Here is a 54,411-nt window from a genome sequence, read left to right as displayed (position 1 = left end):
GGCCGTAGCGGTTGGCTCCGGCGGCGATCGGACCGTCCAGGTCGCCGTCGTTGTCGCTGTCCGGGTAGGTGTCGATGCTGTCGGTGACCGTGATGGTCCCGCCGATGATGATGTTCGCGGCTGTCGAACCCGGGCCGACGAGGATCCCGGTCGATCCATCGGCCGAGTTGGCCATCGTGATGCTGGTGCCGCTGTCCAGATCGATGTTGTTGTTCGAATCGACCGTGATCGCAGCGCCGGTGTTCACGGCGATCGAGCCGCCGGTGCCGATGCGGATGTCGTCGCGCGCCGTCCCGGTCGCGAGGGAGGTGACGATGGGCGTCGTGCGGGCGGTCGAGATCACGACCTCGGCATGCGCTCCTGCGGCCGTCATCAGAGGGGCAAGCGCCACCGCGGTCGCAAGCAGTCTACGCATTCGGAAATTCACCCCAAGTGGACACGCGCACGGGCGCCGGGCGCCTTCTAACAGGGGCGTCCCGACCTGTCTCAAGTTTCGCGAATTTGAGGCGAATGCAAGGCCGAAAGCGATGTGTCGGGCGACCGGAGGTCACCGAAAGCGTTGCGGTGCGGCCCGGAAAGTAATATCATTTTCATATCGAAATGGAGGGCAAGATGACCGACCAACGCACAATCTCGCAAGAACGGCCCGCACAGACGGCCAACGGCATACTGATGCTGCTGGTCGGGCTGGGCCTGATCATCCTGGCGCCGGTCCTCATGGTCCAGAGCCCGGATACGGCGCTTTACATCGTCGGAGGCATACTCCTCGCCCTGATCGGCCTGTTCCTGTTGTGCGGTCTTTATGCCCTCCAGCCGAACGAGGGCGTAGCCATCATGCTGTTTGGATCCTATCGCGGCACCGACCGGGCGACCGGCCTGCGCTGGGTCCTGCCCTGGTACAGCCGCAAGAAGATCTCTCTCCGGGCCCGCAACGTCACTTCGGACAAGCTGAAGGTGAACGACAAGCGCGGCAGCCCCGTCGAGATCGCCGCCAACGTTGTCTGGCGCGTCGAGGATTCGGCCCAGGCCCTGTTCGACGTCGATGACTATCAGGCCTTCGTGAACATCCAGATCGACACGGGCCTGCGCGATATCGCCTCCCACTACGCCTACGACCATGGCGAGGAACAGGAGGGCGTCGAACAGGAGATGACCCTGCGCGCCGATGCCGAGGACGTCGCCGGACGGCTGCGGGACGAACTGGCGAACCGCGTCCGCGTGGCCGGGGTGGCGATCGACGAGGCCCGCCTGGCCCACCTGGCCTATGCGCCGGAGATCGCCGGAGCCATGCTGCGCCGCCAGCAGGCCGAGGCCATCCTGTCGGCCCGTCGCCTGATCGTGCGCGGCGCCGTCGGCATGGTCGAAAGCGCGCTCAAGGATCTGGGCGAGCGCGAGGTCGTGCATCTGGACGAGGACCGCAAGGCCGCCATGGTCTCCAACCTGCTCGTCGTGCTGTGCGCCGACCGCGAGGCCCAGCCCGTGGTCAACACCGGCACCCTCTACGGCTAGGGCGTGGCGAGGGTCCGCAAACCCTTCCTGATGCGCGCCTCCGCGGGCGTGATGACGGCGGTCGAACGGCTGGCGGCGGCGGAGCTGCGCTCGGTCAACGCCCAGCTGGAGATTCTACTGAGGGAATCGCTGGAGCGGCGGGGTGTCCGCATCCCGCCGCCGGGCGACACCGATGATGAGGCTTGAGCTTCATTGTCCGCGAGCGTAGGGGCGCTTCATGGCCCGGCCCAAATCGTCCGCACGCATCCCAAAGTCCCGGACGCGCGTTAAGCCTGCGCAGTCCCCGGAGCACGACCCCATGAGCATGACGGATCTCGACGTTTCCGAAGGTGAGCTGCGGCTCATTCCTGGCTGGGACGAAGAGGTCGCCGAGACGCTCAGGGTTCTGAAGGCGTCCACCCAGGATCCGCGTCCGCGCATGGTCGACACGACCATGCTCTATGCGCCGCGCTCGGGCGGGGTGAAGCGCTATCTGCTGTCCAAGAAGGCCTGGCTGGAGGCGAACCGTCCGGGCGTCGCCCACTCGCTGGTCGTGCCTGGCGCTCAGCACAAGGCCGGGCGGGATGGCATCATCCAACTTCATGCGACGAAGCTGCCGTTCGGCGACGGCTATCGCTGGCCCAGTTCAGTGAAACGCTGGGGCGCCTGGGTCGCCTCGATGAAGCCCTCGCTGATCGAGGCGGGCGATCCCTATACGCCCGGGCAGGGCGCCCTGGAGGCCGGCCAGCGCGCCGGCTGTCCGGTCGTCGGTTTCTGCCACTCCGATCCCGCGGGTCTCGCCGCCCTGCACTTCGGCGAATGGGCCAAGAAGCCGGTCGAGAAACGCTGGGCCCGCCTGTTCGGCCAGTTCGACCGCGTCATCTCGCCCAGCCGCTTCATCGCCCGCCGCCTCGAAGAGGCCGGCATCCGGGACATCGTCATCCGGCCGCTGGGCGTGGAGATCGACACCTTCCGGCCCGACCGTCGGGATCGCGACTGGCTGCTGAAGAAACTGGGTCTGCCCGCCAGCGCCCGTCTGCTGTGCTTCGCCGGACGTCCGGCTCGCGAGAAGAACATCGATGTCCTGATCGAGGCGGTCCAGAAGCTGGGCGCCCCCTATCATCTGGTGCTGGTCGGAGCGGGGCAGGGGATGCCCGCCGAGGACCGCGTCATCGCCCTGCCTTACGAGCGCGACCCCAAGGCCGTGGCCCGGATCATCGCCAGCTGCGACGCCTTCGTGCACGCCAACGACAAGGAACCCTTCGGCCTGATCGTGCTGGAGGCCATGGCCTGCGGCCGCCCGGTCGTCGGCGTCAACGCCGGCGGCGTGGCCGAGACGGTCACCAACGACGTCGGCCAGTTGGCCCGCAGCGCCGACCCGTCAGATTACGCCGAGGCCATCGAGGCCCTGTTCGCCCGCGACATCGAGGCCATCGGCGCGGCGGCGCGGGTGCACACGGTCGAGACCTTCGCCTGGAACCGCGTGTTCGAGGACCTGTGCATGACCTATGGCGAGGTCAGCGGCCGGCCGGAGTTCGTGCAGCCGGGTGAGGAACTGGCGGTTCACTGACAAGTCAGCGGCCCCAAGTATTGCGACAATCCAGCGATCTAGCCAAAGAACTGCAGCGCCAGCGTAGCGAAAGCGGTGTCTGCATCCGTGGGCAAATTGATAGCCGTTTGAGATGTGCGTGTGAGCTCGCGAGCTCGGCGCATCATCTCTTGCGAACGATAGTGCTCTTCGCGATAGGCCGTTAGATAGACCTCTTTTGGTCCAAGAAGCCCAGTGTTAGGCTGCAATAGTTCGACATTCTGCGCGTGAAAAGCGAAGCCTAGAAACAAAACTTGGCTTGCTTCAATAATGGCTAGATGCATTTCGTCGATTGCATGTGCATCGCTGGGCCCGTCACCTAGCGTCCTAATTTCGTGTGAGAGGGCCCAGAGACGATCCGGTGCGGCAGGCCCGCCGAATCTAATTTCCGCATCACAATCCTGCTCCCATTCGAGTTGGCCTACCCGCCCGTACGGATGGATTATGTTCAAGCTTGATATAGCTTTTGCAGTATCTCGACTATTAGTTGCAAAAACGCGTCGGACAAACATAAATAATAGTTGCTCTACGCATCGATCATAGTTGAAGTTTATTATTGTTAGATTTTCGAATAGTTGGGTCAAATCTGACGGTGTTCTTCCGGCGGCGAGATGTGCAGTCAGCCGGCCGATCCAGGTCCCAGCCAAATCTTGAACGATCGCGTCGTTCCGCCCCAACGAGGTTCCCAGCCCCGACAGACGAGCCGCGGTTTGCTCCGACCTAAGGATTGCGTATGCGATCGCGAGTTTGCCAAGCCGAACCATATGTTCGTCATGTCGATGGCTAGCCAGAAACTCGTCTATCGACGTCGAAATTAGTAGGCCTTTGGCAATTCGATGGCCAGCTTCGAGGTAGTCTTCAAAATCGGTTGAGCCATTGGCGCGTACCGCTTCGAATATATCTGCCGCGTGTGTGCTGCTACCGTCAGCATCTCGAGCTCGCGTATTAACTGCTTTAACCACCATTCGCATCAGTTGATCGCCGGAAGGCAACCCAAGGCCGCAGCTTGCGCCGGCCCCCACGACCAGCAACGTCTTTCTCTTCAACATTCGGCGCTGTCCCCAGATGGTCTTGGCTTAACCTGCAACCCTGCAGATTTGTAGGGATAAGGCATCAGACGATTGCTAGGCGCAGCAATACGCCAACGATGTCGATGAGCCGCTGACTGGAAGCCGCGTTAGCTGGAGTGTCGCACGTGAATCGTCGCCGATCCGGTATTCCTCGCCGCTGAGGTAAACTGCCTGATGGCACTTGCCAAACCCGAGGAACACATTTGGGCGGGCGCGCCACTTTCTGCAATCACAGAAAGTGGCGCGAGTGACGGGACTCGAACCCGCGACCTCCGGCGTGACAGGCCGGCACTCTAACCAACTGAGCTACACCCGCGTTTCCCGCCGCGTCGTTTCCGTCGCGGCGAGGGGCGTCGTTTAGGCGGGGGGTCCCCCGGGTGTCAAGCGACCTTTCGGGCCTTTGCGACAGTTTTCTTCGCGCGCCTCACGTCGCAGAACGCAGGCTTCTCAAGACCGGGTTTGTGCGAACCGTTCGCAAGAAAAATCCTTTGGCCGCTTGGGTTTGAACCGTCGCCGGGTTGGGTCTAGAAAGCGCCGAATCCGCCGCCCTCCCACGCGGCCCGGACCCAATTCTATGAACGCATTTCTTCTTCAGTATCTGCCGATCGTGATCTTCGTGGGCATCGCCACGATCATCGGCGTCGGCTTCATGGTCGCCTCCTGGGCCATGGCCCCGTCGAGCCCCGACTCCGAGAAGCTCTCGGCCTATGAGTGCGGCTTCAACGCCTTCGACGACGCGCGGATGAAGTTCGACGTGCGGTTCTATCTCGTGTCGATCCTGTTCATCATCTTCGACCTGGAAGTGGCCTTCCTCTTCCCCTGGGCCGTGTCGATCTTCGACCTGACCCGTGGCGGCATGATCTTCGCCTTCTGGTCGATGATGGCCTTCCTGGGCGTCCTGACCGTCGGCTTCATCTACGAATGGAAGAAGGGCGCGCTGGAATGGCAGTGATTTCCCCCACCGGCCTCATCGCCCCGTCCTCGCCGCTGCCGACCGCCTTCGGTCAGGGTGCGCGGTCGACGGTCCAGGGCTATGACCCCAAGCTGCACGACAAGTTCTTCGAGGCGGTCAACACCGAGATCGCCGAGCAGGGCTTCCTGACCGCGTCGCTGGACGACGTCATCAACTGGGCACGCACGGGTTCGCTGATGTGGATGACGTTCGGTCTGGCCTGCTGCGCCGTGGAGATGATCCAGGCCTCGATGCCGCGCTATGACCTGGAGCGCTTCGGCATGGCCCCGCGCGCCAGCCCGCGCCAGTCGGACCTGATGATCGTCGCCGGCACCCTGACCAACAAGATGGCCCCGGCGCTTCGTAAGGTATACGACCAGATGCCGGACCCGCGTTACGTGTTGTCGATGGGTTCCTGCGCCAACGGCGGCGGATATTATCACTATAGTTACAGTGTGGTTCGCGGCTGCGACCGCATTGTGCCTGTCGATGCTTACGTTCCCGGCTGCCCGCCTACTGCCGAAGCTCTAATCTACGGCCTGCTGCAGCTGCAGAAGAAGATTCGTCGCACCGGGACCATCGAACGATGAGCGTCCCTTCGATGAACGGCCACCTCGCGACGGTCGCACGCAATACCGAGACCCTGACCCCGCTGGGTCAGGAGATGGTCGCCGAGCTGCAGGTCGATGCGAGCCTGGCCTGGGGCGAGCTGACGATCGCCTGCCACCGCGACCGGATCATCGAGGTTCTGACCTCGCTGCGCGACCGGTTCGGCTTCCAGCAACTGCTGGACGTCTGCGGCGTGGACTATCCGGATCGGGCCGAGCGGTTCGACGTGGTCTATCATCTGCTGTCCCTGACGCGGAACGCGCGCCTCCGGGTCAAGGTGGCGACCGACGAGGTCCAGCCCGTCCCCAGCGTGATCGAGGTCTATCCCTCGGCCGGCTGGTTCGAGCGCGAGGCGTTCGACATGTACGGCGTGATGTTCTCCAACCACCCGGACCTGCGCCGGCTCCTGACCGACTACGGCTTCCAGGGGCATCCGCTGCGCAAGGACTTCCCGATGACGGGCTATGTCGAGGTCCGCTACGACGAGGAGCAGAAGCGGGTGGTCTATGAACCCGTCAAGCTGACCCAGGAATATCGCAACTTCGACTTCCTCTCCCCCTGGGAAGGCGCCGAGTATCCGGCCCCGGTCCTGCCGGGCGACGAGAAGGCCGTCGGCTCGGCCGGAACGCCTTCGGGAGGCAAGGCCTAATGGCTGACGGACACCCCATCGCGAACAAGACGCCCGACCGCGCCGACCTGAACGTCGTCGTCGACGACCTCGGTCACATCGCTTTCGACGACGGCCGGACCGCGCATGCGCGCGAGATGGACGACCGCAAGTTCACCATCAACTTCGGCCCGCAACACCCGGCCGCGCACGGCGTGCTGCGTCTGGTGCTGGAGCTGGACGGCGAGGTCGTCGAACGCGTCGATCCGCACATCGGCCTGCTGCACCGCGGCACCGAGAAGCTGATGGAGGCCCGCACCTACCTCCAGAACGTGCCCTATCTGGACCGGCTCGACTACGTCGCACCGATGAACCAGGAGCATGCCTTCTGCCTGGCCATCGAGCGGCTGCTGGAGATCGAGGTCCCGTACCGCGCCCAGCTGATCCGGGTCCTGTACTCGGAAATCGGCCGCATCCTGTCGCACATGCTGAACGTGACGACCCAGGCCCTGGACGTCGGCGCCCTGACGCCGCCGCTGTGGGGCTTCGAGCAGCGCGAGAAGCTCATGGTCTTCTATGAGCGGGCCTGTGGCGCGCGTCTTCACGCCAACTACTTCCGTCCCGGCGGCGTCCATCAGGACCTGCCGATGGCGCTGATCGACGACATCGGCCGCTGGTGCGCAGAGTTCCCGGCGGCGCTGAAGGACATCGAGAGCCTCGTCACCGAAAACCGCATCTTCAAGCAGCGGAACGTCGACATCGGCGTGGTGTCCAAGGAAGAGGCGCTGCAGTGGGGCTTCTCCGGCGTGATGCTGCGCGGGTCCAACATCGCCTGGGACCTGCGCAAGTCGCAGCCCTACGAATGCTATGCCGAGCTGGAGTTCGACATCGTCGTCGGCAAGAACGGCGACTGCTGGGACCGCTACCTCGTGCGCATCGAGGAGATGAAGCAGTCGGTGCACATCATGGAGCAGTGCATCCACAAGCTCCGCAACTGCCCCGGCGATCCGGTCATGGTCGAGGACAACAAGATCGTCCCGCCCAAGCGCGGTGAGATGAAGCGGTCGATGGAAGCCCTGATCCATCACTTCAAGCTCTACACCGAAGGCTTCCACACCCCGGCCGGCGAGGTCTACGCCGCCGTCGAGGCGCCCAAGGGCGAGTTCGGCATCTATCTGGTCTCGGACGGCACCAACAAGCCGTACCGCGTCAAGATCTCGGCTCCCGGCTTCCGTCACCTTCAGGCGATGGACTGGATGAACCGCGGCCACATGCTGGCCGACGTTTCCGCCATCCTGGGTTCGCTCGACATCGTCTTCGGCGAGGTCGACCGCTAGTGACCGAACTGTTCGCCGACATCACCCTGGGGACGGTCATCGTCATCGGCTTGCTGATATTCGGCGGCGTGATCTTCGTCGCCAACATGAACGATCCCCGGAATGCGATGCACCCCGGAGGCCGCAAGGGTCGCATGCTGGACGAACTGCTCGTCGTCGGCCCGCTGGCGCCGCTTCTGGTGATGATCACCGTGGGCGGGTTCCTCCCTGACCTTCGGGATGCGGCCTGGTGGTTCCCGATCCTGCTCGGACTTTCGGTCATCGGCTTTGCCGCCAGCTTCCTGCTCCCGCCCGTCCGTCGTGCGCGAGATCGTGTCGAGGCCCTGCGCAAGAAGGCCTTCTCATGAGCAACACCCCTCTCAGCGACCTCGTCCGCCAGGGCTGGACCGTGGTGTCCTATTCGGTGACCGACAGCGGCGGCGAGACCTGGCAGCACAACGTGCTGCTGGCCCGGCAGGGTCAGCATCGCATTCTCACCCTGCGCAAGAAGATGATCGGCGACGGCGTCGTCGCCTCGGAAATGGACGTCTGATGTCGGTTCGCCGCCTCGCCAAGGAACAGCCCGCTTCGTTCGCCTTCTCGAAGGACACGATGAAGAAGGTCGAGTGGTGGATCGCCAAATATCCGGCGGACCGCGCGCGCTCGGCCGTGATCCCGATGCTGTGGCTGGTCCAGAAGCAGGAAGGCTGGGTCTCCGAACCCGCCATCCGCGCGATCGCCGACAAGCTCGACATGGCCTACATCCGGGTGCTGGAGGTCGCGACCTTCTACACGATGTTCATGCTGGAGCCGGTCGGCTCGGCCGCCCTGATCCAGGTCTGCGGCACGACGCCCTGCATGCTGCGCGGCTCGGGCGACCTGATGAAGGTCTGCAAGGACCGGATCGGCCCGAAACAGACCCTGTCGGCCGACGGCAAATTCTACTGGGAAGAGGTCGAGTGCCTCGGCGCCTGCGTCAACGCGCCTATGGCCATGGTCAACGACTACTATTTCGAGGACCTGACGGCCTCGGACATGAACCAGATTATCGACGACTTCGCGGCCGGCAAGACGCCCAAGCCGGGCCCGCGCGTCGACCGCGTCAATTCGGCGCCGGAGGGCGGGGCCCTGACCCTGACCGATCCGAAGCTCTATGACGGCTCGGCCGCCAAGCCCATCACGAAGCTGCCGAACGCGGAGCCGGTGACGGCATGACCGAACCTGTCGATCCCAAGTCGGGCAAATCCCTGAAGAACTCCGACGCCTTCTTCGCGATCGGGTTCGTGTTCTTCGTCCTCGGGTTGTCCGGCGACAACAACGCGGCCTTTCTCGCGATCGGCCTCGCGTTCATCGCCATCGGGGTGGCCGGACGGGTGCGCAAGCCCAAGGTCAATAAGTGATATGGGCGCTCAACCAGCAACCTGTCGCCCGGGCGGGGTCAGCGCATGACCGACGCCAGGACCGACGAGAAAGTGGCCGCCTATCGCGCGGAAATCCGCGCCGTGGGCCGCAACCAGCGGCTGGCGGGCTTCGGCCTGGTGCTGCTCGGTGCCATTCTGGTCTGGGGCGCGACACGCGCGGGCGGGCTCTCCGAATTTGTGCAGATGGCGGGCTATGCGGCGCTGGCGGCCGGTTGGGCGCTGATGCTGGCGGCCATCTTCCTGCGCACCCGCTATCATCGCCGCCGCATGGCCGAGCTGGATGGAGGCGCACAATGAGCGCCTTGCTTCTCGCCGCCGGCGAACCGTCGCGTGATTGTCCGACGACCGGTGCACTATTCATGATCTCAAGGCGTTCGGGGGACCGTCGTGACATCAAAACCATCTGGCAAACCGCCGAAGCGCAACGTCGCCGGCCTGTTCATGGCCAATCTGATGGGCGTCAGCGCTCTGCCTCTGGGCGGAGCCTCGGCACAGCCTGTCCCCGCGGCGCCCGCCGCGCCGTCACCTCCGTCTCCTCCCGCCGGTTCCCCGAATGCGCCTGATCAGTCACCCACGAATTCAGGCGGCCAGCGTCCGCCGCCGCCAACCGAGCGCCCGACCGGCGATCGTCGCAGCGAACTCTCTCGCCCGCGCGGCAAGGGCGTCGGCGGCTCAGGTCGTGGAGGGACCCCGCTGATGGTCGGCCTGCTGCAAGACAAGGATCGCATCTTCACCAACCTGTACGGGCTCCAGGACTGGGGCCTCGAGGGCGCGAAGACCCGCGGCTGCTGGAACGCGACCAAGGATATGCTGGACATGGGCCGCGACTGGCTCATCACCAACGTGAAGAACTCGGGTCTGCGCGGACGCGGTGGCGCCGGCTTCTCGACGGGTCTGAAGTGGTCCTTCATGCCCAAGGAGCTGAAGGATCGTCCTCACTATCTCGTCGTCAACGCCGACGAATCCGAACCGGGCACCTGCAAAGACCGGGAGATCATGCGCCATGATCCGCACCTGCTGATCGAAGGCTGCCTGATCGCCTCCTTCGCGATGCAGGCCCACGCCTGCTACATCTATCTGCGCGGCGAATATGTGCTCGAGCGCGAGCGTATGGAGGCGGCGGTCAAGCAGGCCTATGAGGCCAAACTGATCGGCAAGAACAACGTCCATGGCTGGGACTTCGACGTCTACATTCATCACGGCGCCGGCGCTTACATCTGCGGCGAAGAGACCGCCCTGCTGGAAAGCCTTGAAGGCAAGAAGGGCCAGCCGCGCCTGAAGCCGCCGTTCCCGGCCGGCGCCGGCCTCTATGGCTGCCCGACCACGGTGAACAACGTCGAGTCGATCGCCGTAGTCGGCACGATCCTGCGTCGCGGGGCCGAGTGGTTCGCCGGCTTCGGTCGCGCCAACAACACCGGCACCAAGCTGATGTCGATCTCGGGCCACGTGAACCGCCCGTGCAACGTCGAAGAAGCCATGTCGATCCCGCTGCGTCAGCTGCTGGAAGAGCATTGCGGCGGCGTCCGTGGCGGCTGGGGCAACCTGAAGGCCGTGATCCCGGGCGGGGTCTCCGTGCCCCTGATCACCCGCGAGATGTCCGAGACGGCGTTGATGGACTTCGATTCCTTGCGCGACATGAAGTCGGGCCTGGGCACCGCGGCCGTCATCGTCATGGACGAGTCGACCGATCTGGTGAAGGCGATCGCCCGCATCAGCTACTTCTACAAGCATGAGAGCTGCGGCCAGTGCACCCCGTGCCGAGAAGGCACCGGCTGGATGTGGCGCGTGCTGGAACGCATGGCGGTGGGCGAGGCCGATCCGTCGGAGATCGACCTGCTGCTCGACGTCGCCGGTCAGGTCGAGGGCCACACCATCTGCGCCCTCGGCGACGCCGCTGCATGGCCGGTCCAGGGCCTGATCCGTCACTTCCGTCACGAGATCGAGGACCGTATCTCGGCCTACCGCTCACGCCGCGCGAACTTCGCCGGCCACGCCATCGCGGCGGAGTAGGGGATGCGGAGTGCGCTCACCCTGACCGTGGCGATCGCCGCTCTCGCCGCCTGCAACCAGGCACCGGAGAAGGCCGAGCCGACGCCGACGGAGATCGTCGCCGCCGAGGCGCCGGTGTCCGACGCGGTGGCCCGGACGCCGGCCGTCCTGACGGCCGTCGACCTGCGCCGCGTGTGCAAGGCCGGCCTCGCCGCCATCCACGGCCAGGAGGTGGCCTCCATCGAACTGACCGGCATCGAAGGTCAGGTCGTGAACGCCCAGTGGCGCGCCCCGGTCGACGGCGGTCTGATGAAGGCCCAGTGCCGCGCCGCCGACGGTCTGGTCGTGTGGAAGCCGCTCGAACTGCCCGACCCCGCCTCCGTGCGGTGGATGAATGAATCCGGCGATCCGGTCGTCCGCTACGCGATGCGCGGCGACGAGATCGAGATCACCCAAACGCTGCCTGACGGCACGACGCAGACGGCCGCCGAGGTCGTTCGCGCTGAAGAAGAGGTCCGCTGATGCCCGTCGCCAAGGTCAACGGCGTCGATGTCGAGTTCGAGCCCGGCATGACCGTGCTCCAGGTCGCCGAGCGCGCCGGACACGAGATCCCGCGTTTCTGCTACCACGAACGACTTTCAATCGCCGGCAACTGCCGCATGTGCCTGGTCGAGGTGAAGCCCGGACCGCCGAAGCCCCAGGCGTCGTGCGCCCTGCCGGCCGCCGAAGGTCAGATGATCTTCACCGACACGCCGATGGTGAAGAAGGCCCGCGAAGGGGTGATGGAGTTCCTGCTCATCAACCACCCGCTGGACTGCCCGATCTGCGACCAGGGCGGCGAGTGCGATCTGCAGGACCAGGCCATGGGCTATGGCCGCGACGGTTCCCGCTATGCGGAGAACAAGCGCGCGGTCGAAGAAAAGCACATGGGGCCGACGATCAAGACCTTCATGACGCGGTGCATCCAGTGCACCCGCTGCGTGAGGTTCATCTCGGAAGTCGCAGGGGTGCCGGACATCGGCATGATCTCGCGCGGCGAGGACGCCGAGATCACGACCTATCTCGAACAGGCGGTCAACTCCGAGCTGTCGGGCAACGTCAACGACCTGTGCCCCGTCGGCGCCCTGACGCACCGGCCCTGGCAGTTCCACTATCGTCCGTGGGAACTGAAGAAGACCGAGACCATCGACGTCATGGACGCCCTTGGCTCCAACATCTCGGCCCAGTCCAAGGGCGCCGAGGTGATGCGCATCCTGCCGCGCGTGCACGAGGGCATCAACGAGGAGTGGCTGTCTGACAAGAGCCGCTACGTCGTCGATGGCCTGCAGGCGCGTCGTCTGGACCGACCCTATGTGCGCGAGAACGGCAAGCTGCGCGCCGCCTCGTGGGACGAGGCGCTGAACGTCGTCGCATCGAAGCTGAAGGCCGCCTCTGCGGACAAGATCGGCGTCATCGCCGGCGATCTGCAGGACGCGGAATCGATGAAGGCCGCGCTGGACCTCTTCCGCGCCCTCGGCTCGAACAACACCGACTGCCGCCAGGACGGCTCGGCCATGGGCTACGGCCCGCGCGAGGGCTGGCTGTTCAACACCGGCCTGCAAGGGCTGGAAGAGGCTGACTCCATCCTGCTGGTGGGCGTCAATCCGCGCACCGAGGCGCCGCTGCTGAACCAGCGGATCCGCAAGAGCTGGCTGGCCGGCAAGACCCGCGTCGGCGTCATCGGCGAGTCCGCCGACCTGACCTACGACTACGATGTCGTGGGTCGGGGAACGAAGACCCTGGCGAAGCTGCCGAAGGCCGCTGCAGACGCCCTGTCGAACGCCGAACGTCCGGCCATCGTGGTCGGCGCCGGCGCCCTGTCGGGTCCGGACGGAGCCAGGGTGCTGAACCAGCTCGGCAAGCTGGCCGCCAAGGTCGGCGTCGTGAAGGACGGCTGGAACGGCTTCAACGTCCTGCATCACGCCGCCGCTCGCGTTGGCGGCCTGGACATGGGCTTCGTGCCTGCGGCGGGCGGACTGTCCGCCCACGCGATGGTTCAGCGCGACGCGCTGGACGTCCTGTTCCTGCTGGGCGCCGACGAGATCGAGACCGGTCCTTCGAAGGCCTTCAAGGTCTATCTGGGCAGCCATGGCGACCGCGGCGCGCACACCGCCGATGTCATCCTGCCGGGCGCCGCCTGGACCGAGAAGTCGGGCCTCTACGTCAACACCGAGGGCCGGGTTCAGATGGGCGAACGCGCCGTCTTCCCGAAGGGTGACGCGAAAGAGGACTGGGCCATCATCCGCGCCCTGTCGGAACGCGTCGGCCACACCCTGCCTTACGATACGCTCGACCAGCTTCGCACGAAGCTGATGGCGGACCACCCGACCTTCGGCCGCATCGACTACCTGGCTCCAGCCGCGTCATTCGAGGTCGCCAGCCTGGGTCAGAAGGGCGAGCTGGGCGATGTCGCCTTCGCCTCAGCCGTGGTCGACCCCTATCTGAACAACCCGATCGCGCGCGCCAGCGCGACCATGGCCGAGCTCAGCGCCCAGCGCATGTCTCCGGCCCTGCTGGCGGCGGAGTAGACGCATGGAATCGACTTCCTTCTGGACCACGCCGCTCGGCTGGACCCTGGCCACGACCGGGGCTGTCGCCCTGATCACCGTCGGGGTGCTGATCGCCGTCGCCTTCCTGCTGCTGGCCGACCGCAAGATCTGGGCGGGCGTGCAGATGCGGAAGGGCCCGAACGTCGTCGGCCCGTTCGGCCTGCTCCAGTCCTTCGCGGACATGATCAAGTTCGTTCTGAAGGAGATCGTCGTCCCCGCCGGCGCGGACAAGATCGTCTTCCTGCTGGCCCCGGTGATCACCGTAATCACAGCCTTCATCGTCTGGGCGGTCATTCCGTTCGCGCCCGGCTGGGTCGTGTCCGATCTGAACGTCGGCATCCTCTACGTCTTCGCGATCAGCTCGATGGGCGTCTACGGCATCATCATGGGCGGCTGGGCTTCGAACTCGAAGTATCCGTTCCTCGGTTCGCTGCGGTCCGCGGCGCAGATGGTGTCCTACGAGGTCTCCATCGGCCTGATCATCATTAACGTCATCCTTCTGGCCGGGACCATGAACCTGTCGTCCATCGTGGCGTCGCAGGAAGGCTGGATCTGGAACTGGTACGTCTTCGGGGGCGGCGAGGGGACCTGGCCGCTGTTCGTCGTCATGATACCGATGATGGTGATGTTCTTCGTCTCGGCCTTGGCCGAAACCAACCGCCCGCCGTTCGACCTGCCTGAGGCCGAGTCCGAACTCGTGGCCGGCTATCAGGTGGAATACTCGTCGACGCCGTACCTGCTCTTCATGATGGGCGAGTACGTGAACATCATCTTCATGTGCGCGATGATGAGCATCCTGTTCTTCGGCGGCTGGAACCCCGGCTTCCCGATCGACTTCGCCGCCGACTGGCCCCCATTCCTGCTCAACCTGCTGCTGTTCCTGGTCTTTTTCGCCAAGATCGTCTTCTGGTTCTTCATGATCTCGCTGGTGAAGGCCTTCGTGCCTCGCTACCGCTATGACCAGCTGATGCGTCTGGGCTGGAAGATCTTCCTGCCGACTTCGCTTGTCGCGGTTGTCATCGTCTCGGCCTGGCGCGTCTTCGCGGTGGGGGCATGATCCGTATGACCCTCCTCGCCCTGACTGCTGTCACATTGGCCGGCTGCGCCTTCCCGGCGCCGTATGAAGCCGACCCCACCTCGCCCTATCAGTGGCAACGTCGCCAGGAAGGCATCGAGCGCCAGGAGGCCGAGCGCGTCCGCCTGTGCGCCATCATGAACAAGGACACGGATCGCTATCGTCGCGACTGCTCGCGTCCGGGAGACCCCGTCCGATGATCACGCGTATCGCCCAGGCCGCCAAGGGCGCGATGATGCTGGACCTGCTCGGCGCCATCGGCCTGTCGCTGAAGTACATGGCTCGCCCCAAGGCGACCGTGAACTATCCGTTCGAGCGCGGCCCGCAATCGCCGCGTTTCCGGGGCGAGCATGCCCTGCGTCGCTATGCGAACGGCGAGGAGCGCTGTATCGCCTGCAAGCTGTGCGAGGCCATCTGCCCGGCCCAGGCTATCACGATCGAGTCAGAGCCGCGCTCGGACGGCAGCCGCCGCACGACCCGCTACGACATAGACATGGTCAAATGCATCTACTGCGGCCTGTGCCAGGAGGCCTGCCCGGTGGACGCCATCGTCGAGGGACCGAACTCGGAGTTCGCGACCGAGACGCGCGAAGAACTCTACTACGACAAGGCCCGACTGCTGGATAACGGCGACCGCTGGGAACGGCAGATCGCGAAGAATCTGGAACTCGACGCCCCCTATCGCTAAACGAAGCGCGCGAATCCCGACGGGTTCGCCGCCCAACCGACTGAAAGGGGCATCGTCCCTCCCATGCTGCAAGGCATAGCGTTCTATCTGATGGCGGCGACCGCCGTTCTGTCCGGCCTTCTGGTCGTGACGGCGCGCAATCCCGTGCACTCGGTCCTGTGGCTGATCCTGGCCTTCTTCTCGTCGGCGGGTCTGTTCGTCCTTTTGGGCGCGGAGTTCCTGGCGATGCTGCTGGTGGTCGTCTACGTCGGCGCCGTCGCGGTGCTGTTCCTGTTCGTCGTTATGATGCTGGACGTCGACTTCGTCCGCCTGCGCGAGGGCTACGCTACCTATCTGCCGCTGGCGGCGATCGTGGCGGGCATCCTGCTGGCCGAGATGATCATGATCTCGATCGTGGTGGTGCAAGGCGGTGCGGCCGCTGACGCCGTGGCTCCGTCCGCCGCGACCCCCGACGCCTCGAACGTCGAGGTGATCGGGCGTGTGCTCTACACGGACTACATCTACTTCTTCCAGGCGGCCGGGATCGTGCTGCTGATCGCCATGATCGGCGCCATCGTCCTGACCCTGCGCAAGCGGACCTCGGTCCGCCGCCAGGACCCGGGCGCCCAGACCAACCGCGACCGCAAGACGTCGGTCGAGATCAAGGGCGTCGTCACCGGCGTCGGCGTCACCGGCGAGGAACTGCGCTGATGGAAGTCACCCTGCAGCACTATCTGGCGGTGGCGGCGATGCTGTTCACCATCGGGGTCTTCGGCATCTTTGTGAACCGCAAGAACGTCATCATCATCCTGATGTCGGTCGAGCTGATCCTGCTGGCCGTGAACATCAATTTCGTCGCCTTCTCGGCCTATCTGCACGACGTGCAGGGGCAGATCATGGCGATGTTCGTCCTGACCGTGGCCGCCGCCGAGGCCGCCGTAGGCCTCGCCATCCTGGTGACCTTCTTCCGCAACCGCGGCGATATCGCGGTTGACGACGCCAGCGTGATGAAGGGCTGATCGTGTCTCTCGAACTGCTCGTCACCCTGGGCGTCTTCGCCCCTCTGCTCGGCGCCGCGATCGCCGGCTTCTTCGGCCGCCGCATCGGCGACATCCCTTCGCAAGCCATCACGACCGGCCTGCTGTTCTTCTCGTGCGCCGTGGCCTGGACCGTGTTCAGCCAGTGGACCTGGGGTCACCTGGAGCCGTTCACGGTCGTCGTGTCGCCCTTCATCACCGTGGGCGATTTCCAGTCGAACTGGTCGATCCGCGTCGACGCCCTGTCGGCGACCATGCTGGTCGTGGTCACGACGGTCTCCTCGCTCGTGCACCTGTATTCCTGGGGCTATATGGCCGAGGACGACAGTAAGCCGCGCTTCTTCGCCTATCTGTCCCTGTTCACCTTCGCCATGCTTGCGCTGGTCACCGCCGCCGACTTCATGCAACTGTTCTTCGGCTGGGAAGGGGTGGGCCTCGCCTCTTACCTGCTGATCGGCTTCTGGTTCAAGAAATCGACCGCCTCGGCCGCCGCCATCAAGGCCTTCGTCGTCAACCGCGTCGGCGACTTCGGCTTCGCCCTGGGCATCATCACCGTCTTCTGGATGTTCGGCACGATCGAGTTCGCCGAACTGTTCCCGATGATCGCCTCGAAGGCCGGCACGGGCTGGGAGTTCCTGGGCTACACCTGGTCGGCGCTCGACCTGGCCGGCGCGCTGCTGTTCATCGGCGCCATGGGCAAGTCCGCCCAGTTCTTCCTGCACACCTGGCTGCCCGACGCCATGGAGGGCCCGACGCCGGTCTCGGCCCTGATCCACGCGGCGACCATGGTCACCGCCGGCGTCTACATGGTCTGTCTGCTGAGCCCGATCTACGAGTATGCGCCGACGGCGTCCTTGCTGATCGCCATCACCGGCGCGGTCACGGCCCTGTTCGCTGCGACGGTCGGGCTGATGCAGAACGACATCAAGCGGGTCATCGCCTATTCGACCTGTTCGCAGCTCGGCTACATGTTCTTCGCGGCGGGTGTCGGCGTCTACGAATCCGCCATGTTCCACCTGTTCACCCACGCCTTCTTCAAGGCCCTGCTGTTCCTGGGCGCCGGCTCGGTGATCCACGGCATGCATCACGAGCAGGACATGCGGAAGATGGGCGGACTGTGGAAGCTGCTGCCCGTCACCTATGCCGTGATGATGATCGGCACGATCGCCATCACCGGCCTGGGCATCCCCGAAATCGGCGGCTTCGCCGGCTTCTACTCCAAGGACTCGATCATCGAGAGCGCCTATGCGGCGGCCACGACGGGCCATTCCGCGGCGGGCTATTTCGCCTTCGTCGTCGGCATCTTCGCCGCGGCCCTGACCAGCTACTATTCGTGGCGGCTGATCTTCATGACCTTCCACAACAAGCCCCAGTGGACGGAAGAGGCGATGGCTGCGCACGCGCATGATCACGCCGACGATCACGCCTCGCATGCGCAGATCGAGACCCATTCCGAGCCCGACGCGCATGACGATCATGCTCACGACGACCACGGTCATCACGGCCCGCTGAAGCCGCACGAGAGCCCGTGGATCATGCTCGTGCCGCTGATCGCCCTGTCGGTCGGCGCGATCGCGGCCGGCTTCGTCTTCGCCCCGAGCTTCATCGGCCACCACGAGGCCGAGTTCTGGCGCGGCGCCATCTTCAACGGCCCGACCAACCACGTCCTGCACGACAGCCACGAGGTTCCGAAATGGGTGAAGTGGTCGCCGCTGGTGGTGACCCTGCTCGGCGCCTTCATCGCCTTCTACTACTACGTCCTGCGCGAAGGCCTGGCGAAGCGGATGGCGGCCAACCAGGGCCCGCTGTGGAGCTTCCTCTACAACAAGTGGTACTTCGACGAGATCTACGACTTCATCTTCGTGCGCGGCGCCAAGGGCCTTGGCGATCTGTTCTGGAAGATCGGGGACGTGAAGATCATCGACGGGCTGGGGCCGAACGGCTTCGCCTGGGCGTCGCTGAAGTCCGCCGCGCGACTGGCCAAGATCCAGTCCGGCTATGTCTATCACTATGCGTTCGTGATGCTGCTCGGCGTGGCCGGTCTGCTTGCGTTCGCCATCTACACCTGGGGCGCCTGAGTTATGGGTACGATCCCCAACATCCTGAGCGTGGTCACCTTCCTGCCGCTGGTCGGCGCGGGTCTGATCCTGCTCGCCAAGCTGCTGGCGAAGTCCAACCAGGACAATATTGCCCGCTGGGTCGCCATGGTCATGACGCTTGTCGTGCTGGCCGTCTCGACGTTGCTGGTGCTGCAGTTCGACAGCTCCAACGCCGCCTATCAGTTCGTCGAAAACTACGTCTGGTTCGCGGGAGCCGGCTATCACCTGGGCGTCGACGGGGTCTCGATCCTGTTCGTCCTGCTGACCGCCTTCCTGATGCCGATCTGCATCCTGGCCAGCTGGAAGTCGGTCGAGACGCGCGTCGGCGACTACATGATCGCCTTCCTGGTGCTGGAGACCCTGGTCATCGGCGTCTTCACGTCGCTGGACCTGTTCCTGTTCTACATCTTCTTCGAGGGCACCCTCGTTCCGATGTTCATCATCATCGGCGTGTGGGGCGGGGCGAACCGGATCTACGCCGCCTACAAGTTCTTCCTCTACACCCTGCTCGGGTCCGTTCTGATGCTGCTGGCCATGCTGTGGATGGCCAACGAGGCCGGCACGACGTCGATCCCGGCGCTGAAGGAATACGCCTTCGGTCCCTGGGCCCAGTCGATCCTGTGGCTGGCCTTCTTCGCCTCCTTCGCGGTCAAGATGCCGATGTGGCCGGTCCACACCTGGCTGCCCGACGCCCACGTCCAGGCGCCGACGGCGGGCTCGGTGATCCTGGCCGGCATCCTGCTGAAGCTCGGCGGCTACGGCTTCATCCTGTTCAACGTGCCGATGTTCCCGGATGCGTCGGTGCTGTACCGGCCACTGGTCTTCACCCTGTCGGTGATCGCCATCGCCTACACCTCGCTGGTCGCCTTCCGTCAGACGGACATCAAGAAGCTGATCGCCTATTCGTCGGTCGCCCACATGGGCTTCGTGACGATGGGGATCTTCGCCGGCAACGCCCAGGGCATGCAGGGCGCCGTCTTCCAGATGCTGAGCCACGGCCTGATCTCGGGCGCGCTCTTCCTCTGCGTCGGCGTCGTCTATGACCGGATGCACACCCGCGAGATCGCCTTCTACGGCGGCCTGACCAACCGGATGCCCTGGTACGCGGCCATCTTCCTGATGTTCACCATGGCCAACGTCGGCCTGCCGGGGACCTCGGGCTTCGTCGGCGAGATCCTGACGATGACCGGCGTCTATCAGGCCTCGACCTGGGCTGCCTTCGTGGCCGCGACGGGCGTCATCCTGTCGGCGGTCTATGCCCTGACCCTGTATCGCAACGTCATGTTCGGCGAGATCACCAACCCGGCCCTGGCCACGATCAAGGACATCGACCTGCGCGAGCTGGTCATCTTCGTCCCCCTGATCGTCGGCACCATCTGGCTGGGCGTGCAGCCGGACCTGGTCCTGAACTACACCGCAGCCTCCGTCGACGCCGTCGTCAACGGCTGGCAGCTCGCGACCGGCGGGTGAGAGAATAATGCCTGACCTGTCCTACGCCCTGAACCTCGCCGCCTCGGAGCTTACGCTCGCGATCGGCGCCCTCGTCCTGCTGATGCTCGGCGCCTTCATCGGCGAGAAGTCGGCGCGGCTGATCTCGATCCTGTCGGTGGCCCTGCTGGTCGCCGCCGCGGCCGTCGCCGCCACCGGCCCTCTGGGTCAGGCCTTCAACGGCGCATACGTGGCAGACCCGCTGGCCATCTACGCCAAGGTCGCGATCTACATCGCCTCGGCCTTCGCCGTCGTCCTGGGCGGCGGCTGGATGCAGCGGATGAACATCGCCCGCTTCGAGTTCCCGATCCTGATCGTCCTGGCCGCCGTCGGCATGGGCATGATGGTGTCGTCGGGCGACCTGATCTCGCTGTATGTCGGGGTCGAGCTGCACTCGCTGGCCCTCTACATCCTCGCCGCCTACCACCGCGACGACCTGAAGGCCTCGGAAGCCGGCCTGAAGTATTTCGTCCTCGGCGCCCTGTCGTCGGGTCTGCTGCTCTACGGCTCCAGCCTGATCTACGGCTTCGCCGGCTCGATGCGGTTCGAGGACATCGCCGCCTACGCCGCTGCAAACCCCGGCCCGGGCCTGATCTTCGGTCTGGTGTTCCTGATCTGCGGTCTGGCGTTCAAGGTCTCGGCTGCGCCGTTCCACATGTGGACGCCCGACGTCTACGAAGGCGCGCCGACGCCGGTCGTGGCCCTGTTCGCCACCGCGCCGAAGATGGCCGCCATGGTCCTGTTTGCCCGCGCCCTGTCGGAAGGCTTCCTCGGGGCCCACGACCAGTGGGCCCAGGTCCTGATCCTGATCGCCCTGGCCAGCTTCGTGGTCGGCGCCTGGGGCGGTCTGGCCCAGAAGGACGTCCAGCGCCTGCTGGCCTATTCCTCGATCGCCAACATCGGCTACGCCGTCCTCGGCATCGCCGCCGGCACCGAACAGGGCCTGCAGGCCATGATCACCTTCATGACCCTGTACATGATCGACACCATGGGCTTCTTCGCCATCCTGCTGTCGCTGAGCCGGAACGGTCGTCCGATCCGCAAGATCGCTGACCTCGCGGGCCTGAAGAACGATCGACCGCTGACGGCGCTCGCCATCACCATCCTGTCGCTGTCGGTCCTGGGCATGCCCCCGTTCTCGGGCTTCTGGGGCAAATACTATGTCTTCGGCGCCGCCGCCTCGGCCGGCTACTGGATGGTCGCCGCCGCCGGTCTGGTGGCCTCGGTCGTGGCCGCCTTCTACTATCTGCGCATCATCAAGCTGATGTGGTTCGACGCGGCCCCCGAGGGCACGGCGCCGACCGACAAGGCTCCGGTGGAAGCCCAGTGGATCGGCTGGGCCTGCGCGGCCTTCTCCTTCCCGCTGGTCATCGTCGGCCTGACCTGGCTGGAGCCCCTGACCCGTATCGCGGCGACCGGTTTCGGAGCGGGGTAGGGCGGTGACGCCTGCCATCCACCTGCTCGACGAGATCGATTCCACCAACGCAGAGGCCCGCCGCCGGGCCGAGGCCGGGGAAACCGCGCGTCAGTGGATCGTCGCCCGCCGCCAGTCCGCCGGGCGCGGGCGTCGGGGGCGCGAGTGGAACAGCGACAGCGGCAACCTGTTCGCCACCCTGCTGACCCTCACACCCAAGTCTCCCGCCGAGGCGGCGCAGGTGACCTTCGTCGCCGCCCTGGCCGTCGCCGACCTGCTTGACGCTTTCGCCGTTCCCGGCGTGGTCTCGATCAAATGGCCCAACGATGTGCTGATCGCGGGCGACAAGGCTTCAGGCATCCTGATCGAGTCCGGCGTCCACGCGAACGGCGCCCTGTGGCTGGCCGTCGGTATCGGCGTTAACCTGGCTCATGCGCCGGAGGGGACCGAGCGGCCGGCCACCAGCCTCGCTGCCCACCTGCGCGCCGACATTGCCTATCCGCCCCCGGTCGAGGCCGCCGCGACCGTCCTGGCCGAGGCCTTCGCCGTCTGGCAGGCGCGCTGGGAGAGCCTCGGTTTTCAGCCCATCCTCGACGCCTGGATCGCGCGCACCAACGGCCTGGACGGCCCCTGCGTCGCCCGGCTGGGTAATGAGACGGTCGAGGGTGTCGCCGAGGGCGTGGCCCCGGACGGCGCCCTTCGCCTGCGCACGTCGGACGGCGCCCTGCGTCTCGTTTCGGCGGGCGATGTCTTCTTCGGTTCGGACGCGCAGGGGAGGGCCGCCTGATGCTTCTCGCCATCGAACAGGGCAACACCAACACGCTGTTCGCGGTCCATGACGGCGAAAGCTGGATCGCCCAGTGGCGCACCGCCACCGAGGCCAGCCGCACCGCCGACGAATACGCCGTCTGGCTGACCCAGCTGCTGGCCATGCGGAAGATCGATCTCGCGTCCCTGACCGGCTGCATCATCTCCAGCGTCGTGCCGCAGTCGATCTTCAACCTGCGCAACCTCGCGCGCCGCTACCTGTCGGTCGAACCCCTTGTCATCGGCGACAATGTCGAACTCGGCATCCCGGTGCGGATCAAGAAACCCAGCGAGGCGGGCGCCGACCGGCTGGTCAACGCCATCGGCGCGCATCTGGTCTATCCGGGCGACCTGATCGTCATCGACAGCGGCACCGCGACGACCTTCGACGTCATCGCCGCCGACGGCGCCTTCGAGGGCGGGGCCATTGCGCCCGGCATCAACCTGTCGCTCCAGGCTCTTCACGAGGCGGCGGCCATGCTGCCGCGCATCGCCATCCAGAAACCGGACACGGTGATCGGCAAGGACACCGTGTCCAACATGCAGTCCGGGGTTTTCTGGGGCTATGTCGGCCTCATCGAGGGCATGGTCTCGCGCATCAAGGCGGAGTGGGGCAAACCCATGACCGTCATCGGAACCGGAGGCGTCGCCTCCCTGTTCGAGGGGGCGACCCCGGCCATCGACCGGTTCGATCCGGACCTGACCATCCGCGGCCTGCTCGAAATCTGGCGCCGCAATACCCATCTGACGGACACATGACAAAAGCAAAACCTAACGACGAACTCGTCTTCCTGCCGCTCGGCGGCTCGGGCGAGGTCGGAATGAACCTGAACTGCTACGGCTACGGCCCCGAAGACAATCGTCAGTGGATGATCGTCGACGTCGGCGTGACCTTCGGCGACCTCTCGACGCCCGGCGTGGACATCATCGTTCCGGACCCGTCCTTCCTCGAGGGCGAGAACATCCGCGGGATCGTCCTGACCCACGCGCACGAGGACCACATCGGGGCGCTGCCCTGGCTGTGGAGCCGGATCAAGGCGCCCCTGTACGCCACCCCCTTCACCGCCTTCCTGATCCGCGAGAAGTTGCGCGACAACGGCGTCAAGGACGTCAAGATCATCGAAATCCCGATGGGCGGGCATGTCGACCTCGGCCCGTTCCAGGTCGATTTCGTCACCATGACTCATTCGATCGCCGAGCCGAACGGCCTGAAGATCACCACGCCCCTGGGAACGGTCTTCCACACCGGCGACTGGAAGCTGGATCCGGCTCCGGTCATCGGTCAGCCGACCGACATCGCCACGATCACGAAGATGGGTGACGACGGCCTGCTGGCCATGGTCTGCGACAGCACCAACGTCTTCGTCGAGGGCGAAGCGGGTTCGGAAACCGAGGCGCAGGACGGCCTGATCGAACTGATCGGCAGCCTGAAGAAGGGTCGTATCGCCGTCGGCTGTTTCGCCTCCAACGTCGCCCGCATGGTCAGCGTCATCAAGGCCGCGGACAAGGCGGGGCGTCGCGTCGCACTGGCCGGTCGCTCGATGCACCGCATCACCGCCGCCGCCCGCCACGTCGGCCTGTTCAATGACAGTCAGCGCATCCTGACCGAGGACGAGGCCCGTCACTGGCCGGCGGACGAGATCCTGTATCTGTGCACCGGCAGCCAGGGCGAGGATCGCGCCGCCCTGTCGCGCGTCGCCGACGGGTCGCACCTCTTCATCAAGCTGGGGCTGGGCGACCACTGCATCTTCTCATCGCGGGTCATTCCTGGCAACGAACTGGCCATCGCCAACCTGCAGGACCGGATGGCCGACCGGGGCGTGCGCCTCTACACCGAGAAGGATCACCCCGGCATCCACGTCTCCGGCCACCCGTGCCGCGACGAGATGAAACAGATGTACGCCTGGGCTCGCCCGCGCATCTCGGTCCCGACCCACGGCATGCGTCGCCACCTGATGGAGCATGCCGCCTTCGCCCGGGATCTGGGCGTCGAGGAGACGGTCACCCCGCGCAACGGCGACCTCGTTCGTCTGGCTCCCGGCAAGGCCGTGATCATCGACGAGGTGCCCAACGGCCGCCTCTATGTCGACGGCGGCATGGTGGTGACCGAGAAGGGCGAGGCCCTGCGCGAACGTCGCCACGCCTCGACCAACGGCGTGCTGGTCGTCAGCTTCGCCATGGACAAGCGCGGCAAGATCGTCAGCGACATCGACGTCCGCGCCATCGGCCTGCCGGGCGACGAGGTCACGCCTCTGGGTGACGCCCTGGACGATCTGGCCGAGCGCGTTGAACAGGTCGTGGGCTCGCTGAAGAACGAGGCCCGCGACGACGATGATGTGGTCGAACAGGCCGTGGCGCGGGTGCTGAAGAAGGCCTCGCAGCAGATCTGGGACCGCCGCCCGATCGTCGAGACGGTGATCCTGAGGCTGTAATCGATGCGGCGCCCTTCGTTCGAATCCGTTCGGGACAGAGGGCGCCGCTTCAAGGATCGCGTCAGAAACGCCCGTTATCCGCTCACCGGCTGGCGCAAGTGGTCGGTGATCGCGGGGCAGGGGCTGGCCGGGTTTGTCGTCCTGTTCCTGGCGATCAATCTGGTGCTCAGCCTGTCGACCTTCCGGGGCGAGGACCCGGGGTCGCGGACAGCGCACGAACTGGCCGTCCTGTGGTTCAGCACGACCGGCGAGAGGCCGACCCCGGACGAGGCCTTCCGCATCATCCACGGCGGGAATCTGGGCGACAATCCCTCAGCCGGCCAGATCCGGGCCCATTTCGAGCGGGCTTCGGAGGGCGGCACCTTCCTGCTCGATCAGGTGATGGTCGACCGGATCCAGGCCATCAACGGGCGTATCGACAGTCGGGTCTTGCCGCCCGGCGTCTATGTCGGCGCCCATGCCCTGGGGCCGGACGATGCGCCTCTGGTCTGGGTGACCAAATGGATGGGTCAGTATCTGCTGTTCCCGCGGCATGCGTACATTCTGGTTGTTCCGGAGGAGGGCGTGGCCCTTGCCTTCTCGGCCAGCCAGGAGGGCAAGTTCCCCGGGGACACTGACGCGCCCGACCGGTTGTCGGCCCGACTCGCGCCCTATGACGACGCCGCCTACGACTTCCCCAGTTCGGGCGAGGCGCTGCACGAAATGACCATTGTCAGCCGCGACCCCGCCGTGGTCGCGGAGGCCCCGGCCGCGCTGGACCGCGCACGCCGCGACCTCGAAGCGTTGAACGAGCCTTACGGCCTGCTCGCGCCCAATTCCAACACCGTGGTCGGCTGTATCCTCGAGGGGGCCGGCCTGATGTCGGCCGAGGTGCGACGATCCACCCTGCTCGCCTTGCGGGCTCCGGGCATGGGGGCGGCTTGCCCGTGATCGGGGGAGGGGCCATAGCGACAGCATGATCGGCAGACTCAACCATATCGGCGTCGCGACCCCCTCCATCGAGGCCAGCGTCGCCCTGTACCGCGACATGCTTGGCGCGACCCAGGCGGGCGAGCCGTTCGACCTGCCGGCCCAGGGCGTGCGTGTCTGTTTCATCGATCTGCCCAATTCGCAGATCGAACTGATCGAGCCGCTGGGCGACGACAGCCCGATCCACGGCTTTCTGGCCAAAAACCCCAGGGGCGGCCAGCACCACGTCTGTTTCGAGGTCGAGGACATTCTCGTCGCCCGCGACGCCATGCGGGCGAAGGGCGCGACCCTGCTTGGCACGGGCGAGCCCCGCATCGGCGCCCACGGCACGCCCATCCTGTTCCTGCATCCGAAGGACATGGGCGGGGTGCTCGTCGAACTGATGGAAACTCCGAAGGAAGCCCACTGATGCCCATCGGCCCGATCACCATGTTCGCCATCTACATCGTCGTCTGGTGGGTGGTGCTGTTCACCGTCCTGCCGCTGGGCACCTCAAGCGAGACGCACGAGCCGCCGACCGACGGCAGCCAGTGGGGCGCGCCCAGGACCCCGGATCTCAAGCGCAAATTCATCACCACGACCTGGGTGTCCTTCCTGCTGTGGCTGTTTGTGATGTGGCTGGTCTTCATCGGCTGGATGCCCCTGCCGGACCTGGCGCCGCCGGTTCCCTGATCCCGCCCTTGGCCGCCTAGCTTTTGCCCCGCTGTCCCGGCTAAAGCTGACCACCCCTGACGCCTTCCGAATTCGAGACGCCCATGCGCCTGTCGCGCTATTTCCTGCCCACGCTGAAAGAGGCGCCCTCGGACGCCCAGATCGTCTCGCATCAGCTGATGCTGCGCGCCGGGATGATCAAACAGGAGGCCGCCGGCATCTATGCCTGGTTGCCGCTGGGCCTGCGCGTCCTGAACCGCATCGAACAGATCGTGCGCGAGGAGCAGGAGCGGGCAGGGGCGGTCGAACTTCTGATGCCGACGCTGCAACTGGCTGACCTGTGGCGCGAGAGCGGCCGCTACGACGCCTATGGCCCCGAGATGCTGCGCATCACCGACCGGCACGAGCGCGAGCTGCTGTACGGGCCCACCAACGAGGAGATGATCACCGACATCTTCCGCAGCTTCGTCAAATCCTACAAAGCCCTGCCGCTGAACCTCTTCCACATCCAGTGGAAGTTCCGCGACGAGCGCCGTCCGCGTTTCGGCGTCATGCGCGGTCGCGAGTTCCTGATGAAGGACGCCTATTCCTTCGATCTGGACGAGGCGTCGGCGCGCACCGCCTATAACCGCATGTTCGTCGCCTATCTGAACACCTTCGCCCGCCTGGGTCTGAAGGCCGTGCCGATGCGCGCCGACACCGGCCCGATCGGCGGCGACCTGTCGCACGAGTTCATCGTCCTGGCGGAGACCGGCGAGAGCGAGGTCTTCTGCGACAAGAAGCTGGTCGAGATGGCCGCCCCCGGACACGACTTCGGCGCCGAGGCCGTACAGGCGGTCTTCGACGAGCGCACGGCCCTCTATGCCGCGACCGAAGAAATGCACGACGCGGCCCGGTTCGAGGCCCAGACGGCGGAAGGCGACCGCCTGTCGGCGCGGGGCATCGAGGTCGGCCACATCTTCTACTTCGGGACCAAATACTCCGAGCCGATGAAGGCCAGGGTGGCCGGGCCGGACGGCGTCGATACCAACGTCCACATGGGCTCCTACGGCGTCGGCGTGTCGCGTCTGCTGGGCGCGATCATCGAGGCCAGCCACGATGAGGCGGGCATCATCTGGCCCGACGCCGTGGCTCCGTTCGACGTGGTCGTCATCAACCTGCGCGCCAGCGACCCGTCGGTCTGCGAGGCCTGCGAGGCGGCCGTCGAGGCTCTGGAGAAGGCCGGCAAGTCGGTCCTCTATGACGACACCGACGAGCGTCCGGGCGGCAAGTTCGCCACCGCCGACCTGATCGGCATTCCGTGGCAACTGGTCATCGGTCCCAAGGGCGTGGCCGAGGGCGTGGTCGAGCTGAAGCGTCGGGCGACCGGCGAGAAGTCGACCGTGGCCCTGGACGCCGCTCTGGAGGCCATCGGTTGACGGTCAGCACGACGACCCCTCCGCCCAAACCCGCCGGCGCCTTCTCCGCCTGGGAGATCGGTCTGGCCCTCCGCTACCTGCGCGCCAAGCGCAAGGAGGGCGGGGTCGCAACCATCGCCATCATCTCCTTCATCGGCATCATGCTGGCCGTCGCCGTGCTGATCAGCGTGATGAGCATCATGGCCGGGTTCCGCAACGAACTGCTGGGCCGGATGCTGAGCTTCAACGGCCATATGTACGTCCAGGGCGACGTGCTGATCGCGCCGAACCGCGACGCCATCGTCGATCGTCTGCGCGGCGTCGAGGGCGTCGTCAGCGTCACGCCGCTGACGGAGTCCCAGGCCATCATCCGGGCGGGCGGCCAGACGACAGGCGCCTTCGTGCGCGGCATCGCCCCGGCCGACCTCGACACCATGCAATACGTCAACGCCAGCCTGTCGGACCAGGCGCGCGCCAGTTTCGGCCAGGGCGCCTACGGCGGCGACAATATCCTGATCGGCCAGGCTCTGGCGGATGCGCTGGGCCTGCGCGTCGGCGATCCGATCGAGCTTTATTCGCCGACCGGCGCCGACTCGGCCTTTGGCAATCTCGGCGGCCTGAACAAGACCTACACCGTCGGCGGGACCTACTCATCGGGCACTGCCGACTACGATCGCGCCTTCATCTTCATGCCGCTGGAACAGGCCCAGCTCTTCTTCGGCAAGGAAGGCGTCTGGGACGTGATCGAGATGAAGGTCCAGGACCCGGACCGGGTCGGCGAGTATCTCGCGCCCGTGCGCGAGGCGGCGGGACCCGGCGGCTTCGTCGTCGACTGGCGCGACAAGCTGGCCGCCTTCTGGGGCGCGTTGAAGGTCGAGCGGGTGGCGATGTCGATCATCCTCGGCCTCGTCGTGGCCATTGCCGCCATGAACATCATCTCCGGCATCGTCATGCTGGTGAAGAACAAGGGCAGGGACATCGCCATCCTGCGGACCATCGGGGCCAGTCCGTCGTCGATCCTGCGGGTCTTCTTCATGGCCGGGGCGACCATCGGCGTGGCGGGGACGCTGGCCGGTCTGATCCTGGGTCTGTTGTTCTGCCTCAACATCGGCTCGATCCAGCATTTCCTGGAGGCGATCACCGGGGTCCAGCTGTTCAACGCCGACGTCTATATGCTCGACGCCATCCCGGCCGAGGTCGATCCCGTCGACGTCATGTGGGTGGCCTTCTGGTCCCTGCTGATGAGCTGTTTCGCCAGCCTGCCGCCGTCATGGAATGCGTCGCGGATCGATCCGGTGGAGGCCCTGCGCTATGAATAGCCCGGTCCTCTCCCTGCGCGGCGTGACCCGCACCTACACCACCGGCACCGGCGATCTGACCGTACTCAAGGGCGTCGATCTCGACATCTTCCCGGGCGAACTGGTCGGGCTGATCGGCCCGTCGGGGTCCGGCAAGTCGTCCTTGCTGCACGCCGCCGGCCTGCTGGAGCGCCCGACCTCAGGGGAGGTCCGCATCGACGGCGAGGATGTCGGCCAGCTCGACGAGCGCGCCCGCACTCGCCTGCGCCTCAGCCGCGTTGGCTTCGTCTACCAGTTCCACCACCTGCTGCCGGAGTTCGACGCGCGCGATAACGTCGCCCTGCCGATGCGGATCGCCGGCTACTCGCAGGACCAGGCCCGCGCCCGCGCCGAGGAAGCGCTCGGGTCGCTCGGTCTGTCCGAGCGCACCCTGCACCAGCCGGCCCAGATGTCTGGCGGGGAACAACAACGTGTCGCCCTGGCCCGCGCCCTGGCCAACAGGCCGCGCCTGCTGCTGGCCGATGAGCCGACCGGCAACCTCGATCCGGCCACCAGCCAGACCGTGTTCGAGTCGCTGCAGAAACTGGTCAAGGAGACCGGTGTCGCCGCCCTGATCGCCACCCACAATATGGAACTGGCCGGCCATATGGACCGCGTCTTCGCCCTGAAGGACGGCCATCTGGAAGAGCGCCTGGCCGAGAGCCGGGAATACTGACGCAGGCGCAAGGCTACGCTTCACCTGACGGGGTTCACGTCCTAGAACGTCGCCATGAACACCGAAGACGTCCTGAACGAGTTCCGCGCCGCCGGCGCCCTGCGCGAGGGGCATTTCGTCCTGTCGTCGGGCCTGCACAGCCCGGTCTTTCTGCAGAAAAACCTGGTCTTCATGGACGGCACCCGCTGCGAGCGGCTGTGCAAGGCTCTGGCGGAGAAGATTGTCGCGACTGTCGGACCAGTCGATGTCGCCATCTCGCCCGCCGTCGGCGGCATCATCCCCGGCTATGAGACCGCCAAACACCTGGACGTGCGGTCGATGTACGTCGAGCGTGAGGGCGGGGCGTTCAAACTGCGTCGGGGCTTCCACGTCGAACCGGGCGAGAAGGTCGTCATGGTCGAGGACATCGTCACCACAGGCCTGTCGAGCCGGGAGTGCATCGCCGCCATTCAGGAGGCGGGCGGCACGGTCGTCGCGGCTGCCTGCATCGTCGATCGCTCGGGCGGCAAGGCCGATGTCGGGGTGCCACTGGTCGCCCTGGCGTCGCTGGAAGTGCCTGCATATCCCGCCGACGCCCTGCCGCCCGAACTGGCGGCCCTCCCGGTCGAGGATCCGGGCAGCCGGCGGTTGTCGAAGTGATGCGCTCGCCCGTCCGCCTCGGGGTCAATATCGACCATGTCGCGACGGTCCGGAACGCGCGTGGCGGCGTGCATCCCGATCCGGTTCGCGCGGCCGAGGAAGCGATCGGCGCCGGCGCGGACGGCATCACCGCCCACCTGCGTGAAGACAGGCGCCACATCGGCGACGCCGATATCGACGCCCTGACCGCCGTCTGTCGCAAGTTCGGCAAGCCGCTCAACTTCGAGATGGCCGTGACCGACGAGATGCTGGCCATCGCCCTGAAGCACCGCCCGCACGCCGCCTGTCTGGTGCCCGAACGGCGCGAGGAGGTCACCACTGAAGGCGGCCTCGCCGTCGCGGGGCATGAGGCGCGCATCGCTCCGGTCGTAAAGGCCCTGTCGGACGCCGGCATCCGCGTCAGCCTGTTCATCGAACCCTCGGCCGAACAGGTCGAGGCCGCCGCCGCCGTCGGCGCCCAGGTCGTGGAGTTCCACACCGGCCGCTACTGCCATCAGCCCTTCGGCGAGCGCCAGGCGGAGTTCGACCGCCTCGCCGCGGCCTGCGCCCAGGCCGACATCCTCGGGCTGGAAGTCCACGCCGGCCACGGCCTCGATTACGACACCGCCGCCGAGGTCCTGGCCATTCCCGAGATCCGCGAGCTCAACATCGGCCATTTCCTGATCGGTGAGGCGGTCTTCGTCGGTCTCGGCGCCGCCATCTGGCGCATGCGGGACGCGATGAACGAGGCCGTCAATGGGCCCGATGAGGGCGAGCCGATCGTCATCGACCTGTGATCATCGGCATCGGCGCGGACCTGTCGGACATCCGGCGCATCCAGGCGTCGATCGACCGCTTCGGCGACCGCTTCAAGACCCGCTGCTTCACCGAGATCGAACGCACGCGTTCGGAGCGCAAACCCGACGCCGCCTGGAGCTACGCCAAGCGGTTCGCGGCCAAGGAGGCCTGCGCCAAGGCTCTGGGCACCGGCATGCGCCGCGACGTCTACTGGAAGGACATGGGGGTGGTGAACCTGCGCTCCGGTCAGCCGACCCTGGCCCTGACCGGACCCGCGGCGGAACACCTCAAACGGCTGACGCCGCCGGGCCATACGCCGCACATTCATCTGACCCTTTCCGACGAACACCCCTACGCACTCGCCTTCGTGGTGATCGAAGCCTTGCCCACGGCGTAATCGGGCTATACCGCTGCGCGGATACGAGCCGCGTTCGGCGGCCGGGGACGAGCTTTCACACGATGAGCGACAACAAGCCCGAAGACGGCGAGAAGCCCGTGGTCGATACGACGGATGCCGAGTCGTCCTCGGTCGTGAGCCATGACGTCTCGCCCGACGACGTCGATCTGACCCCGGTCGAGTCCGAGGTCGCGGGCGCCGGAGACGTCGACGCCGCCGAAGCGGCCTTCGCCGCCTCTGAGACCGGTCTCCCAGTCGAAGCCGACAGCGCCGTTGCCGGGGAGTCTGCACCCGTCGAGGCCGCACCGATCGCCGCCGCGGCCGCCGCCGCGTCTCGCCCGATCTGGAGCGACGCCGGCGACGCCCCGTTCGACGACCGCAAGGTCAAGATCCCCGGCCCCGCCAAGGTCCGCGTCAAGGATGACGACGACGACGGCGGTTCGGCCGCCTCGGAGACGCTGGAGATTGTCAAGACGGTGGTCGTGGCCTTGGCCATCGCCTTCGTCCTGCGCGTCCTGCTGTTCCAGCCCTTCACCATCCCGTCGGCCTCGATGGAGCCCAACCTCTACGAGGGCGACTACATCGTCGTGTCGAAATGGGCCTACGGCTATTCGAAATTCTCGTCGGGCCTTCCGATCAACCTGCCGCTGGGCGAGGATCGCGTCTTCGGTCGCGCGCCGGAGCGGGGCGACATCGTCGTCTTCAAACTGCCCCGCGACGACAAGACGGACTACATCAAGCGCGTGATCGGCCTGCCCGGCGACACGGTCCAGATGATCCAGAACAAACTCTACATCAACGGCCAGCCGGTTCAGGACGTCGTCGTCAGCGCCGGCGAGGTCAACGACATCTTCGGCCCGCGCCCGGTGACCCAGGTTCGAGAGACCCTGCCGGGCGGCAAGACCATCACGATCCAGGACTTCGGCCCTGGCGGCGATCTGGACGACACCCCGGTCTACGAGGTTCCGGCCGGCCATTACTTCATGATGGGCGACAACCGCGACAACTCGATCGACAGCCGTGTGGAGCAATCCGCCGGCGTGGGTCTGGTCCCGGACGAGAACCTGGTCGGCAAGGCCGAGATCATCATGTTCTCGTGGGAGCCGGGGGCCTCGCTGTTCAACCCTGTCAGCTGGTTCGCCAACGTCCGGCCCAGCCGCTTCTTCCGCGTCCTCGACTGATGGCGAATGCACGGGCCGAGGCGGTGACCGCGTTGGTCGACCGCATCGGCCATGTCTTCCGCGACCCCGCTCTCCTGGAGCGGGCGCTGACCCATTCCAGCGTGGGGGAGGGGGCCGACAAGGCCGCCGGCAAGCCTGCGCGTCACAACGAACGGCTGGAGTTCCTGGGCGACCGCGTCCTGGGCCTGCTGGTCGCCCAGCGGCTGCACAATGACTATCCGTCTGCGGACGAGGGCGAACTGTCGTCGCGGCTGCACGCCCTCGTCGACAAGCACGCCTGCGGTCGTGTGGGGGAGCGTCTGAAGGTCGGTGACGCCCTGCGCCTGTCGCCCGGCGAGACCAAATCCGGCGGCCGTCGCAAGGAGGGTGTCGTCGCCGACGCCGTCGAAGCCCTGTTGGCCGCCGTTTTCCTCGATGGGGGGCTCGACGCCGCCCGGACCCTGTTCGACCGCGCCTGGGCCGAGGAACTGGCCACGCCGGCCCCGCGCGCCCTGAACAATCCCAAGTCCGCCCTGCAGGAGTGGTCGCAAGGGGCTGGCCGCCCCCTGCCGACCTATCGTGTCGTGGGCCAGACGGGCTCCGACCACGCCCCGACCTTCACGGTCGAGGTTTCCATCGAAGGGGTCGAACCCTTGACCGCGCCCGGACGTTCGCGTCAGGACGCGGAGAAAGCGGCCGCCATGGCCATGCTCCAACGTGAAGGCGTGATTTGACCGATACCAACCCCCAGCAGAACCGCGCAGGCTTCGCCGCCATCATCGGTGCGCCGAACGCCGGCAAGTCGACGCTGGTGAACCGTCTGACGGGGTCCAAGGTCTCCATCGTGACCCAGAAGGTCCAGACGACGCGCTTTCCCGTGCGCGGCATCGCCATCCAGGGCGACGCCCAGATCGTGCTCGTTGACACGCCCGGCATCTTTACCCCGCGCCGTCGCCTCGACCGCGCCATGGTCGCCTCCGCCTGGGGCGGGGCTTCGGACGCCGACGTCGTCGTCCACCTGATCGATGCGGCCTCCCACATCGCCTCGGAAGGCAAGGACGGCACGGGCGCCGACCGCAAGTCGGCCGAGGACACCGAGACCATCATCGCCAACCTGAAGTCCACCGGGACCCAGGTCATTCTGGTGCTCAACAAGATCGACGGCATGCGCCGCGACACGCTTCTGGCCCTGTCCCACAACCTGTTCGAGACCGGCGTCTATTCCGAGGTCTATATGATCTCGGCCCTGTCGGGCGACGGCGTCGACGACCTGAAACAGCGCCTCGCCCTCGGCATGCCCGAGGGGCCGTGGCTCTATCCGGAAGACCAGTCCGCCGACGTGCCGATCCGCGTCCTTGCCGCCGAGATCACGCGCGAGAAGGTCTATCTGCGCGTCCACGAGGAACTGCCCTATTCGGCGGCCGTGGAGACCACCGCCTTCGACGAAAAGGCCGACGGCTCGGCCCGCATCGAACAGACCATCTATGTCGAGCGCGAAAGCCAGCGCCCGATCGTCCTCGGCAAGGGCGGCCAGACCCTGAAATGGATCGGCCAGAAGTCGCGCGAGGAGCTGACCGAACTGCTGGACCGTCCGGTCCACCTGTTCATCACGGTCAAGGTCGATCCGAAATGGCAGGACAGCCGCGCGCTCTACGCCCAGTTCGGCCTCGACTTCAACGCCTAGAGCCTGATCCGACGCTCGCGCGGAAGTGACCGCGTGAACGTCGGTGCGGGGTGACGAATCGTCCGGACCCGTTACCAAGCCCCGATGTTTGATGTTCCGCGTACCGCCGGGAACCACCCCCGGCTTTTCCTCGGCCTGATCGCGGCCGTCGTCCTGATCGGCGGCGCGGGCCTCGCCGCCGTCCTGAGCAGTCAGCCGCTGCCGACGGCCTCGTCGCGGCTCGCCCCCCTGTCGCCACGCCCGCCGCTCGAGATCGTCGAGGCCCTGCCGCAGCTGACCGCCCGCCTGCAACGCGAGGCGGACGCCGGCCGGTTCATGGGCGCGGTCCTGGTCGCGCGCGGCGACGAAATCCTGTTCCGCCAGGCCTACGGGACCGCCGATGTCGCCACCGGCGCGCCGCTGCGGATCGGCTCGCGCTTCCGCCTCGCCTCCATCTCCAAACAGTTCACGGCCGCCGCCATCCTCAAGCTGCAGGACGAGGGGAAGCTGACCATCGGCGATCCGGTCTGCCAGTGGATCCAGCCGTGCCCCGCCGCCTGGGCGCCGCTCAAGATCCACCACCTGATCTCGCACACCTCGGGCATCCCCGACCTGATGGCCCGGCCCGGCTGGGGCAATCGTCGCACGACACCCGCAACGCTCGACGAACTGACCGAGGACTCGAAGCTCTTCCGCCTGTCGTTCGAGCCGGGGACGAAGGTCCGCTACAACAACGCCGGCTTCAACCTGGCCGCCGCCATCGTCGAAAAGGCCAGCGGCCAGCGCTTCGCCGATTATCTGCACACGACCTTCTTCGAGCCCCTGGGCATGAAGGACACCGGCTTCGACGACGACTCCGACCTCGGCATCGTCACCGGCCACGCGACCTTTCCTGAAGGCCTGACCGCCCAGCGCAATCCGAACGTCTCGATCGTCGCGGGCGCCGGGGCCCTCTATTCGACGCTGGACGACCAGCTGGTATGGGAACAGGCCCTGCACAGCGGCCATGTCCTGAGCCCCTACAGCTACGCCCAGATGATCATGGACCATTCCCCGGCCGATCAGCCGAACGAGCGGGGAGGGCGACCGCACCGGGCCTGGGGCTATGGCCTGATGGCCAACCGGCTCGGCACGCGGGTCACGCCCGCCTTCCAGGACTGGGAAATCTACCACACGGGCAGCTGGTCGGGCTTCCGCAACATCGGGATCTGGCAGCCAGATCAGCGGATCGCCGTGATCGTCCTGTCGAACAACTACCACCAGCAGGAGCAGGTCCTGCTGATTTCGCAGCAGGCCATGGCCGAGGCGCTCGGCCATGCGTTCCCCACGGCGCTGGCGGACTAGGCTCGCTTCGCATGGAGTGTTTGAATTCGATCGCGGTCAACGGACGTGGTCCGGACTGAACGGTACTGGCTGGGCGTCATGCCCCTGTGCTTGAGGAAGGCCGCGTTGAAGGTGGATTTGGAGTTGAACCCGACGGCCTCGCTGATGACGAGCACACTATCTGCGCCCGCCACCAGCCGGTCGCAGGCCTCCTCGATGCGTAACCCGTTGACGTAGTCAAAGAAGTTCCGCCCCAGACCGACGTTGAGCGCCTGGCTGACCTGGTGTGGCTTGACCGAACAGGCCTGGGAGAGCGTGGCCATGGTCAGGAACGGGTCGCGCCAGAGCGCGTCTTGCCGGATCGCCCGGTCAATCCTGGCCAGAATCCGCTGACAGTCCTGTTCGTCCAGTCCGGAGCGGGCGTAGGCCGCTTTCGTGCGATCGCCACTGGCGTCCCCCCCGGGCAGAGGCTGCTCTGGTTCAAGAGCCGCGCCGAGAGTTAGAAGCGTAAAGCTCAGGGCCAGGATCGCAACATACAGGTCCGAGCTCCACTCCGGCCAGGCCGCCCCGCCGACGAGTACGAGGACCTGGTCGATGATGACCAGCGCAATGCCGGCCGCACAAAGCCAAAGCAGTCGTCTGATGGGCGAAAGGCCCAGCCCCTCGAAGGTCGAGACCTGTGTGCGAAGCCAGCGCTCGCGCCGGATGAGGCGGCCCACCATCGCCACCCCGGCCCAGACGAGCATGGTGAGCCAGGCGAGCCAGTAAACCAGGACGCCGACAACAGCGACCACCAGCAGGGTGGCCTGGGTGATCTCCGGAAGGTCCTCTCCCCCCGTGAACGCCGCCTCCACAAAGACGGCCCGTTTCAGGTCTCCGTCCAGAAACACCAGCGGGATCAGAAGCGCCCACAGACCCGCCACACTCGCCCAGGGCCAGAGGACAGGCCCTGGCGTCCCTTCACCCGAGACAGCGTTCCCGGTCGGTGTGACCAGCCGGACATGCATGTAGAGGGCCGCGACCAGAAGCGGCAGGTGGAGGAAATCGATGCCGATCAGCACCGGGGCGCGGGTGATGAGGCCAAGGCCGTCAGCCAGCTGAACGACATGGTCATAGCCGAGGAGCCCGATGAAGAGGGCCATCCACAACCGTGCCTGCCGCACCGGCTTTTGTCCGACGCCGCGGGCGACCGCGAACGCACCAAGGCTCGCCACGACGACGCCAAGTCCGACGGCATTGAGGATCAACGAAACGGATACGGTCACTCGATCCTCCTCCGGGGCTCGGGCTGGTTTTCACTGGGGGATCCGCAGGTGAGGGTGCAGTCGAGCCACACCCCCCCCCCCACCTACGCATCCAGATCAGAACTGTGCTGCGATGGAAAGCCGGGCGACCTGGCTGTCGCGGTCATCCCCGGCCAAAGCCCGTTCATAGCTGACGCCGAACTGCCAGCGGTCATCGAGCGAGGCCTCCAGTCCGAGCCGCACCTGCGCGCCCAACCGGCTCGACAGACCCGAACTGGTGATGGCGGCCTGTGCGCTGTTGTCGATCAGCCGGGAAGTCAGCGCGTGGCGTCGGCCAAGAACCCGGTCCGAGATGGTTACGCCCGCGAACGGCGCCAAAACCAGCCGATCGCTCTGATAGGCCGTGAACCTCATTTCCAGATCGTCAGCCAGAACAAGCTGTTCGTGGGTCTGCTTGTTGTAGGCCAGGGCGAGGCCATCTGCACCGCGCTCTTCGGTCTTCCCGAGACGGGTCTGCATATAGTCGGCACGGCTTTCCCAAGACATGCGGACGGGCCCCAGCGAGAAGGACTGGCGCAGGGCCAGGCCGGCTCCGAAGGTGCGCGTGTCGAACTCTGCTTCCGCAATGAGGCCGGGGAGTCCGGTCTCCCGGCTCAGTTCATAGGTCCCCAAGGCATAGGAGGCCCGGGCGATCGCGTCCACACCCCAGAACCGGTGCTCGGCGAAGGCTTGAACGCTGCCGTTGCGGCTTTCAAACACTGAGCCCTCTGCGAAATCCCCTTCCCCGCCGACCCAGCCGGCGGCCACCCCCAGCCGCGAGCGGCCGGGATCGACCCACTGCAGCGTCATCCGGGCCCCGCGCGCGGAATGCGACAGCGAAGGCGCGCTGCCGTTCGAGCGCATCTCCCGCCGACCGTAGAGCGGGCTCAGGCTCAGACTCAAGCCCGATGAGGCGACCTGTTCCGGATCCAGTCCGTCCGGGCCGGCAACCAGCCAATGGTCAGCCTGGGCCAGGTCGGGCAGGCGTGCGGCCGGTTCCGCCGCGCGCCCTTCCGCGCCATCACGGGTCGCCAGGTACCAGCGCGCCAGCAGGTCGTGGGCCCGGCCGCTGAAATGGTTGGTATCGAAAAAGACATACCTGTCCTGCTGTGCGCGATCGGTTGTGCAAAGCGTCTCGCCATCGAAACACGCGGTGTTGAGCGGGGCATCAAACCCCAGCATCCGGGCGTTGTCGGCGACATAGTCGATGAAGGCGTTCTGCCGGACCTGCACGATATGGACCGACTGGTTCGAGCGCGACGCAGCAATCGAGTCCAGCTCCCGATTGATCCCGGCGACCAGCCCGGACACTTCCGCGGCAGTCTGAGGCGTGACCTCCGCCAGCATGGGCAGGCGCGAGACGTCCTGGACGTCAGCGAGATAGATCGTGCGCGCGCCAAGCCCGGCCAGGGTGTCGATGTTTGCGCTGGTGGCCGCCAGCAGAGCCTCGCCCACGAGATCAGAGCTCTCGCCAGTCAGCAGGCGGGTTAGATCATTGGATCCGGCATGGAGATAGAACCGGTCGTCCGGTCTGACCGTGAGCTGTCGGGATTCGACCATGTCCGCGAACAGGGCGATCTGGTTGGCGACTCCGGTGCCGTCGATGGAGCCACGATCCGTCATGTGGGCGCCGGAGACCGCGAAATTCACGCCGTCCCGCCCGACAAGGCCGGAAAGGACGGGACGGATCTCAAGGCCCAGTCGCTCAACCCAGACCGGGCCGTTGGAGTCCCGGCACAGGCCGCCGTCGCAGAAATAGGGCGCGAGGTCCGCTTCCGTCTCGCCCGAAAGGAGCTGGAAATTGCCCTGTTCAAGATCGGAATCGCCGAAAAAGACGTGCTGGGGTCGGGGACGGACGTCCTGGGCGAGGGCTGCAGCACCGGCACTGGAAGCGGCGAGAAGGGTAAGGGTGAAGGCCAGGGTATTGGCGGGTTTTGACATGGAAAGTCCTCAGGTTCGGGTCCGCCGTCCCGATGCCTTTGCGCCGTCCGTGGATCGACCGATCCCATGGGCCCGGACGTGATCGCCTGAGGTTGTTTCCCGCCAGGCCCGGTCGCGGACAGGTCGCCGGTCACGCAGTCACGTCCCGCCTTTCAAGGCTGAGAGATCGATCATGCCGGCAGCGGGTCGGGTTGCAGCTACATCGTGACATGGCCGCCCGATGCGCGGACCGCCGTGATCGTGCTGTCGAAAAATGCCCATCAGCAGGCCATGGGCGGGGCCCTAGGCCATGAGTTCCCCGCGGCGCTGGCGGACTAGGCTCGCTTGGCCGCCTTCGTGGGATCGCCGAGTTCGGCGTTCAGGTCCACGGCCGCCCGGGTCAGGGCGGTGACCGTTGCGGGGGCCAGCGCCTCGCCCTCGACGAGGCTGGCGGTGGCCATCTCGAACTGGCCGCCGGCCTTCAGTTTCGGCTCCCGGTCCAGCAGCCGCTGTCCGCGCCACAGGCCGAACAGCACCCGCTTGCCCTCAGCCCGGATCAGGCAGACCGGTCCGTTCGAGAGGTAGACGAGGTGGCCCCATTTGATCACCTCGTCCATCGATCCCGCCGCCCGGACCGCAGCGCGCAGTTCGGTGACCCGGTCCTTCTGCCAGCCGGTCAGGCCGGCGACATAGGCGTCAGGGCTGGCGGCGGCGAACTTTTCCATCTCAGCGCCGGAAGGGGAACAGCGACCTGAGCCGCTCGTCCCGCAGCCACAGCCCGCCCCACATGACGAGGCCGAGATAGAGGCTGAAAAGCTGGTGGCTGAACAGGGGGCTGTCGACGCGGACCTGGGTCGCCATCGCCCCGCCGAGCAGGCCGGTCATCATGACCGCTCCCAGCACGCTGGTGCGTGGATAGAGGTAGAGGGCGAGGAAGCCGAACTCCATCAGCCCGATTGGCAGCACCCAGTCGGGCGACCAGCCCAGATCGACGAGGGTCTGGGTCGCGATCGGCATGCCCATGAACTTGGGGGTGACCGAGGCGCCCAGCATGAACAGGGCGAACAGACCGGTTAGCATGCGGCCGGTCCAGACCATGGGCGAGGCCTTCATCGTTCAAGCTCGTCGTGCGGCATCGGCGACCGCGAAATGAGCCATCTGGTCAGCGTGGGCCTTTTCAAAAGACGGCCGCGCGGTGATCCGGGCCACATAGGCCTCGGTCGCGGGTCGGTCCCCGAACGCGCGGACGTCCGGGACGCGCAAGACGTCCGCCATGAGCAGGTCGGCGGCCGTGAACCGTCCGGCCGCCAGCCACTCCCGGTCCTTCAGAACCGTCTCGATGTGGCCGAGACGCTTACTCAGCCAGTCCGTCAGTCCATTGTCTGCGGTTCCCGTGATCTTAAGGAACCACCAGGGCACGCTGACCATCTCGACGGAGTTGAGCGCGGCGAAGATCCATTGGACCGTCGCCGCCTCTCCCGCCGGATCGCCGGGCATCAGGGCGTCGCTCTTTTTCGCCAGATGCAGCAGCCCGGCTCCGCTCTCGAACACCTCCAGTGCACCGTCGCTCAGGAACGGGATCTGGCCGAACGGCTGGTGAGCCAGGTGCTCGGGCCCTCGGCCGTCGAAGGGAACGGTCCCGGTTGCATAGGAGAACCCGGCCTCCTCGCACGCCCACCTTAGTCTGAGATCGCGCACGAAGCCTCGCGGCATCTCTGGAACCCAGTCATAGGTCCAGATTGTCAGGCCGCTCATGAACCGGGTTTCCAGCCTTCGGCAGGCAATACGTTGACCATCCAGGGAATACCGAACCGATCCGTCAAACTGCCGTACCCGGGCGACCAGAAGGTTTCGCCGAAGGCCATCCCCACCTTGCCGCCTTCGGCGAGAGCGTCGAACACCCGCTGGCCTTCCTCCAGACTGCTGGAATGGAAGGTCACGTCGAAGCCGTTCTTGGGCTCATTGATCTTCGTCGCCCAGTCCGAGTGCATGTCGGAGCCCATGATCGCCTGGTCGCCGACCTGCAGCCAGCAGTGCATCAGCCAGTCTTTCATCTCGGGCGGCATGTGCATCTCGGGCGGTGCGTCGCCGTACCGCATCGCGGCGGTGATCTCGCCGCCCAGAACCTTGGCGTAGAACTCGAAGGCTTCACGACAATTTCCCGCGAAGCTCAGACTCGTCACGATCTTCATGGTGGCTCCTCCTTGAAATGGTCAGTCCGGGTTGGCGGCCAGCCACGCCTCGAGCCTGTCCAGCGTCGAGGTCCAGCCGTGGGTGTGGCCCGTCAGGCTGCGTTCGGACTTCAGGCCCTCGTGTGTGAACTCCATTCGGGTCTGGCCGTCCGCCGTCTCATGCAGTTCGACGGTGACCAGGGTGTCGGCCGGCGGTCCGTCCTCGTGGCTTTCGTCCCACTTGAAGGTGAAGACCAGCCGCCGGGGTTCGTCGATCTCGCGGTAGTGACCTCCCTGCCAGAGGTCTTCGCCCGTCTCGACCGACCGCAGACAGGCCCGCCATTCGCCGCCGACGCGCAGGTCGTTGGTCCCTGACACCATCGGCCATTCGACCGGGCCCATCCAGTGAACCCGCATCTCCGGCCGGGTCCAGGCGGCCCACAGGAGCGGCCGTGGGGCATCGAACGTCCGGCTCATGTCGAGACGGCGCTCCAGCAGCGTCGGCAATGGCGGCAGGAGGGTTTCGACCTGCGCCATGTCAGAACGTCTTCACGATTTCGGCCAGTTGGTCGGCGACCGTGCCCCAGCCCTCGTGGAAGCCCATCTGTTCGTGCTGCCTCATCGTGTCAGCGTTCCAGTGGCGGGCGACGGCCGTGTATTTCGTCTTGCCGTCGGCGGTCGGCTCCATGTCGACCTGGGCGACCATGAAGGGCTGGCCGGCCGGCTTCCACTCGGAGGTGAAGGCGTCGGTGGTGATGATGCGGCGGTTCGGAATCACCTCCAGGAAGACGCCGCTGTTCGGGAACACCTCGCCATCGGGGCCGTGCATGGTGAAGTTGAAGCGGCCGCCGACGCGGGGTTCGATGATCGGATCGACGACCTTCCAGGGCTTGGGCGCGAACCACTGGCTCAGGATCGCGGGGTCGGTATAGGCCTTGAAGACCTTCTCCGGCGACGCGTCGATGAGGCGTTCCAGCTTCAGTTCAAACGCGTGTGCGGCGCCGTCCGTATCGCAGGGATTGGTCTCAGTTTCGTTTGCCATCGTCGTTTCCTTTCTGAATCTTGCGCAGATAATCTTCCAGGCGGTCGAAGCTCTTGTCCCAGTAGCGGCGGTAGTGTTCCAGCCACTCGGCCACGCCCTTCAGGCCCATCGGTTCCAGTCGGGCAGGGCGCCATTGGGCCTCCTTGCCGCGAGAGATCAGTCCGGCCTTCTCCAGCACCTTCAGATGTTTGGAGACCGCCGGCAAACTCATGTCGAACGGTTCCGCCAGATCGCTGACCGAACACTCGCCCTCGGTCAGCCGCGCCAGGATGGCCCGACGGGTCGGGTCGGCCAGGGCGGCGAACTTGGCGGAGAGGGGGTCGGTCTGCATGGCGGGTTTCGTGTTGAACTGATCGGTTAAATGCTCTGATCGGACCGTGTTGTCAACCGTCCGGTTAAATGCGGTTCCTCTTCTTTCGTCATCCGGGAACAGGCTCAATCACCGTCCGTTCTCTCGACCCAGCCCGGAGAACCCCATGCGCGCCGTCGTCCTGAACTGCACCCTCAAGCCCTCGCCCGGCGTCTCGAACACCGAGGCCCTGGCGAAGGTCGTCATCGCCGAGCTGGAGAAGGGCGGGGCCGAGGTCGAGATGATCCGGCTGGTCGATCTCGACATCAAGCCCGGCGTCAGCGCCGACGAAGGCGACGGCGATCAGTGGCCCGACGTCGATGCGAAGCTGAAGGCCGCCGACATCGTCGTCTTCGCCACCCCGACCTGGCTGGGCCAGATGTCCAGCGTCGCCCTCCGCGCCCTCGAACGCATGGACGCCTGGTTCGGAGAGACCGACGACACCGGCCGCCCCGTCGCCTTCGGCAAGGTCGCCGGCATCGTCATCACCGGCAATGAGGACGGCGCCCACCATATCGTGGCGACGATCTCGCAAGGCTTGATCGACATGGGCTTCACCATCCCGGCGCAGAGCTGGACCTACTGGCACCTCGGCCCGGGACCGGGCCCCGACTATATCGAGACCGATCAGGGCCACGACTGGTCCGACCGCGTGGGCCGCAACGCGGCCCGCAACCTGATCGCCCTGTCGAAGGTACTGAAGCCTGACACCTATCCGGTTCCGGAAAGCGGCGAGTAGGGTTACGACTGGGGTTCACCCTTCGGAGGCCCTGATGTTCGCAGCCATCGCACTCGCCATCGCCGTCCAGGCCACGCCCGAGGCCGAGGTCGCCGCCGTCCTCGACCAGTTGAACGTCGCCTCGGCCGCCGCCGACGCCGACGCCTATTTCGCCCTCTATGCTCCCGAAGCCCGGTTCGTGGGCACGGACGCGGGCGAGCACTGGACGCTGGAAGAACTGCGCGGCTACGTCGGCCCCTATTTCGCGCGCGGTCAGGGCTGGTCCTATCCGGCGACGTCGCGGGTCATCACCCTCGCTCCGATCGAGTGCCGCTGCATCGCCTGGTTCGAGGAACAGCTGACCAACGACAGCTACGGCCGCACACGCGGTTCGGGCGTCATGCGGCTGACGGACGACGGCTGGAAGATCGAGCAGTACGTCCTCAGCCTCGCCGTCCCCAACGACCTGGCCAGCCCCATCGCCCGCATCATCAAGACCTACGAGGCGGCCAGGGAAGACCCGGCGCCCTGATGGAATTCCACGAAGAGGCCTTCGTCCTGTCGGCGCGGGCCCATGGCGACACCGGGGTGGTCGTCGACCTGCTGACCGAGACCCATGGCCGTCACGCCGCCTTCGTGGCCGGCGGTGCGTCGCGGCGCATGAAGCCCTTCCTGCAGCCCGGCGCGCGGGTCATCGCCGACTACCGCGCCCGGACCAGCGACCATCTCGGCTCGGCCCGTCTGGAGTCGGTCGGGGAGGGGCCCAGCGCCCTGTTCGACGATGGCCTGGCCCTGACCGGCCTCGCCGCCGCCGCCGCGGTGGCGCAGGGCGCCCTGCCGGAACGCGAGCCCCATCCCGGCGCCTTCCTGGCCTTCGAGGCCCTGATGGCGGCCTTCCAGATCCCGTCCGTCTGGCCCGCCATCTTCGTGCGCTTCGAGGCGGGCCTGCTGGAGGATCTCGGCTTCGGCCTGGACCTCAGCCGCTGCGCCGTCACCGGCACGATGGACGACCTGATCTGGGTCAGCCCCCGCACCGGCCGCGCCGTGTCGCGCGAGGCCGGCGCCCCCTATGCGGACAAGCTGCTGACCCTGCCGCCCTTCATGCTGGGCGCCCAGGCGGGCCTGTCCGAGGGCGACGTGCGCTCCGGCCTCGACCTGACCGGCCATTTCCTCGAGCAGTTCGTCTTCCACCCCCAGAACAAGCCGATCCCCTCGGCCCGCGCCTGGATGGTCGACAAGCTGGCGGAGCAGGGGCGGCTCTAGCGCGCCACGGCGGCTCCCGCTAATCCAGAGCGACACGGAGACCGCCCCCATGAAAGCCATCCTCGAACAGCTCGAAACCCGGCGCGAAGCCGCGCGTCAGGGGGGCGGCCCCGCCCGCATCGCGTCTCAGCACGCCAAGGGCAAGCTGACCGCCCGCGAGCGGATCGAGGTCCTGCTGGACGAGGGCTCGTTCGAAGAGACCGACATGTTCGTCGAGCACCGCTCGCACCAGTTCGGCATGGAGAACCAGCGCGTCCCCGGCGACGGCGTGGTCACCGGACGGGGCACGATCGGCGGCCGTCTGGTCTATGTCTTCTCCAAGGATTTCACCGTCTTCGGCGGCTCTCTTTCGGGCGCGCATGCGGCCAAGATCGTCAAGCTCCAGACCATGGCCCTGACCAACGGGGCCCCGATCATCGGCCTGTTCGACGCCGGCGGCGCCCGCATCCAGGAGGGGGTCGAGAGCCTCGCCGGCTATGCCGACATCTTCCTCCAGAACACCCTGGCCTCGGGTGTCATCCCCCAGATCAGCGTCATCATGGGCCCGTGCGCCGGCGGCGACGTCTATTCCCCGGCGATCACCGACTTCATCTTCATGGTGAAGGACACCTCCTACATGTATGTGACCGGCCCCGACGTGGTCCGCACCGTCACCAACGAGGTGGTCAGCCACGAGGACCTGGGCGGCGCCCGCGTCCATGCCGGCAAGTCGGGCGTCGCCGACGGCGCCTTCGAGAACGACCTCGAGGCCCTGTCGGAGGTCCGCCGTCTTATCGGCTTCCTGCCCCTGTCCAACCGCGAGAAGCCGCCGGTCCGCGACAGCTACGACGACCCCGACCGCGACGAGGCCTCGCTCGACACCCTGGTCCCGGCCAATCCGAACCAGCCCTATGACATCAAGGAGCTGATCCTGAAGACGGTCGACGAGGCCGACTTCTTCGAGATCGGCGCCGATTTCGCGAAGAACATCGTCTGCGGTTTCGGCCGTCTGGACGGCCAGCCGATCGGCATCGTCGCCAACCAGCCCCAGGTCCTGGCCGGCGTTCTCGACATCGACAGCAGCCGCAAGGCCGCCCGCTTCGTCCGCTTCTGCGACGCCTTCGACATCCCCCTGGTGACCTTCGTCGATGTCCCCGGCTTCATGCCCGGCACGCGCCAGGAGTACGGCGCCCTGATCAAGCACGGCGCCAAGCTGCTGTTCGCCTATGCCGAGGCCACGGTGCCCAAGCTGACCGTGATCACGCGCAAGGCCTATGGCGGCGCCTATGACGTGATGAGCTCCAAACACCTGCGCGGCGACGTCAACTACGCCTGGCCCTCGGCCGAGATCGCCGTCATGGGCGCCAAGGGCGCGGTCGAGATCATCTTCCGCAAGGAGGCTGGCGACCCCGAGGCGCTGGCGGCGCGCGAGGCCGAGTACAAGGAACGGTTCGCCAACCCCTTCGTCGCGGCGGGGCTCGGCTATATCGACGACGTGATCATGCCGCACGGCACGCGGCGGCGGCTGATCCGGGCGCTACGGACGCTGAAGAACAAACAGCAGTCGAACCCGTGGAAGAAGCACGATAATATTCCGCTGTGACAATCTCCCCTATCAATCATGTCCTAGAAATCGCCAGAATGGTGCGTGACGGCGCGAAAACCCGCGCGTCGCCCAGCGCTATAGCTACAATCGAGGCGATCAAGGGCATCACGCCGGAGAGTCCGGAGTTTTTTCCGTTCCTGAATGAGGTTCAGCGGCAACTGACTGCGGCAAAGTATGTCATCGAAAACGATGAGCGCATGGAAGCTGAGGGACGAGACGGCTTAATCCAGCAGATCAACCAACTGAGATCGGTGTTCGGCCCCGGCGGTCTGAATACCACGACGGCGTCCTACGTTGCGAACCCCGACATCCTTGTCTCTCAGTTTGCAATCATTGTCGGATTCTACGGTCCAACAACTGCTCCATATCTCGTCGCTAAGCCGGAACTCGCGGAGATTGCAGCGGAAATTGATGCTCTGGCCGGTCTAGTTGCTGCGTCAGATCAGGTTGGACAGGTAAAAAGTACCTTAGAAGATCAGCTCATGGCTCTGAAATTCTTTGTGCTAAACGTCGATATGTTGGGATTCGATGCTGCGTATTCAGCATACTTTGACTTAGTAATCAGATTGCGTCGGATAGAAAAGACGAGTCCGTCTGCGACCGAATTTGTAGGCCAAATCTGGCCATCCATCGAACGTTGGGCAGGTCGGATCGCGATAATCGAAGGCCTAGCTGCCAATTCTGAAAAGTTGATCGAGACGGCTGGTCAAATCCAAAAACTGATCACGTAAGCGCGCTGACCAACCTCTTCTTCCTCTGCTCCCGCAACCGCCTCCGCTCGCCGACGGCCGAGCCGGTGTTCGCCGCCTGGCCGGGGGTGGAGACGGCGTCGGCCGCACACTCCGGTCCTTCTCCCCTTGCGGGAGAAGGTGGCTGAGCGAAGCGAAGTCGGATGAGGGGTCGCGCTGACGTCGAAAGTCAGCATTGTCCCAGCCCACTCCAGCCGCCGGTGTGACCCCTCATCCGTCAGCCTTCGGCTGCCACCTTCTCCCGCAAGGGGAGAAGGGCTAGAACAGCCTATGGATGAATGGCTCCATGATCGCGCGAAGCTGATGCGGCGGGAGCCGGTGCTCTATGAGCGCCGTCTGTGGAAGCTGCTGCGGGATCGCCGGCTGGAAGGGTTGAAGTTCCGGCGACAGGTCGTGATCGGCCGCTACATCGCCGACTTCGTCTGCCTGCGTCACCGTCTGATCGTCGAAGCGGACGGCCCGACGCATGACGCCAGTCTTCATGACGTCGAACGCGACGCCTTCCTGCGCGAACGGAATTTCCGCGTGCTACGGTTCGCCAATGCCGACATCGAGAACCGGCGGCACGAGGTTGTCGCTGCAATTCTCGCTGCCGTGAGAGGCGATCCCTGCCGAAGCGGTCCTTCTCCCCTTGCGGGAGAAGGTGGCTGAGCGAAGCGAAGTCGGATGAGGGGTCGCGCTGACGTCGAAGGTCAGCGCTGGCTCAACTCACTTCAGCTGCCGGTACAACCGCTCATCCGTCAGCCTTCGGCTGCCACCTTCTCCCGCAAGGGGAGAAGGAAATCAGCCCCATACCCATCAACACATCGTCCGAATCCGCCTTTGAAATCAAAGTCCGGCTCTGACGATAGGCCTTTTATCCATCACCCCCTGAAACACCCCCATACTGATCCCTTTCGTGCGGAGGGGATCACCATGGGCGAACGCTTCGGACGCATCGGACGGTGTTTTCGCGTTCGGGCCGGCCGGACTCAGTGGACGATCTGTACTGAATTCTCCGGAGTCCCGAAGGCCCGGACCCCGCCAGCCGGAGCCGGCGGGAGCCCGACGACTACTCCGCCGCCGCCTTCTTCGCGGCGGGCTTCTTCGCAGGAGCCTTCTTCGCGGCCGGCTTCTTCGCGGCCGGCTTCTTCGCTGCGGGCTTCTTCGCCGCAGCAGCCTTGGGGGCCGCCTTCTTCGCCGGCGCCTTCTTGGGCTTGGGCGCGACCAGGGCGCGGGCGGCCAGCAGGGGCACAGCCACGTCCATGGTCATGTCCTCGGGCGCCGTGCCCTTGGGCAGGGTGGCGTTGATCTTGCCCGACTTCACATACGGCCCGAAGCGGCCGGCCATGACGTGGACCGGCTCGCCCGTCTCCGGGTGGGCGCCGAGGTCCTTCAGCGGCGCGGTGGCGGCGCCCCGGCCCTTGAAACCGCCGGCCCGCTTTTCGGCCAGCAGGACCACGGCGCGGTTCAGGCCGATCTCGAACACCTCGTCGATGTCGGCGACATTGGCATAGGTGCCGGCGTGCAGGATGAACGGCCCATAACGACCCAGGCCCGCCGTGATCGGCTTGCCGTCCTCGGGGTGGTCGCCCACGGGACGCGGCAGGCCCAGCAGCCTCACCGCCTGGTCCAGCGTCAGGGACGCCGGGCTCCAGCCCTTGGGCAGGGAGGAGCGTTTCGGCTTCTCCTCGTCGGGCACGGCGGTTTCGACATAGGGGCCGAAGCGTCCGATCTTCAGCTGCACCGGCAGGCCGGTCACCGGATCGACGCCCAGCTCCCGGTCGCCGCCATCGGCGCCGCCGTCGGCCGCATCGGGGGCCGCCACCGGCCGGGTGAACTTGCAGTCGGGATAGCGCGAACAGCCGACGAAGGCGCCGAACCGGCTGGTCTTCAGGCTGAGCTGGCCCTGTTTGCACAGGGGGCATTCCCGCGGGTCCGAGCCGTCTTCCTTCATCGGGAAGATGTGCGGGCCGAGGCTCTCGTTCAGGGCGTCGAGGATGGCCGTGGTGCGCAGCTCGCCCGCCGCCTGGGTGGCGACATGGAAGTCGGTCCAGAACTCGCGCAGCAGCACCTTCCAGTTCAGCTCGCCGGCCGAAACCTCGTCGAGGCGCGTCTCCAGCGCCGCAGTGAAATCGTATTCCACCCACTTGCGGAAGAACTGCTCCAGGAAGGCCGTGACCAGCCGTCCCTTGTCCTCGGGATAGAAGCGGTTCTTGTCCATGCGGACATATTCGCGGTCGCGCAGGGTCGTCAGGATCGAGGCGTAGGTCGAGGGACGGCCGATGCCGAGCTCTTCCAGCTTCTTGACCAGGGTGGCTTCCGAGAAGCGCGGGGGCGGCTCGGTGAAATGTTGTTCGGTGCGGATCGCCTCGACCTTCGCCCTGGCGCCTTCCTTGAGCGCCGGCAGGCGGGTCGAATCGTCGTCCTCCTCGGATTCGGCGCCCTTCTGCTTCTCGTCGCGGCCTTCCTCGTAGACGGCCAGGAAGCCGTCGAAGGTCACGACCTGTCCGGTGGCGCGCAGGCCGGTCTGTCCGTCCGGGGTCTCGACCTCGACCGTGGTCCGGTCCAGACGCGCGGCCTCCATCTGGGAGGCGACCATCCGCTTCCAGATCAGCTCGTACAGGCGCTGCAGGTCGCTCTCGAGCCGCAGGCTGTCGGGGCGGCGGGCGATGTTGGTCGGGCGGATCGCCTCGTGCGCCTCCTGGGCGTTCTTGGCCTTGGTCTTGTAGTAGCGGGCCTCGGCCGGGACGAAGGCCGGTCCGAAGGTCTCGCCGATGACCTCGCGGGCCTGGGCGATGCCCTCCGGCGTGGTCTGGACGCCGTCGGTCCGCATATAGGTGATCAGGCCGCCGGTCTCGTCGACGCCCTCGTACAGCTTCTGGGCCGCGCGCATGGTGCGCTGGGCGTCGAAGCCCAGCTTGCGCGACGCCTCCTGCTGCAGGGTCGAGGTGGTAAAGGGCGGGGAGGGGAAGCGGCGGACCGGCTTCTTCTCGATCGACCGGATGGTGAAGTCGCCGGCGTTGATGGCGTCACGCGCCGCGAAGGCCACGGCCTCCGACGGGATATCCAGACGCTGGATCCGCTTGCCTTCGTGCTTGACCAGACGGGTCGTGAAGGGCGGGCTGTCGGCGGCCAGATCGGCCTCGATCGACCAGTATTCCTGGGCCTTGAACCGCTCGATCTCCATCTCGCGGTCGACGACGATACGCAGGGCGACCGACTGCACCCGTCCGGCCGAACGGGCGCCCGGAAGCTTGCGCCACAGCACCGGCGACAGGGTGAAGCCTACCAGATAGTCCAGCGCGCGGCGGGCCAGGTAGGCCTCGACCAATTCCATGTCGAGCTGGCGCGGATTGGCCATGGCTTCGAGCACGGCCGCCTTTGTGATGGCGTTGAAGGTGACGCGCTCGACGTGAGTGTCCTTCAGCGCCTTCTTCTTGGTCAGTACATCGAGCACATGCCAGCTGATCGCCTCTCCCTCGCGGTCGGGGTCGGTCGCCAGGATGACGCGGTCCGCGCGCTTGGCGGCCTCGGCGATTTCGGACAGGCGCTTCGACGCCCTGGCGTCGACCTCCCATTCCATGGCGAAGTCCTCGTCGGGCTTCACCGACCCGTCCTTGGACGGCAGGTCGCGGACGTGCCCGTAGGACGCCAGAACCTCGAAGTCCGGGCCGAGGTATTTATTGATGGTCTTGGCCTTTGCGGGGCTCTCGACGATGACGAGATTCATTACGGCTCAGTCTGGGAGGAGGGGGGTGGAACGTGGTCAGGGATGCGAACCCTGTCAACCGACCAATCTGCACAGGCCATCGGCGGGGTAGTCCATGTCGGTCTAGATCGACGCCGATCCGCCGGGCAGCAATGTCGCCCGCCCGACCAGACTGAGTTCCAGAAGGGCGGCGGCCACCTCTCCGATCGGCGCGTTCAGGGCGCGGGCGATCTCGTCGCGCGGCGTCGGCGTCGGCGACAGCAGATCGGCGACCCGGTCCAGGAATGCGGCGTCGATCTCGTCCGGAGCCCCATCGAAGGGCGTGCCGGCTGGCGGCTCGCTCAGGGTCCTTAGCGTCTCGAAGGCGCGGCGGACGTCGTCGATGCCCTCGCACAGGATGGCCCCCTGACGCAGCAGTTCGTTCGGCCCCTTCGACCGGGGATCCAGCGGCGAGCCGGGCACGGCGAAGACATCGCGTCCCTGTTCATTGGCCAGACGGGCGGTGATCAGGGAGCCCGACCGCAGTTCGGCCTCGACCACGATGATGCCGCGCGACAGGCCGGAGATGATTCGGTTCCGCCTCGGGAAATCCCGCGCCTGGGCCCGCACGCCCATCGGGCTTTCGGAGACGACACAGCCCTGCTCGACGATCTGCTTGTAGAGGCCCGCGTTCTCGGACGGATAGACGTCGTCCACCCCGCCGCCCAGCACCGCCACCGTGCCCGTCTCCAGAGATCCGGCGTGGGCTGCGGCATCGATGCCTCGTGCCAGACCGGAGACGACGACGAACCCGGCCTGTCCCATTTGCTGGGCGAGGCCGCGCGCAATCCGCTGGCCGCCCGCCGAGGCGATCCGGGCGCCGACGACGCCGACGGCCTCTCGCGAGAGCAGGGCCGCATCGCCCCGGGTCCACAGAAGGGGCGGCGGCGGATCGACGGCGGCGAGCATCGGCGGATAGGCGGCGTCGCCCAGCACCAGAAGCGCCGCTCCGGCGCGGTCGCCGGCGGCCAGTTCCTGTTCGATCTGCTCGACGGGCGGCAGGCTGTAGCCGTGGCCGCCGCCTTTTCGGATCAGGTCGGGCAGGGCCTCCAGCGCCCGCTCCGCGCTGCCGAACCGGTCCAGAAGCTGGCGGAAGGAAACCGGGCCGACCCGCTCGGCGCGCGCGAGGCGCAGGCGGGCGAAGCGCTCGGCTTCCGGAAGGCTCACGTCTTCGCGGCGCCGATGCGAGGTTCGGCCCCTTTCAGCAGACGGCCGATATTCTCGTGATGGCGGATGTAGATCAGCACGGCCGTGACGATCGCCAGCACGAAGATCGGCTGCGGCGCGGGCAGGCCGAGGGCGGTGATCGGCAGCAGGGCATAGACCGGCGCCGCGGCGGCGGCCACGAGCGCGGCCAGCGACGAGTAGCGCAGCACGAAGGCGACGATCAGCCAGGTCGCCCCGGCCATGAGGCCCAGCGGCCAGCACGCGGCGATCAACAGGCCGAAGAAGGTCGCCACCCCCTTGCCGCCCTTGAAGCCCAGCCAGACCGGGAACAGGTGGCCCAGGAAGGCCGCGCCGCCCGCGATGGCGCCCGCGGCTTCCGATCCGAACAGATGACGGGCGATCAGCAGGGCGGCGGCGCCCTTGCCGGCGTCGAGCAGCAGGGTGGCCAGCGCCAGGTCCTTGCGGCCTGTACGCAGGACATTGGTCGCGCCGATATTGCCGGAGCCGATGTTGCGCACGTCGCCCGCGCCGGCCGCGCGGGTGATCAGCACGCCGAACGGGATGGACCCCAGCAGATAGCCGCCGACGGCGACGGCCGCGAGCGTGCCCAGGGCTGGAGCCACAAGATCCTGCAACCGATTCTCTCCCGATATCCGTTGGCCGCGAACATGCGTCGGCCCGCAGGCTCGGGCAAGGGATGTGGCTGTCTTACGCCCGTCGATCCGGAGGGCTATGAGGACGATCCCGATCGTACAGGCTGCCTCATGACACGCTTCCTCGCTCCTGCGCTGATGACCGCCCTTCTGGCTTCCGGATGCGCGGCCACGCCGATGCGGAGCGCATCCGGCGATCCGGCCCTTGCAGCCTATTTCGACTGTGTGAGACAGGGCGGCGGCGTTGCCGTGTCCGCCCACCGTGCCCAGTCGGCAGACGACCAGCCAGAGAACTCCATCGCCGCCATCGAGGCGACGGGGCGGGCGATCCCGGGCGCGATCCTGGAGATCGATGCGGCCCTGACCCGTGACGGCAAGCTGGTGCTGATGCACGACGAGACCATGGAGCGGACCTCGACGGGGACTGGCCGGGTCGCGGACCTGACATTTGCCGAGGTGCGCGCGGCGCGACTGGAGGCGACCAACGGCGAGGTGACCGACGCGGCGCCGCCGACGCTGGGCGAGGCGCTGGATGCCGCCGGTCGGGTCGGAGCGATCGCGAGCATAGACCTGAAGCCCGCCGACGAAGCGGCGACGATCACCCTGGCGCGGGCCGTGATCGCCGAGGTGCGGGCTGCCGATGCGCAGGACCGGGTCATCCTGATCACCTATTCGCCGGAAACGGCGCGCGCCGTGGCGACCCTGGCGCCCGAGATGATGATGTCCGCCGGGCTCAACGATCTGGCGGGGCTGGAGGGACTGAACCCGCCGCAGATCCTCGCCTGGACCGGGACGCGCGAAGTCCGGCCGGCGCTGTGGCGGTCGCTGGCCGAGGCAGGCGTCGAGGCCCAGTTCGGCACGCTCGGCGCACCGGGGCGGCGGCTTGACGACCAGTATGCGGCGGATGGCGATCCGTCGGAGTATCGCGCCCTGTTCGACCAGGGTGCTGTGGTCATCGCAACGGATACGCCCCTGGTCGTGAAGTCGGTGCTGGCGGCCGAGGTCGCCGCTGCCGCCCGTTGCCCGCGACAGATCATTCGGCAACCGGCGCCAGGCTGATCTGAACGCCTTCCTGAAGCCCGTTCGAGTTGGCGTTTGAAGATCCGATCTGCATGAGGGCCCGACCGCCGCGCTCGACCAGCAGACGGGGCTGTGCAAGGTCCTCGCCGTCACGGTTGACGTAGGCCTCGAGCATCAGGCGATCTTCGCCGCCGTCGCCCTGCTCAGGCTGGAGATCGGCCGTGAAGGTGTAGGCACCGTCGGCCGCGACCAGATTGATCTCAGCCTGTCCGCCTTCCGCGATCAGGGCGCGGGCCGAAGCGACCGGGGCACCGTCCTTCATTACCGAGAAATCGATCGTGTACCTTCGCGCCGTCTCCTGAGCGGTGGCCGGTGCTGTGATGGCAATGGCGGCGAGGGCGAGAAGGACGACAGTGCGCATGAGGTGGTCTCTGGGGTTCCGACAACCAAAGGTATCTGATTCCCGGGCCCGTACGTGACCGCCTTCCTTAACGTCCCGTTCAGTTTGAGTTCATGCCGGGACGACGAAACTTCGTCTCAAGGTCGGGCATCTCGCGCTTCACCTCGCGCACCCGTCCAAGGAGGAGTGCTATGAAGAAGACCAATCTTTTCGTCATCGGCGCTGTGGCCCTGGCCACGCTCGCCGCGCCCGTCGCTGCTTCCGCCCAACAGTGGCGTGGCGGAGACCGTGACCGCGACGGCCGCTACGAGCGCTGGGAGCGGCGCGAGGATCGCCGGGACGATCGACGCGACTATCGCCGCGATCGCCGCTACGACGACCGTCGCTATCATGCCCCGCCGTATGGCAACGCCTATGGGTATCGTCAGCAGCGCTACTATCGCGGCGGAACCCTGCCCTACGAGTACCGCAGTCGCTGGTACGTGCGGGACTACAACCGCTACGGCTGGCGCCAGCCCCCGCGCGGCTATGGCTATTACCGCACGGACACCGGCGACGTCGTTATCGCGGCCCTGGCCACCGGCGTCATCCTGTCACTGCTCGCCAACTAGATGCCGTTGGACTGAAGAAAAGGCCCGTCCGGAGCGATCCGGGCGGGCTTTTCTTCGTCTTCAAATGGCGTGGATCCAGCCTGTCACGGAGTGTCGGGGCGCTTTCGCGAGCCG

The 54,411-nt window shown here is 66.3% G+C and carries 63 protein-coding genes and 1 tRNA gene (2 of these 64 running past the window's edge); 47 read left to right on the top strand and 17 right to left on the bottom strand.

Going from position 1 to position 54,411, the window contains the following annotated elements; translation table 11 throughout:
- Positions 1-415 carry the 5' portion of an autotransporter outer membrane beta-barrel domain-containing protein gene (locus tag ACW17Y_RS10325; protein WP_492035625.1) on the bottom strand. Its footprint begins 2,789 nt before the window's first position, so the window shows 415 of its 3,204 coding nt (coding positions 1-415); the start codon lies at positions 413-415; the stop codon falls past the left edge of the window.
- 197 nt (positions 416-612) lie between these two features.
- On the opposite strand from ACW17Y_RS10325, the gene ACW17Y_RS10320 reads away from it, so the two are divergent.
- The 3 genes from ACW17Y_RS10320 (at position 613) to ACW17Y_RS10310 (ending at position 3,058) form a co-directional block, all read left to right on the top strand.
- Positions 613-1,509, top strand: coding sequence for an SPFH domain-containing protein (locus ACW17Y_RS10320; RefSeq protein WP_492035624.1), 897 nt, complete (start codon positions 613-615; stop codon positions 1,507-1,509).
- Positions 1,510-1,539: 30 nt separating this feature from the next.
- Positions 1,540-1,695: a type II toxin-antitoxin system antitoxin gene (locus ACW17Y_RS10315; protein WP_492035623.1), complete on the top strand. Its 156-nt coding sequence runs from the start codon at positions 1,540-1,542 to the stop codon at positions 1,693-1,695.
- A gap of 112 nt (positions 1,696-1,807) precedes the next feature.
- The gene (locus tag ACW17Y_RS10310; protein WP_492035622.1) at positions 1,808-3,058 is read left to right on the top strand and encodes a glycosyltransferase; all 1,251 of its coding nucleotides are present in this window, start codon (positions 1,808-1,810) and stop codon (positions 3,056-3,058) included.
- Between the two features lie 38 nt (positions 3,059-3,096).
- Here ACW17Y_RS10310 and ACW17Y_RS10305 read toward each other — a convergent pair whose 3' ends face one another.
- Complete coding sequence (locus ACW17Y_RS10305) at positions 3,097-4,125, bottom strand: hypothetical protein (RefSeq protein WP_492035621.1); 1,029 nt, start codon at positions 4,123-4,125, stop codon at positions 3,097-3,099.
- 260 nt (positions 4,126-4,385) lie between these two features.
- Positions 4,386-4,462: transfer RNA gene (locus tag ACW17Y_RS10300), tRNA-Asp, on the bottom strand.
- Positions 4,463-4,720: 258 nt separating this feature from the next.
- On the opposite strand from ACW17Y_RS10300, the gene ACW17Y_RS10295 reads away from it, so the two are divergent.
- The 36 genes from ACW17Y_RS10295 (at position 4,721) to ACW17Y_RS10120 (ending at position 35,657) form a co-directional block, all read left to right on the top strand.
- Positions 4,721-5,098, top strand: a complete 378-nt coding sequence (locus tag ACW17Y_RS10295) for an NADH-quinone oxidoreductase subunit A (RefSeq protein WP_492035620.1) — start codon at positions 4,721-4,723, stop codon at positions 5,096-5,098.
- Positions 5,068-5,688 carry a NuoB/complex I 20 kDa subunit family protein gene (locus tag ACW17Y_RS10290; protein WP_492035619.1) on the top strand — a complete coding sequence of 207 codons (621 nt, stop codon included), beginning with the start codon at positions 5,068-5,070 and terminating at the stop codon, positions 5,686-5,688. Before ACW17Y_RS10295 ends, ACW17Y_RS10290 begins: the two co-directional genes overlap by 31 nt.
- Before the next feature lie 11 nt (positions 5,689-5,699).
- Positions 5,700-6,356, top strand: coding sequence for an NADH-quinone oxidoreductase subunit C (locus ACW17Y_RS10285; RefSeq protein ID WP_492038286.1), 657 nt, complete (start codon positions 5,700-5,702; stop codon positions 6,354-6,356).
- A gap of 116 nt (positions 6,357-6,472) precedes the next feature.
- Positions 6,473-7,651, top strand: a complete 1,179-nt coding sequence (locus tag ACW17Y_RS10280; protein ID WP_492038285.1) for an NADH-quinone oxidoreductase subunit D — start codon at positions 6,473-6,475, stop codon at positions 7,649-7,651.
- Positions 7,651-7,998 carry a hypothetical protein gene (locus ACW17Y_RS10275; protein WP_492035618.1) on the top strand — a complete coding sequence of 116 codons (348 nt, stop codon included), beginning with the start codon at positions 7,651-7,653 and terminating at the stop codon, positions 7,996-7,998. Before ACW17Y_RS10280 ends, ACW17Y_RS10275 begins: the two co-directional genes overlap by 1 nt.
- A complete protein-coding gene (locus ACW17Y_RS10270; protein WP_492035617.1) occupies positions 7,995-8,183 on the top strand; it encodes a hypothetical protein in 189 nt (62 codons plus the stop codon). The genes ACW17Y_RS10275 and ACW17Y_RS10270 overlap by 4 nt, the downstream gene beginning before the upstream one ends.
- On the top strand, positions 8,183-8,845 hold the full coding sequence (gene nuoE / locus ACW17Y_RS10265; protein WP_492035616.1) for an NADH-quinone oxidoreductase subunit NuoE: 663 nt from the start codon (positions 8,183-8,185) through the stop codon (positions 8,843-8,845). Before ACW17Y_RS10270 ends, nuoE begins: the two co-directional genes overlap by 1 nt.
- Positions 8,842-9,030, top strand: a complete 189-nt coding sequence (locus tag ACW17Y_RS10260; RefSeq protein ID WP_492035615.1) for a hypothetical protein — start codon at positions 8,842-8,844, stop codon at positions 9,028-9,030. The genes nuoE and ACW17Y_RS10260 overlap by 4 nt, the downstream gene beginning before the upstream one ends.
- Positions 9,031-9,075: 45 nt before the next feature.
- On the top strand, positions 9,076-9,348 hold the full coding sequence (locus ACW17Y_RS10255) for a hypothetical protein (protein ID WP_492035614.1): 273 nt from the start codon (positions 9,076-9,078) through the stop codon (positions 9,346-9,348).
- Positions 9,349-9,747: 399 nt separating this feature from the next.
- Complete coding sequence (gene nuoF, locus ACW17Y_RS10250; RefSeq protein ID WP_492035613.1) at positions 9,748-11,061, top strand: NADH-quinone oxidoreductase subunit NuoF; 1,314 nt, start codon at positions 9,748-9,750, stop codon at positions 11,059-11,061.
- 3 nt (positions 11,062-11,064) lie between these two features.
- A complete protein-coding gene (locus ACW17Y_RS10245) occupies positions 11,065-11,562 on the top strand; it encodes a hypothetical protein (protein ID WP_492035612.1) in 498 nt (165 codons plus the stop codon).
- On the top strand, positions 11,562-13,607 hold the full coding sequence (nuoG, locus tag ACW17Y_RS10240) for an NADH-quinone oxidoreductase subunit NuoG (RefSeq protein ID WP_492035611.1): 2,046 nt from the start codon (positions 11,562-11,564) through the stop codon (positions 13,605-13,607). Before ACW17Y_RS10245 ends, nuoG begins: the two co-directional genes overlap by 1 nt.
- A 4-nt stretch (positions 13,608-13,611) precedes the next feature.
- The gene (gene nuoH / locus ACW17Y_RS10235; RefSeq protein WP_492035610.1) at positions 13,612-14,685 is read left to right on the top strand and encodes an NADH-quinone oxidoreductase subunit NuoH; all 1,074 of its coding nucleotides are present in this window, start codon (positions 13,612-13,614) and stop codon (positions 14,683-14,685) included.
- Positions 14,682-14,903 (top strand): hypothetical protein, encoded by a 222-nt coding sequence (locus ACW17Y_RS10230; RefSeq protein ID WP_492035609.1) that lies wholly within the window; start codon positions 14,682-14,684, stop codon positions 14,901-14,903. Before nuoH ends, ACW17Y_RS10230 begins: the two co-directional genes overlap by 4 nt.
- Positions 14,900-15,391, top strand: a complete 492-nt coding sequence (gene nuoI, locus ACW17Y_RS10225) for an NADH-quinone oxidoreductase subunit NuoI (protein ID WP_492035608.1) — start codon at positions 14,900-14,902, stop codon at positions 15,389-15,391. The genes ACW17Y_RS10230 and nuoI overlap by 4 nt, the downstream gene beginning before the upstream one ends.
- Positions 15,392-15,454: 63 nt before the next feature.
- A complete protein-coding gene (locus tag ACW17Y_RS10220; protein ID WP_492035607.1) occupies positions 15,455-16,081 on the top strand; it encodes an NADH-quinone oxidoreductase subunit J in 627 nt (208 codons plus the stop codon).
- Positions 16,081-16,389, top strand: a complete 309-nt coding sequence (nuoK, locus tag ACW17Y_RS10215) for an NADH-quinone oxidoreductase subunit NuoK (protein WP_298161784.1) — start codon at positions 16,081-16,083, stop codon at positions 16,387-16,389. The genes ACW17Y_RS10220 and nuoK overlap by 1 nt, the downstream gene beginning before the upstream one ends.
- 2 nt (positions 16,390-16,391) lie before the next feature.
- Positions 16,392-18,485, top strand: a complete 2,094-nt coding sequence (gene nuoL, locus ACW17Y_RS10210; RefSeq protein WP_492035606.1) for an NADH-quinone oxidoreductase subunit L — start codon at positions 16,392-16,394, stop codon at positions 18,483-18,485.
- Positions 18,486-18,488: 3 nt separating this feature from the next.
- Positions 18,489-19,976, top strand: coding sequence for an NADH-quinone oxidoreductase subunit M (locus ACW17Y_RS10205; protein ID WP_492035605.1), 1,488 nt, complete (start codon positions 18,489-18,491; stop codon positions 19,974-19,976).
- 7 nt (positions 19,977-19,983) lie between these two features.
- Positions 19,984-21,429, top strand: a complete 1,446-nt coding sequence (nuoN, locus tag ACW17Y_RS10200) for an NADH-quinone oxidoreductase subunit NuoN (RefSeq protein WP_492035604.1) — start codon at positions 19,984-19,986, stop codon at positions 21,427-21,429.
- A 4-nt stretch (positions 21,430-21,433) separates the two neighbouring features.
- Positions 21,434-22,195 (top strand): biotin--[acetyl-CoA-carboxylase] ligase, encoded by a 762-nt coding sequence (locus tag ACW17Y_RS10195; protein ID WP_492035603.1) that lies wholly within the window; start codon positions 21,434-21,436, stop codon positions 22,193-22,195.
- Entirely contained in the window at positions 22,192-22,974 is a 783-nt protein-coding gene (locus ACW17Y_RS10190; protein ID WP_492038284.1) for a type III pantothenate kinase, read from the top strand. Before ACW17Y_RS10195 ends, ACW17Y_RS10190 begins: the two co-directional genes overlap by 4 nt.
- Complete coding sequence (locus ACW17Y_RS10185; protein WP_492035602.1) at positions 22,971-24,647, top strand: ribonuclease J; 1,677 nt, start codon at positions 22,971-22,973, stop codon at positions 24,645-24,647. The genes ACW17Y_RS10190 and ACW17Y_RS10185 overlap by 4 nt, the downstream gene beginning before the upstream one ends.
- Before the next feature lie 3 nt (positions 24,648-24,650).
- Positions 24,651-25,577 carry a hypothetical protein gene (locus tag ACW17Y_RS10180; RefSeq protein WP_492035601.1) on the top strand — a complete coding sequence of 309 codons (927 nt, stop codon included), beginning with the start codon at positions 24,651-24,653 and terminating at the stop codon, positions 25,575-25,577.
- A gap of 25 nt (positions 25,578-25,602) precedes the next feature.
- On the top strand, positions 25,603-26,025 hold the full coding sequence (mce, locus tag ACW17Y_RS10175; protein ID WP_492035600.1) for a methylmalonyl-CoA epimerase: 423 nt from the start codon (positions 25,603-25,605) through the stop codon (positions 26,023-26,025).
- On the top strand, positions 26,025-26,288 hold the full coding sequence (locus ACW17Y_RS10170) for a DUF1467 family protein (RefSeq protein WP_492035599.1): 264 nt from the start codon (positions 26,025-26,027) through the stop codon (positions 26,286-26,288). Before mce ends, ACW17Y_RS10170 begins: the two co-directional genes overlap by 1 nt.
- 83 nt (positions 26,289-26,371) lie before the next feature.
- Positions 26,372-27,685: a proline--tRNA ligase gene (proS, locus tag ACW17Y_RS10165; RefSeq protein ID WP_492035598.1), complete on the top strand. Its 1,314-nt coding sequence runs from the start codon at positions 26,372-26,374 to the stop codon at positions 27,683-27,685.
- A complete protein-coding gene (locus ACW17Y_RS10160; protein WP_492035597.1) occupies positions 27,682-28,983 on the top strand; it encodes a lipoprotein-releasing ABC transporter permease subunit in 1,302 nt (433 codons plus the stop codon). The genes proS and ACW17Y_RS10160 overlap by 4 nt, the downstream gene beginning before the upstream one ends.
- The gene (locus ACW17Y_RS10155; RefSeq protein WP_492035596.1) at positions 28,976-29,677 is read left to right on the top strand and encodes an ABC transporter ATP-binding protein; all 702 of its coding nucleotides are present in this window, start codon (positions 28,976-28,978) and stop codon (positions 29,675-29,677) included. Before ACW17Y_RS10160 ends, ACW17Y_RS10155 begins: the two co-directional genes overlap by 8 nt.
- Positions 29,678-29,731: 54 nt before the next feature.
- Entirely contained in the window at positions 29,732-30,316 is a 585-nt protein-coding gene (gene pyrE / locus ACW17Y_RS10150) for an orotate phosphoribosyltransferase (RefSeq protein WP_492035595.1), read from the top strand.
- Positions 30,316-31,092, top strand: coding sequence for a pyridoxine 5'-phosphate synthase (locus ACW17Y_RS10145; RefSeq protein ID WP_492035594.1), 777 nt, complete (start codon positions 30,316-30,318; stop codon positions 31,090-31,092). Before pyrE ends, ACW17Y_RS10145 begins: the two co-directional genes overlap by 1 nt.
- On the top strand, positions 31,089-31,490 hold the full coding sequence (gene acpS / locus ACW17Y_RS10140; protein ID WP_492035593.1) for a holo-ACP synthase: 402 nt from the start codon (positions 31,089-31,091) through the stop codon (positions 31,488-31,490). The genes ACW17Y_RS10145 and acpS overlap by 4 nt, the downstream gene beginning before the upstream one ends.
- 389 nt (positions 31,491-31,879) lie before the next feature.
- Entirely contained in the window at positions 31,880-32,671 is a 792-nt protein-coding gene (gene lepB, locus ACW17Y_RS10135; protein ID WP_492038283.1) for a signal peptidase I, read from the top strand.
- Positions 32,671-33,384, top strand: a complete 714-nt coding sequence (gene rnc / locus ACW17Y_RS10130) for a ribonuclease III (RefSeq protein ID WP_492035592.1) — start codon at positions 32,671-32,673, stop codon at positions 33,382-33,384. The genes lepB and rnc overlap by 1 nt, the downstream gene beginning before the upstream one ends.
- Positions 33,381-34,334, top strand: a complete 954-nt coding sequence (gene era, locus ACW17Y_RS10125) for a GTPase Era (RefSeq protein ID WP_492035591.1) — start codon at positions 33,381-33,383, stop codon at positions 34,332-34,334. The genes rnc and era overlap by 4 nt, the downstream gene beginning before the upstream one ends.
- Positions 34,335-34,418: 84 nt before the next feature.
- On the top strand, positions 34,419-35,657 hold the full coding sequence (locus ACW17Y_RS10120) for a serine hydrolase domain-containing protein (RefSeq protein ID WP_492035590.1): 1,239 nt from the start codon (positions 34,419-34,421) through the stop codon (positions 35,655-35,657).
- Here ACW17Y_RS10120 and ACW17Y_RS10115 read toward each other — a convergent pair.
- From ACW17Y_RS10115 to ACW17Y_RS10075, 9 genes are all read right to left on the bottom strand, one after another.
- On the bottom strand, positions 35,654-36,901 hold the full coding sequence (locus tag ACW17Y_RS10115) for a helix-turn-helix domain-containing protein (protein ID WP_492035589.1): 1,248 nt from the start codon (positions 36,899-36,901) through the stop codon (positions 35,654-35,656). The two genes, ACW17Y_RS10120 and ACW17Y_RS10115, sit on opposite strands and share 4 nt — an antisense overlap.
- 96 nt (positions 36,902-36,997) lie before the next feature.
- On the bottom strand, positions 36,998-38,860 hold the full coding sequence (locus tag ACW17Y_RS10110) for an autotransporter domain-containing protein (RefSeq protein WP_492035588.1): 1,863 nt from the start codon (positions 38,858-38,860) through the stop codon (positions 36,998-37,000).
- 314 nt (positions 38,861-39,174) lie between these two features.
- Positions 39,175-39,564, bottom strand: coding sequence for a DUF1801 domain-containing protein (locus ACW17Y_RS10105; RefSeq protein ID WP_492035587.1), 390 nt, complete (start codon positions 39,562-39,564; stop codon positions 39,175-39,177).
- 1 nt (position 39,565) lies between these two features.
- The gene (locus ACW17Y_RS10100; protein ID WP_492035586.1) at positions 39,566-39,952 is read right to left on the bottom strand and encodes a DoxX family protein; all 387 of its coding nucleotides are present in this window, start codon (positions 39,950-39,952) and stop codon (positions 39,566-39,568) included.
- A 3-nt stretch (positions 39,953-39,955) separates the two neighbouring features.
- Positions 39,956-40,594 (bottom strand): glutathione S-transferase family protein, encoded by a 639-nt coding sequence (locus ACW17Y_RS10095; protein WP_492035585.1) that lies wholly within the window; start codon positions 40,592-40,594, stop codon positions 39,956-39,958.
- Positions 40,591-41,031, bottom strand: a complete 441-nt coding sequence (locus ACW17Y_RS10090) for a VOC family protein (protein ID WP_492035584.1) — start codon at positions 41,029-41,031, stop codon at positions 40,591-40,593. Before ACW17Y_RS10090 ends, ACW17Y_RS10095 begins: the two co-directional genes overlap by 4 nt.
- Positions 41,032-41,052: 21 nt before the next feature.
- On the bottom strand, positions 41,053-41,547 hold the full coding sequence (locus ACW17Y_RS10085; protein WP_492035583.1) for an SRPBCC family protein: 495 nt from the start codon (positions 41,545-41,547) through the stop codon (positions 41,053-41,055).
- Between the two features lies 1 nt (position 41,548).
- Positions 41,549-42,052 carry an SRPBCC family protein gene (locus ACW17Y_RS10080; protein WP_492035582.1) on the bottom strand — a complete coding sequence of 168 codons (504 nt, stop codon included), beginning with the start codon at positions 42,050-42,052 and terminating at the stop codon, positions 41,549-41,551.
- Complete coding sequence (locus tag ACW17Y_RS10075) at positions 42,036-42,491, bottom strand: ArsR/SmtB family transcription factor (RefSeq protein WP_492035581.1); 456 nt, start codon at positions 42,489-42,491, stop codon at positions 42,036-42,038. The genes ACW17Y_RS10080 and ACW17Y_RS10075 overlap by 17 nt, the downstream gene beginning before the upstream one ends.
- Before the next feature lie 37 nt (positions 42,492-42,528).
- On the opposite strand from ACW17Y_RS10075, the gene ACW17Y_RS10070 reads away from it, so the two are divergent.
- The 6 genes from ACW17Y_RS10070 to ACW17Y_RS10045 all read left to right on the top strand — a co-directional run bounded on the left by ACW17Y_RS10070 (position 42,529) and on the right by ACW17Y_RS10045 (position 47,367).
- Positions 42,529-43,140 carry a flavodoxin family protein gene (locus ACW17Y_RS10070; RefSeq protein WP_492035580.1) on the top strand — a complete coding sequence of 204 codons (612 nt, stop codon included), beginning with the start codon at positions 42,529-42,531 and terminating at the stop codon, positions 43,138-43,140.
- Between the two features lie 34 nt (positions 43,141-43,174).
- Positions 43,175-43,651 (top strand): nuclear transport factor 2 family protein, encoded by a 477-nt coding sequence (locus ACW17Y_RS10065; RefSeq protein WP_492035579.1) that lies wholly within the window; start codon positions 43,175-43,177, stop codon positions 43,649-43,651.
- The gene (recO, locus tag ACW17Y_RS10060) at positions 43,651-44,382 is read left to right on the top strand and encodes a DNA repair protein RecO (protein ID WP_492035578.1); all 732 of its coding nucleotides are present in this window, start codon (positions 43,651-43,653) and stop codon (positions 44,380-44,382) included. The genes ACW17Y_RS10065 and recO overlap by 1 nt, the downstream gene beginning before the upstream one ends.
- Positions 44,383-44,431: 49 nt before the next feature.
- Positions 44,432-45,964, top strand: coding sequence for an acyl-CoA carboxylase subunit beta (locus ACW17Y_RS10055; protein WP_492035577.1), 1,533 nt, complete (start codon positions 44,432-44,434; stop codon positions 45,962-45,964).
- A 38-nt stretch (positions 45,965-46,002) separates the two neighbouring features.
- The gene (locus tag ACW17Y_RS10050; RefSeq protein WP_492035576.1) at positions 46,003-46,698 is read left to right on the top strand and encodes a hypothetical protein; all 696 of its coding nucleotides are present in this window, start codon (positions 46,003-46,005) and stop codon (positions 46,696-46,698) included.
- Between the two features lie 288 nt (positions 46,699-46,986).
- Positions 46,987-47,367, top strand: a complete 381-nt coding sequence (locus tag ACW17Y_RS10045; protein ID WP_492035575.1) for an endonuclease domain-containing protein — start codon at positions 46,987-46,989, stop codon at positions 47,365-47,367.
- A gap of 400 nt (positions 47,368-47,767) precedes the next feature.
- Here the strand turns inward: ACW17Y_RS10045 and topA are convergent, their stop codons facing one another.
- The 3 genes from topA to plsY form a co-directional block, all read right to left on the bottom strand.
- Positions 47,768-50,428, bottom strand: a complete 2,661-nt coding sequence (gene topA / locus ACW17Y_RS10040) for a type I DNA topoisomerase (RefSeq protein WP_492035574.1) — start codon at positions 50,426-50,428, stop codon at positions 47,768-47,770.
- A 102-nt stretch (positions 50,429-50,530) separates the two neighbouring features.
- Complete coding sequence (gene dprA, locus ACW17Y_RS10035) at positions 50,531-51,613, bottom strand: DNA-processing protein DprA (RefSeq protein WP_492035573.1); 1,083 nt, start codon at positions 51,611-51,613, stop codon at positions 50,531-50,533.
- Complete coding sequence (plsY, locus tag ACW17Y_RS10030; protein ID WP_492035572.1) at positions 51,610-52,248, bottom strand: glycerol-3-phosphate 1-O-acyltransferase PlsY; 639 nt, start codon at positions 52,246-52,248, stop codon at positions 51,610-51,612. Before plsY ends, dprA begins: the two co-directional genes overlap by 4 nt.
- A gap of 33 nt (positions 52,249-52,281) precedes the next feature.
- On the opposite strand from plsY, the gene ACW17Y_RS10025 reads away from it, so the two are divergent.
- Entirely contained in the window at positions 52,282-53,325 is a 1,044-nt protein-coding gene (locus ACW17Y_RS10025; RefSeq protein WP_492035571.1) for a glycerophosphodiester phosphodiesterase family protein, read from the top strand.
- Here ACW17Y_RS10025 and ACW17Y_RS10020 read toward each other — a convergent pair.
- A complete protein-coding gene (locus ACW17Y_RS10020) occupies positions 53,300-53,707 on the bottom strand; it encodes a hypothetical protein (protein WP_492035570.1) in 408 nt (135 codons plus the stop codon). The two genes, ACW17Y_RS10025 and ACW17Y_RS10020, sit on opposite strands and share 26 nt — an antisense overlap.
- 170 nt (positions 53,708-53,877) lie before the next feature.
- Between ACW17Y_RS10020 and ACW17Y_RS10015 the strand changes: the two genes are divergently transcribed.
- Positions 53,878-54,297: an RcnB family protein gene (locus tag ACW17Y_RS10015; protein ID WP_492035569.1), complete on the top strand. Its 420-nt coding sequence runs from the start codon at positions 53,878-53,880 to the stop codon at positions 54,295-54,297.
- 60 nt (positions 54,298-54,357) lie between these two features.
- Here the strand turns inward: ACW17Y_RS10015 and ACW17Y_RS10010 are convergent, their stop codons facing one another.
- On the bottom strand, positions 54,358-54,411 hold the final stretch of the coding sequence (locus ACW17Y_RS10010) for a 2OG-Fe(II) oxygenase (RefSeq protein WP_492035568.1). It continues 234 nt past the right edge of the window; the window shows 54 of its 288 coding nt (coding positions 235-288); the start codon falls outside the window, past its right edge; the stop codon is at positions 54,358-54,360.

The organism is Brevundimonas sp. AVps7 (assembly GCF_058681545.1).
The sequence above is the reverse complement of the archived record's forward strand: the minus strand, read 5'-3'. Positions and strand labels throughout refer to the sequence as shown.

Excerpts from the sequence above, each read along its gene's own strand:
- ACW17Y_RS10155 (WP_492035596.1), top strand. The coding sequence starts at position 28,976 with ATGAATAGCCCGGTCCTCTCCCTGCGCGGCGTGACCCGCACCTACACC.
- proS (WP_492035598.1), top strand. The coding sequence starts at position 26,372 with ATGCGCCTGTCGCGCTATTTCCTGCCCACGCTGAAAGAGGCGCCCTCG.
- ACW17Y_RS10120 (WP_492035590.1), top strand. The coding sequence starts at position 34,419 with ATGTTTGATGTTCCGCGTACCGCCGGGAACCACCCCCGGCTTTTCCTC.
- ACW17Y_RS10260 (WP_492035615.1), top strand. The coding sequence starts at position 8,842 with ATGACCGAACCTGTCGATCCCAAGTCGGGCAAATCCCTGAAGAACTCC.
- ACW17Y_RS10185 (WP_492035602.1), top strand. The coding sequence starts at position 22,971 with ATGACAAAAGCAAAACCTAACGACGAACTCGTCTTCCTGCCGCTCGGC.
- ACW17Y_RS10145 (WP_492035594.1), top strand. The coding sequence starts at position 30,316 with ATGCGCTCGCCCGTCCGCCTCGGGGTCAATATCGACCATGTCGCGACG.
- ACW17Y_RS10080 (WP_492035582.1), bottom strand. The coding sequence starts at position 42,052 with ATGGCAAACGAAACTGAGACCAATCCCTGCGATACGGACGGCGCCGCA.
- ACW17Y_RS10205 (WP_492035605.1), top strand. The coding sequence starts at position 18,489 with ATGGGTACGATCCCCAACATCCTGAGCGTGGTCACCTTCCTGCCGCTG.
- ACW17Y_RS10305 (WP_492035621.1), bottom strand. The coding sequence starts at position 4,125 with ATGTTGAAGAGAAAGACGTTGCTGGTCGTGGGGGCCGGCGCAAGCTGC.
- nuoK (WP_298161784.1), top strand. The coding sequence starts at position 16,081 with ATGGAAGTCACCCTGCAGCACTATCTGGCGGTGGCGGCGATGCTGTTC.
- ACW17Y_RS10285 (WP_492038286.1), top strand. The coding sequence starts at position 5,700 with ATGAACGGCCACCTCGCGACGGTCGCACGCAATACCGAGACCCTGACC.
- nuoF (WP_492035613.1), top strand. The coding sequence starts at position 9,748 with ATGGTCGGCCTGCTGCAAGACAAGGATCGCATCTTCACCAACCTGTAC.
- ACW17Y_RS10290 (WP_492035619.1), top strand. The coding sequence starts at position 5,068 with ATGGAAGAAGGGCGCGCTGGAATGGCAGTGATTTCCCCCACCGGCCTC.
- ACW17Y_RS10090 (WP_492035584.1), bottom strand. The coding sequence starts at position 41,031 with ATGAAGATCGTGACGAGTCTGAGCTTCGCGGGAAATTGTCGTGAAGCC.
- nuoG (WP_492035611.1), top strand. The coding sequence starts at position 11,562 with ATGCCCGTCGCCAAGGTCAACGGCGTCGATGTCGAGTTCGAGCCCGGC.
- ACW17Y_RS10100 (WP_492035586.1), bottom strand. The coding sequence starts at position 39,952 with ATGAAGGCCTCGCCCATGGTCTGGACCGGCCGCATGCTAACCGGTCTG.
- nuoI (WP_492035608.1), top strand. The coding sequence starts at position 14,900 with ATGATCACGCGTATCGCCCAGGCCGCCAAGGGCGCGATGATGCTGGAC.
- ACW17Y_RS10255 (WP_492035614.1), top strand. The coding sequence starts at position 9,076 with ATGACCGACGCCAGGACCGACGAGAAAGTGGCCGCCTATCGCGCGGAA.
- nuoE (WP_492035616.1), top strand. The coding sequence starts at position 8,183 with ATGTCGGTTCGCCGCCTCGCCAAGGAACAGCCCGCTTCGTTCGCCTTC.
- ACW17Y_RS10020 (WP_492035570.1), bottom strand. The coding sequence starts at position 53,707 with ATGCGCACTGTCGTCCTTCTCGCCCTCGCCGCCATTGCCATCACAGCA.
- rnc (WP_492035592.1), top strand. The coding sequence starts at position 32,671 with ATGGCGAATGCACGGGCCGAGGCGGTGACCGCGTTGGTCGACCGCATC.
- recO (WP_492035578.1), top strand. The coding sequence starts at position 43,651 with ATGGAATTCCACGAAGAGGCCTTCGTCCTGTCGGCGCGGGCCCATGGC.
- ACW17Y_RS10065 (WP_492035579.1), top strand. The coding sequence starts at position 43,175 with ATGTTCGCAGCCATCGCACTCGCCATCGCCGTCCAGGCCACGCCCGAG.
- ACW17Y_RS10105 (WP_492035587.1), bottom strand. The coding sequence starts at position 39,564 with ATGGAAAAGTTCGCCGCCGCCAGCCCTGACGCCTATGTCGCCGGCCTG.
- ACW17Y_RS10170 (WP_492035599.1), top strand. The coding sequence starts at position 26,025 with ATGCCCATCGGCCCGATCACCATGTTCGCCATCTACATCGTCGTCTGG.
- ACW17Y_RS10180 (WP_492035601.1), top strand. The coding sequence starts at position 24,651 with ATGCGGCGCCCTTCGTTCGAATCCGTTCGGGACAGAGGGCGCCGCTTC.
- nuoN (WP_492035604.1), top strand. The coding sequence starts at position 19,984 with ATGCCTGACCTGTCCTACGCCCTGAACCTCGCCGCCTCGGAGCTTACG.
- ACW17Y_RS10310 (WP_492035622.1), top strand. The coding sequence starts at position 1,808 with ATGAGCATGACGGATCTCGACGTTTCCGAAGGTGAGCTGCGGCTCATT.
- ACW17Y_RS10085 (WP_492035583.1), bottom strand. The coding sequence starts at position 41,547 with ATGGCGCAGGTCGAAACCCTCCTGCCGCCATTGCCGACGCTGCTGGAG.
- ACW17Y_RS10045 (WP_492035575.1), top strand. The coding sequence starts at position 46,987 with ATGGATGAATGGCTCCATGATCGCGCGAAGCTGATGCGGCGGGAGCCG.
- nuoH (WP_492035610.1), top strand. The coding sequence starts at position 13,612 with ATGGAATCGACTTCCTTCTGGACCACGCCGCTCGGCTGGACCCTGGCC.
- ACW17Y_RS10110 (WP_492035588.1), bottom strand. The coding sequence starts at position 38,860 with ATGTCAAAACCCGCCAATACCCTGGCCTTCACCCTTACCCTTCTCGCC.
- ACW17Y_RS10320 (WP_492035624.1), top strand. The coding sequence starts at position 613 with ATGACCGACCAACGCACAATCTCGCAAGAACGGCCCGCACAGACGGCC.
- ACW17Y_RS10050 (WP_492035576.1), top strand. The coding sequence starts at position 46,003 with ATGGTGCGTGACGGCGCGAAAACCCGCGCGTCGCCCAGCGCTATAGCT.
- ACW17Y_RS10095 (WP_492035585.1), bottom strand. The coding sequence starts at position 40,594 with ATGAGCGGCCTGACAATCTGGACCTATGACTGGGTTCCAGAGATGCCG.
- ACW17Y_RS10220 (WP_492035607.1), top strand. The coding sequence starts at position 15,455 with ATGCTGCAAGGCATAGCGTTCTATCTGATGGCGGCGACCGCCGTTCTG.
- ACW17Y_RS10245 (WP_492035612.1), top strand. The coding sequence starts at position 11,065 with ATGCGGAGTGCGCTCACCCTGACCGTGGCGATCGCCGCTCTCGCCGCC.
- ACW17Y_RS10025 (WP_492035571.1), top strand. The coding sequence starts at position 52,282 with ATGCGTCGGCCCGCAGGCTCGGGCAAGGGATGTGGCTGTCTTACGCCC.
- topA (WP_492035574.1), bottom strand. The coding sequence starts at position 50,428 with ATGAATCTCGTCATCGTCGAGAGCCCCGCAAAGGCCAAGACCATCAAT.
- pyrE (WP_492035595.1), top strand. The coding sequence starts at position 29,732 with ATGAACACCGAAGACGTCCTGAACGAGTTCCGCGCCGCCGGCGCCCTG.
- ACW17Y_RS10280 (WP_492038285.1), top strand. The coding sequence starts at position 6,473 with ATGGACGACCGCAAGTTCACCATCAACTTCGGCCCGCAACACCCGGCC.
- ACW17Y_RS10070 (WP_492035580.1), top strand. The coding sequence starts at position 42,529 with ATGCGCGCCGTCGTCCTGAACTGCACCCTCAAGCCCTCGCCCGGCGTC.
- ACW17Y_RS10055 (WP_492035577.1), top strand. The coding sequence starts at position 44,432 with ATGAAAGCCATCCTCGAACAGCTCGAAACCCGGCGCGAAGCCGCGCGT.
- ACW17Y_RS10230 (WP_492035609.1), top strand. The coding sequence starts at position 14,682 with ATGATCCGTATGACCCTCCTCGCCCTGACTGCTGTCACATTGGCCGGC.
- ACW17Y_RS10270 (WP_492035617.1), top strand. The coding sequence starts at position 7,995 with ATGAGCAACACCCCTCTCAGCGACCTCGTCCGCCAGGGCTGGACCGTG.
- ACW17Y_RS10315 (WP_492035623.1), top strand. The coding sequence starts at position 1,540 with ATGCGCGCCTCCGCGGGCGTGATGACGGCGGTCGAACGGCTGGCGGCG.
- ACW17Y_RS10295 (WP_492035620.1), top strand. The coding sequence starts at position 4,721 with ATGAACGCATTTCTTCTTCAGTATCTGCCGATCGTGATCTTCGTGGGC.
- mce (WP_492035600.1), top strand. The coding sequence starts at position 25,603 with ATGATCGGCAGACTCAACCATATCGGCGTCGCGACCCCCTCCATCGAG.
- ACW17Y_RS10015 (WP_492035569.1), top strand. The coding sequence starts at position 53,878 with ATGAAGAAGACCAATCTTTTCGTCATCGGCGCTGTGGCCCTGGCCACG.